The organism is Luteimonas sp. MC1828, from assembly GCF_016461615.1.
Lineage (GTDB): Bacteria > Pseudomonadota > Gammaproteobacteria > Xanthomonadales > Xanthomonadaceae > Luteimonas.
The window spans coordinates 503,102-559,058 of sequence record NZ_JAEMNY010000002.1 but is presented as its reverse complement, the minus strand read 5'-3'; the positions used below and the strand labels follow the sequence as shown (position 1 = coordinate 559,058).

The 55,957-nt window shown below is 70.4% G+C and carries 53 protein-coding genes and 1 other RNA gene (1 of these 54 only partly in view); 23 read left to right on the top strand and 31 right to left on the bottom strand.

Annotated features, from left to right (window positions below):
* Positions 1-54: 54 nt before the first annotated feature.
* Positions 55-882: a DsbC family protein gene (locus tag JHB91_RS12460; RefSeq protein ID WP_199473082.1), complete on the bottom strand. Its 828-nt coding sequence runs from the start codon at positions 880-882 to the stop codon at positions 55-57.
* A 114-nt stretch (positions 883-996) separates the two neighbouring features.
* Positions 997-1,944 (bottom strand): site-specific tyrosine recombinase XerD, encoded by a 948-nt coding sequence (gene xerD / locus JHB91_RS12455; protein WP_199473081.1) that lies wholly within the window; start codon positions 1,942-1,944, stop codon positions 997-999.
* 47 nt (positions 1,945-1,991) lie between these two features.
* On the opposite strand from xerD, the gene JHB91_RS13975 reads away from it, so the two are divergent.
* Positions 1,992-2,492, top strand: coding sequence for an RDD family protein (locus JHB91_RS13975; protein ID WP_233398698.1), 501 nt, complete (start codon positions 1,992-1,994; stop codon positions 2,490-2,492).
* Positions 2,493-2,497: 5 nt separating this feature from the next.
* Positions 2,498-3,124, top strand: a complete 627-nt coding sequence (locus JHB91_RS13970) for a DsbA family oxidoreductase (RefSeq protein ID WP_233398697.1) — start codon at positions 2,498-2,500, stop codon at positions 3,122-3,124.
* A gap of 70 nt (positions 3,125-3,194) precedes the next feature.
* On the opposite strand, the gene gap is transcribed toward JHB91_RS13970, so the two are convergent.
* Positions 3,195-4,199, bottom strand: coding sequence for a type I glyceraldehyde-3-phosphate dehydrogenase (gap, locus tag JHB91_RS12445; RefSeq protein WP_199373472.1), 1,005 nt, complete (start codon positions 4,197-4,199; stop codon positions 3,195-3,197).
* Between the two features lie 169 nt (positions 4,200-4,368).
* Between gap and JHB91_RS12440 the strand changes: the two genes are divergently transcribed.
* The 7 genes from JHB91_RS12440 to JHB91_RS12410 all read left to right on the top strand — a co-directional run bounded on the left by JHB91_RS12440 (position 4,369) and on the right by JHB91_RS12410 (position 10,967).
* The gene (locus JHB91_RS12440; RefSeq protein ID WP_199473080.1) at positions 4,369-4,995 is read left to right on the top strand and encodes an OmpW family outer membrane protein; all 627 of its coding nucleotides are present in this window, start codon (positions 4,369-4,371) and stop codon (positions 4,993-4,995) included.
* Positions 4,996-5,036: 41 nt separating this feature from the next.
* Positions 5,037-5,909 (top strand): S1/P1 nuclease, encoded by an 873-nt coding sequence (locus JHB91_RS12435; protein WP_199473079.1) that lies wholly within the window; start codon positions 5,037-5,039, stop codon positions 5,907-5,909.
* Entirely contained in the window at positions 5,906-6,787 is an 882-nt protein-coding gene (locus JHB91_RS12430) for an MBL fold metallo-hydrolase (RefSeq protein WP_199473078.1), read from the top strand. The genes JHB91_RS12435 and JHB91_RS12430 overlap by 4 nt, the downstream gene beginning before the upstream one ends.
* Before the next feature lie 4 nt (positions 6,788-6,791).
* Complete coding sequence (gene modA / locus JHB91_RS12425) at positions 6,792-7,583, top strand: molybdate ABC transporter substrate-binding protein (RefSeq protein ID WP_199473077.1); 792 nt, start codon at positions 6,792-6,794, stop codon at positions 7,581-7,583.
* Between the two features lie 18 nt (positions 7,584-7,601).
* Positions 7,602-8,306: a molybdate ABC transporter permease subunit gene (gene modB / locus JHB91_RS12420; RefSeq protein ID WP_199473076.1), complete on the top strand. Its 705-nt coding sequence runs from the start codon at positions 7,602-7,604 to the stop codon at positions 8,304-8,306.
* Between the two features lie 25 nt (positions 8,307-8,331).
* Entirely contained in the window at positions 8,332-8,952 is a 621-nt protein-coding gene (locus tag JHB91_RS12415; protein ID WP_199373478.1) for an ATP-binding cassette domain-containing protein, read from the top strand.
* Positions 8,953-9,014: 62 nt separating this feature from the next.
* Positions 9,015-10,967 carry an acetyl-CoA hydrolase/transferase C-terminal domain-containing protein gene (locus JHB91_RS12410; RefSeq protein ID WP_199473075.1) on the top strand — a complete coding sequence of 651 codons (1,953 nt, stop codon included), beginning with the start codon at positions 9,015-9,017 and terminating at the stop codon, positions 10,965-10,967.
* A gap of 64 nt (positions 10,968-11,031) precedes the next feature.
* On the opposite strand, the gene JHB91_RS12405 is transcribed toward JHB91_RS12410, so the two are convergent.
* The 16 genes from JHB91_RS12405 to JHB91_RS12330 all read right to left on the bottom strand — a co-directional run bounded on the left by JHB91_RS12405 (position 11,032) and on the right by JHB91_RS12330 (position 29,569).
* On the bottom strand, positions 11,032-12,465 hold the full coding sequence (locus JHB91_RS12405) for a TonB family protein (RefSeq protein ID WP_199473074.1): 1,434 nt from the start codon (positions 12,463-12,465) through the stop codon (positions 11,032-11,034).
* Complete coding sequence (locus JHB91_RS12400) at positions 12,449-12,820, bottom strand: BlaI/MecI/CopY family transcriptional regulator (RefSeq protein WP_199373482.1); 372 nt, start codon at positions 12,818-12,820, stop codon at positions 12,449-12,451. Before JHB91_RS12400 ends, JHB91_RS12405 begins: the two co-directional genes overlap by 17 nt.
* A gap of 65 nt (positions 12,821-12,885) precedes the next feature.
* On the bottom strand, positions 12,886-13,989 hold the full coding sequence (locus JHB91_RS12395) for a PLP-dependent cysteine synthase family protein (RefSeq protein WP_199473073.1): 1,104 nt from the start codon (positions 13,987-13,989) through the stop codon (positions 12,886-12,888).
* Between the two features lie 27 nt (positions 13,990-14,016).
* Positions 14,017-16,005, bottom strand: coding sequence for a transketolase (tkt, locus tag JHB91_RS12390; RefSeq protein ID WP_199473072.1), 1,989 nt, complete (start codon positions 16,003-16,005; stop codon positions 14,017-14,019).
* Between the two features lie 94 nt (positions 16,006-16,099).
* Positions 16,100-17,428, bottom strand: a complete 1,329-nt coding sequence (locus JHB91_RS12385; RefSeq protein WP_199473071.1) for a dicarboxylate/amino acid:cation symporter — start codon at positions 17,426-17,428, stop codon at positions 16,100-16,102.
* Between the two features lie 61 nt (positions 17,429-17,489).
* Positions 17,490-19,166: a BatD family protein gene (locus tag JHB91_RS12380; protein ID WP_233398696.1), complete on the bottom strand. Its 1,677-nt coding sequence runs from the start codon at positions 19,164-19,166 to the stop codon at positions 17,490-17,492.
* Positions 19,167-19,170: 4 nt separating this feature from the next.
* Positions 19,171-21,009, bottom strand: coding sequence for a VWA domain-containing protein (locus JHB91_RS12375; protein WP_199473070.1), 1,839 nt, complete (start codon positions 21,007-21,009; stop codon positions 19,171-19,173).
* Entirely contained in the window at positions 21,006-22,025 is a 1,020-nt protein-coding gene (locus JHB91_RS12370; protein WP_343225099.1) for a VWA domain-containing protein, read from the bottom strand. Before JHB91_RS12370 ends, JHB91_RS12375 begins: the two co-directional genes overlap by 4 nt.
* Positions 22,022-22,480 carry a DUF4381 domain-containing protein gene (locus tag JHB91_RS12365; RefSeq protein WP_199473068.1) on the bottom strand — a complete coding sequence of 153 codons (459 nt, stop codon included), beginning with the start codon at positions 22,478-22,480 and terminating at the stop codon, positions 22,022-22,024. Before JHB91_RS12365 ends, JHB91_RS12370 begins: the two co-directional genes overlap by 4 nt.
* A complete protein-coding gene (locus JHB91_RS12360; protein ID WP_199473250.1) occupies positions 22,477-23,457 on the bottom strand; it encodes a DUF58 domain-containing protein in 981 nt (326 codons plus the stop codon). The genes JHB91_RS12365 and JHB91_RS12360 overlap by 4 nt, the downstream gene beginning before the upstream one ends.
* A gap of 5 nt (positions 23,458-23,462) precedes the next feature.
* Positions 23,463-24,455: a MoxR family ATPase gene (locus JHB91_RS12355; RefSeq protein ID WP_199473067.1), complete on the bottom strand. Its 993-nt coding sequence runs from the start codon at positions 24,453-24,455 to the stop codon at positions 23,463-23,465.
* A gap of 145 nt (positions 24,456-24,600) precedes the next feature.
* A complete protein-coding gene (gene pilQ, locus JHB91_RS12350; protein WP_199473066.1) occupies positions 24,601-26,559 on the bottom strand; it encodes a type IV pilus secretin PilQ in 1,959 nt (652 codons plus the stop codon).
* Between the two features lie 14 nt (positions 26,560-26,573).
* Entirely contained in the window at positions 26,574-27,113 is a 540-nt protein-coding gene (locus JHB91_RS12345; protein ID WP_199373490.1) for a pilus assembly protein PilP, read from the bottom strand.
* A gap of 1 nt (position 27,114) precedes the next feature.
* A complete protein-coding gene (pilO, locus tag JHB91_RS12340) occupies positions 27,115-27,789 on the bottom strand; it encodes a type 4a pilus biogenesis protein PilO (protein WP_199473065.1) in 675 nt (224 codons plus the stop codon).
* Complete coding sequence (locus JHB91_RS12335) at positions 27,786-28,511, bottom strand: PilN domain-containing protein (protein WP_199473064.1); 726 nt, start codon at positions 28,509-28,511, stop codon at positions 27,786-27,788. Before JHB91_RS12335 ends, pilO begins: the two co-directional genes overlap by 4 nt.
* Positions 28,511-29,569, bottom strand: a complete 1,059-nt coding sequence (locus JHB91_RS12330) for a pilus assembly protein PilM (protein ID WP_199373493.1) — start codon at positions 29,567-29,569, stop codon at positions 28,511-28,513. Before JHB91_RS12330 ends, JHB91_RS12335 begins: the two co-directional genes overlap by 1 nt.
* A gap of 232 nt (positions 29,570-29,801) precedes the next feature.
* Between JHB91_RS12330 and JHB91_RS12325 the strand changes: the two genes are divergently transcribed.
* Both JHB91_RS12325 and JHB91_RS12320 read left to right on the top strand, forming a co-directional pair.
* Positions 29,802-32,297: a penicillin-binding protein 1A gene (locus JHB91_RS12325; RefSeq protein WP_199473063.1), complete on the top strand. Its 2,496-nt coding sequence runs from the start codon at positions 29,802-29,804 to the stop codon at positions 32,295-32,297.
* Between the two features lie 48 nt (positions 32,298-32,345).
* The gene (locus JHB91_RS12320; RefSeq protein ID WP_199473062.1) at positions 32,346-32,999 is read left to right on the top strand and encodes a hypothetical protein; all 654 of its coding nucleotides are present in this window, start codon (positions 32,346-32,348) and stop codon (positions 32,997-32,999) included.
* A 7-nt stretch (positions 33,000-33,006) separates the two neighbouring features.
* Here JHB91_RS12320 and JHB91_RS12315 read toward each other — a convergent pair whose 3' ends face one another.
* The 10 genes from JHB91_RS12315 to JHB91_RS12270 form a co-directional block, all read right to left on the bottom strand.
* Complete coding sequence (locus JHB91_RS12315) at positions 33,007-33,441, bottom strand: hypothetical protein (protein ID WP_199473061.1); 435 nt, start codon at positions 33,439-33,441, stop codon at positions 33,007-33,009.
* 266 nt (positions 33,442-33,707) lie between these two features.
* Entirely contained in the window at positions 33,708-35,021 is a 1,314-nt protein-coding gene (locus JHB91_RS12310; protein ID WP_343225098.1) for a citrate synthase, read from the bottom strand.
* Between the two features lie 203 nt (positions 35,022-35,224).
* The gene (locus JHB91_RS12305) at positions 35,225-35,467 is read right to left on the bottom strand and encodes a type B 50S ribosomal protein L31 (protein ID WP_199373498.1); all 243 of its coding nucleotides are present in this window, start codon (positions 35,465-35,467) and stop codon (positions 35,225-35,227) included.
* A gap of 71 nt (positions 35,468-35,538) precedes the next feature.
* The gene (locus JHB91_RS12300; protein WP_199473059.1) at positions 35,539-36,477 is read right to left on the bottom strand and encodes a nucleoside hydrolase; all 939 of its coding nucleotides are present in this window, start codon (positions 36,475-36,477) and stop codon (positions 35,539-35,541) included.
* Positions 36,478-36,508: 31 nt separating this feature from the next.
* Entirely contained in the window at positions 36,509-38,629 is a 2,121-nt protein-coding gene (gene recG, locus JHB91_RS12295; RefSeq protein WP_343225097.1) for an ATP-dependent DNA helicase RecG, read from the bottom strand.
* 4 nt (positions 38,630-38,633) lie between these two features.
* A complete protein-coding gene (locus JHB91_RS12290) occupies positions 38,634-39,017 on the bottom strand; it encodes a RidA family protein (RefSeq protein WP_199373500.1) in 384 nt (127 codons plus the stop codon).
* A gap of 68 nt (positions 39,018-39,085) precedes the next feature.
* Positions 39,086-41,254: a bifunctional (p)ppGpp synthetase/guanosine-3',5'-bis(diphosphate) 3'-pyrophosphohydrolase gene (locus JHB91_RS12285; RefSeq protein ID WP_199373501.1), complete on the bottom strand. Its 2,169-nt coding sequence runs from the start codon at positions 41,252-41,254 to the stop codon at positions 39,086-39,088.
* A gap of 134 nt (positions 41,255-41,388) precedes the next feature.
* Positions 41,389-41,691 (bottom strand): DNA-directed RNA polymerase subunit omega, encoded by a 303-nt coding sequence (gene rpoZ / locus JHB91_RS12280; RefSeq protein ID WP_182824766.1) that lies wholly within the window; start codon positions 41,689-41,691, stop codon positions 41,389-41,391.
* 129 nt (positions 41,692-41,820) lie between these two features.
* Complete coding sequence (gene gmk, locus JHB91_RS12275; RefSeq protein ID WP_199473058.1) at positions 41,821-42,459, bottom strand: guanylate kinase; 639 nt, start codon at positions 42,457-42,459, stop codon at positions 41,821-41,823.
* Complete coding sequence (locus JHB91_RS12270) at positions 42,452-43,312, bottom strand: YicC/YloC family endoribonuclease (protein WP_199473057.1); 861 nt, start codon at positions 43,310-43,312, stop codon at positions 42,452-42,454. Before JHB91_RS12270 ends, gmk begins: the two co-directional genes overlap by 8 nt.
* Positions 43,313-43,379: 67 nt before the next feature.
* Here JHB91_RS12270 and rph point away from each other — a divergent pair, with 67 nt between their 5' ends.
* The 6 genes from rph to pepQ all read left to right on the top strand — a co-directional run bounded on the left by rph (position 43,380) and on the right by pepQ (position 50,152).
* Complete coding sequence (gene rph, locus JHB91_RS12265) at positions 43,380-44,114, top strand: ribonuclease PH (protein ID WP_199373504.1); 735 nt, start codon at positions 43,380-43,382, stop codon at positions 44,112-44,114.
* A 3-nt stretch (positions 44,115-44,117) separates the two neighbouring features.
* A complete protein-coding gene (rdgB, locus tag JHB91_RS12260) occupies positions 44,118-44,711 on the top strand; it encodes an RdgB/HAM1 family non-canonical purine NTP pyrophosphatase (RefSeq protein ID WP_199473056.1) in 594 nt (197 codons plus the stop codon).
* A 2-nt stretch (positions 44,712-44,713) separates the two neighbouring features.
* Positions 44,714-45,865, top strand: coding sequence for a radical SAM family heme chaperone HemW (gene hemW / locus JHB91_RS12255; protein ID WP_199473055.1), 1,152 nt, complete (start codon positions 44,714-44,716; stop codon positions 45,863-45,865).
* 106 nt (positions 45,866-45,971) lie between these two features.
* The gene (locus tag JHB91_RS12250; protein WP_199473054.1) at positions 45,972-48,398 is read left to right on the top strand and encodes a DUF1631 family protein; all 2,427 of its coding nucleotides are present in this window, start codon (positions 45,972-45,974) and stop codon (positions 48,396-48,398) included.
* Entirely contained in the window at positions 48,395-48,745 is a 351-nt protein-coding gene (locus tag JHB91_RS12245; protein ID WP_199373508.1) for a PilZ domain-containing protein, read from the top strand. Before JHB91_RS12250 ends, JHB91_RS12245 begins: the two co-directional genes overlap by 4 nt.
* Positions 48,746-48,823: 78 nt before the next feature.
* Positions 48,824-50,152 (top strand): Xaa-Pro dipeptidase, encoded by a 1,329-nt coding sequence (gene pepQ / locus JHB91_RS12240; protein WP_233398695.1) that lies wholly within the window; start codon positions 48,824-48,826, stop codon positions 50,150-50,152.
* Between the two features lie 13 nt (positions 50,153-50,165).
* On the opposite strand, the gene JHB91_RS12235 is transcribed toward pepQ, so the two are convergent.
* Together JHB91_RS12235 and JHB91_RS12230 are read right to left on the bottom strand one after the other, a co-directional pair.
* Positions 50,166-51,488, bottom strand: coding sequence for an aminopeptidase P N-terminal domain-containing protein (locus tag JHB91_RS12235; protein ID WP_199473052.1), 1,323 nt, complete (start codon positions 51,486-51,488; stop codon positions 50,166-50,168).
* 56 nt (positions 51,489-51,544) lie between these two features.
* On the bottom strand, positions 51,545-52,090 hold the full coding sequence (locus JHB91_RS12230; protein WP_199473051.1) for a UPF0149 family protein: 546 nt from the start codon (positions 52,088-52,090) through the stop codon (positions 51,545-51,547).
* 121 nt (positions 52,091-52,211) lie between these two features.
* Here JHB91_RS12230 and JHB91_RS12225 point away from each other — a divergent pair, with 121 nt between their 5' ends.
* From JHB91_RS12225 to JHB91_RS12200, 6 genes are all read left to right on the top strand, one after another.
* Positions 52,212-54,425, top strand: coding sequence for a GGDEF domain-containing phosphodiesterase (locus JHB91_RS12225; RefSeq protein WP_199374331.1), 2,214 nt, complete (start codon positions 52,212-52,214; stop codon positions 54,423-54,425).
* Positions 54,426-54,456: 31 nt separating this feature from the next.
* Positions 54,457-54,678, top strand: coding sequence for a TIGR02449 family protein (locus JHB91_RS12220; protein ID WP_199473050.1), 222 nt, complete (start codon positions 54,457-54,459; stop codon positions 54,676-54,678).
* Complete coding sequence (locus JHB91_RS12215) at positions 54,675-54,968, top strand: cell division protein ZapA (RefSeq protein WP_199373513.1); 294 nt, start codon at positions 54,675-54,677, stop codon at positions 54,966-54,968. The genes JHB91_RS12220 and JHB91_RS12215 overlap by 4 nt, the downstream gene beginning before the upstream one ends.
* Positions 54,969-55,060: 92 nt before the next feature.
* Positions 55,061-55,246: non-coding RNA, 6S RNA (gene ssrS, locus JHB91_RS12210), on the top strand.
* Positions 55,247-55,290: 44 nt separating this feature from the next.
* The gene (locus JHB91_RS12205) at positions 55,291-55,881 is read left to right on the top strand and encodes a 5-formyltetrahydrofolate cyclo-ligase (protein ID WP_199473049.1); all 591 of its coding nucleotides are present in this window, start codon (positions 55,291-55,293) and stop codon (positions 55,879-55,881) included.
* Positions 55,878-55,957 carry the start of an EVE domain-containing protein gene (locus tag JHB91_RS12200; RefSeq protein ID WP_199473048.1) on the top strand. Its footprint extends 394 nt past the window's final position, so the window shows 80 of its 474 coding nt (coding positions 1-80); it begins with the start codon at positions 55,878-55,880; the stop codon falls past the right edge of the window. The genes JHB91_RS12205 and JHB91_RS12200 overlap by 4 nt, the downstream gene beginning before the upstream one ends.

The following is a 55,957-nucleotide window of genomic DNA, read 5'->3' as shown; positions in this document are numbered from 1 at the left end:
ATTGTAGCGAAGCCGGGCCCCGGCGCGCGCCGGGGCCGCAAGCGGCGGAACCGCTCAGAGGTTGCCGGCCTCGGCGGCCAGCTTGTCCAGCGCCGCGCGCAGCGCGTCCGGTGGCATGTAGCCGGGCATCTGCATGCCCTCGGCGGTGACGATCATCGGCGTGCCGGTCAGGCCGACGCGCTGGCCGATGTCGTACTGCATGGCGACCGGGTTGGTGCAGTCGCGCTGCGGCACGCGCTTGTCCTGCTTGGCATCGGTGAGCGCCTGGCGACGGTCCATGGCACACCAGACCGAGACCATCTTGCGGAAGTCCTCGCTGGCCGGGCCCATGCGCGGGAACGCCAGGTACTCGATGGAAATGCCGCGCTTGTTGTACTCGGCGATGTCCTGGTGCAGCTTGCGGCAGTAGCCGCACTCGACGTCGGTGAACACCGCGACGGTGTAGACCGGCTTGTCCGCGGCAAAGATGATGCGGTCCTTGGCCGGGATGGTCTTCAGCAGGTCGCGGCGCAGCGTGGCCAGCCCGCCCTGGCTCAGGTCCTTCTGCTCCTTGACGTCGAACAGCGCGCCCTGCAGCAGGTAGCGGCCGTCATCGCTGACGTAGATCACCTGTCCGCCGACGATCAGCTCGCGAAAGCCCGGCAGCGGCGCCGCGCCGACGTGGTCGATGCGCACCCGCGGGTTGATGGTCTGGATGGCGGCAACCGCGCGCTCGTCCGGCGTGCCCGCTTCGACCTTCGGGACCTGGCCGGCAGCGGGGACCACCGTGGCGGCCGCACCTGCATCGCCGGAGCCGGGCGTAGCGCCCGCGCCGGGCGCCGGCGACTCGGCACAGGCGGTGAGGCTGACGGCGCAGAGCATCAGGGGCAGCAGGAACTTCATTCGCGGTCTCGGCAGGAGGGCGCCATCGGGGCACGGGGCGGGCGCGTGAGCCGGCATTCTCGCATGCGTGCACAAGCGCGAGGCCAGCGCCCCGCGCAGTGGCTCAGTCGCGACTCAGGCGCGGGGGTGGTGGCGGGCGTGCAGGCGCTTGAGCTGCTCGCGCGCCACCAGGGTGTAGATCTGGGTGGTCGACAGCGAGCTGTGGCCGAGCAGCATCTGCAGCGCGCGCAGGTCGGCGCCGCGGTTGAGCAGGTGGGTGGCGAAGCTGTGGCGCAGGCCGTGGGGGCTGACCCGCGCCGGATCGATGCCGGCCGCGGCGGCGTGCCGCTTCACCAGGGCCCAGAACGCCTGCCGGGTCGGCGCTTCGCCCCCCGCTGTGATGAACAGCGCCGCAGGTGCGTGGCGTCCCGCGAGCTGCGGGCGGGCCGTCGCCAGGTAGCGTTGCAGCCAGTCCTGGGCCTCTTCGCCCAGCGGCACCAGGCGTTCCTTGCCGCCCTTTCCGAGCACCCGCAGCACGCCCTGGCGCAGGTTGACGGCGGTGGCCGGCAGGTTGACCAGTTCGCTGACCCGCAGGCCGCAGGCGTACATCAGCTCCAGCATCGCGCGGTCGCGCAGGCCGGTGGCGGCGTCGATGTCGGGCACCTCCAGCAGGCGGTCGACCTCGGCCTCGGAGAGTGCCTTGGGCAGCAGCCGCGGCAACCGCGGCGGGTCCAGCAGGGCCGTGGGATCGTCGCCACGCAGGCCCTGCAGCAGCCGCCAGCCGTAGAACCCGCGCAGCGCCGACAGCAGCCGGGCGTTGCTGCGTGGCGACCAGCCCTCGCGGGTGCGCCAGGCGAGGTAGTCGAACAGGCCGGCGCGGTCGGCGACGGCGATGTCGCCGCGGTCGCGCCAGCGCGCGAAGCCTTCGAGGTCGCGGCGGTAGGCGTCCAGCGTCTGCCGCGCGGCGCCGGATTCGGCCCACCAGGCATCGAGGAAGGCCGCGATCGCGCGTGCATCGGCGTCATGCAGGGGCGGCAGGCGCATGCTGCGCATGCGGCGCTCGGCGGGTGTCGACGCGGTCATCGCCGCCAGCTTAGCCGCCGCCGCGATGCGCCGGCTATCCTGTGGCGATGCCTTCCCATGCTTCCAACAGCGCCGCCACGCCGGCTGCGCCCGCCACGCCTACGCGTCCGCAGGCCGTGGTCGGCTGGCGCCTGCTGGCGCTGTTCTACGACCTGTGGCCGGCGCTCGCGCTGTGGTTCGCGCTGTCCGCGCTGTTAGCCTTCGGCTACATGCTGGCCGGGCACGACGCACGCCAGAACATCCCGCCCTTCAGCCTGCTGCAGTGGCTGCTGTGGCTGGCCTGCTGGCTGGCCGCCGGCGCCTACGCCACCGTCAGCTGGAAGCGCGGTGGGCAGACGCTGGGCATGCGTCCGTGGCGGCTGCGCGTGGTCGCCGAAAGCGGCCTGGCGCCATCCTGGCAGACGCTGTGGCTGCGCTATGCGGTGGGCACGCTGTCGCTGTTGGCCGCGGGCGCAGGCTTCTGGTGGGCGTGGCTCGACCGCGACCGCCTCACCTGGCACGACCGTGCCAGCCATACGCGCCTGCGGCGCGAACCCAAGGCGAGGTGACCGCGATGCGCATCGACATCTGGTCCGACGTGGTCTGCCCCTGGTGCTGGATCGGCAAGCACCGTTTCCAACGCGCCCTGGCGCTGCTCGGCGATGACGCCCCGGACCTCCAGGTGCGCTGGCATCCCTACCTGCTGGATCCCGATGCCGATGCCACGCCGGTGCCACTGCGCGAGGCCTATGCCGCCAAGTTCGGCGGCGCCGAGCGCGCCGCGGAGCTGCTGGCGCAGACGCAGTCCACGGCGCGCGCCGAGGGCCTGCCGATGGATTTCAGCCGTGGCCAGGTGCGCGTGACCACCCTGCCGGCGCATCGCCTGATCTGGCTCGCCGGGCGCGAGGGCGACCAGGACGCGGTCGTCGAAGCGCTGTTCCGCGCGCATTTCGCCGAGGGCCGCAACCTGGCCGACCCGGCGGTGCTGGTCGACGCCGGCGCCACCGGGAGCCTGGACGCAGCGCGCGTACGCGCGCTGCTTGCGTCCGACGAAGGCCTTGCCGAGGTGCGCGCCGGCATCGGCCAGGCGCAGGCGCTGGGCATCCGCGCGGTGCCGACCTTCGTCATCGATGGCCGCCACGGCGTGCAGGGCGCGCAGCCGCCGGAGGCCTTCGCCGAGGCGCTGCGCAAGCTCGCCTGAGCGGCCGGCGCCGGAAACAAGAAGCCCCGCGTCATGCGGGGCTTCGGGTGGAACACGTGGCTGGTGCGACTTACTTCGCCGCGACCACCCGCACCATTTCCAGGCACTTGTTGGAATAGCCCCACTCGTTGTCGTACCAGCTGACCAGCTTGACGAAGGTGGAGTCGAGCGCGATGCCGGCTTCGGCGTCGAAGATCGAGGTGCGGGTATCGCCGCGGAAATCGGTGGCGACCACCTTGTCCTCGGTGTAGCCGAGCACGCCCTTCAGCGCGCCTTCGCTCTGCGCCTTCATTTCCGCGCAGATCTCGGCGTAGGTCGCCGGGTTGTCCAGCTCGACCACCAGGTCGACCACCGACACGTCGGAAGTCGGCACGCGGAAGCTCATGCCGGTGAGCTTCTTGTTGAGCTCGGGGATGACCACGCCGACCGCCTTGGCCGCGCCGGTGGACGACGGGATGATGTTCTCGAGGATGCCGCGGCCGCCGCGCCAGTCCTTGTTGCTCGGGCCGTCAACCACCTTCTGGCTCGCGGTGGCGGCGTGCACCGTGGTCATCAGGCCGCGCTTGATGCCCCACTTGTCGTGCATCACCTTGGCGATCGGCGCCAGGCAGTTGGTGGTGCAGGAGGCGTTGGAGATGATCGCCTCGCCGGCGTACTTGGCGTCGTTCACGCCGTACACGAACATCGGCGTGTCGTCCTTGGACGGCGCCGACAGGATCACCTTCTTCGCGCCCGCGTCGATGTGCTTCTGCGCGGTTTCCTTCGTCAGGAACAGGCCGGTGGATTCGATCACCACGTCGGCACCCACCTCGCCCCACTTCAGGTTGGCCGGATCGCGTTCCTGGGTCAGGCGGATGCGCTTGCCGTTGACCACCAGCGTGTCGCCGTCCACCGAGACCTCGCCTTGGAAGCGGCCGTGCACCGAGTCGTACTGCAGCATGTAGGCCAGGTAGTCCGGCTCGAGCAGGTCGTTGATGGCGACGATCTCGATGTCGCTGCCGAAATTCTCCACCGCCGAACGCAGGACGTTGCGCCCGATGCGGCCGAAACCGTTGATGCCTACCTTGATCGCCATGGGAATGCTGACTCCGTATCGCCGCGCGCCGCGGCAAGGGTGGGTGGAACACGCAGAACGCCTATTTTAGCAGGCCCGCCCGCGCCCGGCCGGCCTTGACCACGATCAATGCGGGCCCGTATGGGCCGACGCATCATGACGCCACCCTCCACTCACGACAGGTGCGTCAATGCCCCGCAACACCCTTCCCCTCCTCGTCCTCGCCATTTCCGGCGCCCTCGCCGCCCCATCCGCGCTCGCCCAGTCGGCCGGCGACTGGACCGTCGCGCTCGGCGCGCACCAGGTCAGGGCGCATTCCGACAACGGCGCGCTGGCCGCCGGCACGCTGCCGCTGGACATCGGCTCCAGCACGCGCCCGACGATCGCGGTGGAATACTTCGTGCGCGACAACCTCGGCCTCGAGGTCCTCGCTGCACTGCCCTTCCAGCACGACATCCACGTCGACGGCCTGGGGCACGTGGGCAGCACCAAGCACCTTCCGCCCACCGTCAGCCTGCAGTACCACTTCAACGGCCAGGGCAAGGTGTCGCCGCTGCTTGGCGCGGGCGTGAACTACACCACGTTCTTCAGCGAGGACACCCGCGGCGCGCTCGCCGGCAGCAAGCTCGAACTCGACGACTCCTGGGGCCTCGCGCTGCACGCCGGCATCGATTTCAAGGTGGGCGAAAAGGGCTCGATCCGCGTCGACGTGCGCTGGATGGACATCGACAGTGACGTGAAGCTGGACGGCGCCCACCTCGGCACCGCCAACATCGACCCGCTGGTATACGGCGCCGCCTACGTCATGCGCTTCTGACCGGAAGGCGGGCGGTAACGCACGCGCGCTAGAATCGCCGCATGCGTCCACACCCCCTGTACCGCCTGCGTTTCCTTGCCCCACTGCTGGCCATCGCCGGCGCGTTCGCCGCCGGCGACGCGCTGGCGTGGAGCGCCGAGGGCCACCGTATCGTCGCCCGCATCGCCGAGGCCGGCCTCACGCCCGCCGCGCGCGCCGAAGTCGACCGCCTGCTGGCCGGCGAGCCCGCCCCCACGCTCGCCGGCATCGCGGCATGGGCCGATGAACTGCGCGACACCGACCCCGAAGCCGCCAAGGCGAGTGCGCGCTGGCACTACATCAATTTCCAGGGCCGCTGCGCGTTCGATGCGGCGAGCGACTGCCCGGGCAACGACTGCGTGGTGGGCGCCATCAACCGCCAGTACCTCACGCTTGCGCAGCACGGCCGTCCGGACGCCCAGCGCCGCGAAGCGCTGAAGTTCCTCGTGCATTTCGTCGGCGATGCGCACCAGCCGCTGCACGCTGGCCTGCGCGACGATGCCGGCGGCAACCGCCACCAGGTCAACTACAGGGGCGATGGCAGCAACATGCATCGCATCTGGGACGGGACCATCCTCGAGCGTCGCGGCCTGAAGTCGCCGGCCCATGCCGCCGAATTGCTGGCGCGCCCGCCGCTGCCCGCCGACCCGACGCTGGGCTCGCAGACACCCGCGCTCGACTGGGCACTGGAATCCTGCCGCATCATCGAAACCGGGGACGTCTATCCGCCCGAGGGCCGGCGCGTCCTCGACGAGGCGTTCCTGGACGCACGCCTGCCGATCGTCGAAGACCGCCTGCGCAAGGCCGGCACGCGGCTGGCGGCGATGCTCAACCATGCGCTCGCGCCAACCGTCGCCGCGCCGGCCGCTGCAACGGATTCCGCGCCCACGCCGTGAACACCGTCGCCGCACCGCGCGTCCACCCGTTCCACCATGCCGGCACCGGCACCTGGAGCTACGTGGTGGCGGACCCGGCCAGCGGCGCCGCCGCGATCATCGACCCGGTGCTCGATTTCGAGATGGCGTCGGGGCGCACCGCGACGACATCGGCGACGGGGCTGGTCGATTGCGTGCGCCAGCACGGCTACCGCGTCGACTGGCTGCTGGAAACCCACGCCCACGCCGACCACCTGTCGGCCGCGCACTGGCTCAAGGCCACCCACTTCAACGCCGCGCCGATCGCCATCGGCGAGGGCATCCGCAGCGTGCAAGCACGCTTCCGCGATGTCTTCGACCTGGGTGCGGGCTTTGCCGTCGACGGTTCGCAGTTCGATCACCTGTTCGCCGCCGACGAGGTGTTCGCGATCGGCGGCCTGGCCTGCCGCGCTATCCCGGTGCCCGGCCACACCAGCGACAGCAATGCCTACCTGGTCGGCGACGCGCTGTTCACCGGCGACTCGCTGTTCATGCCCGACGGCGGCACCGCGCGCTGCGATTTCCCCGGCGGCAGCGCCGCCACGCTGTACCGCTCCATCCGCCGCCTGTTCGACACCCTGCCGGACGCGACCCGCGTGTTCGTGTGCCACGACTACGCACCCGGCGGCCGCCCGGTCGCCTGCGAGACCAGCATCGCCGCGCAGAGGCAGGCCAACATCCACGTGCGCGACGGCATCGACGAGGACGCCTTCGTCGCAACGCGCGAGGCGCGCGACGCGACGCTGGCCATGCCGGCGCTGATCATCCCGTCGGTGCAGGTCAACATCCGCGCCGGCGCGCTGCCGGAGCCGCGCGACAACGGCATCCGCTACATCAACCTGCCGTTGGACGCGCTGTAGCGGCATGTCCGTGCGCGTCGCCTCGTGCCTGCTTGCCGTGCTCGCGCTGGCCGCGTGGTGGCCATCGGCCAGCGCGCGCGCCAGCGGACCGGCGGCCGGCCCGCTCACCGTGTTTGCCGCAGCCAGCCTGCAGGAATCGATGGACGAAGCCGCGAGTGCCTACCGGGAGGCCACCGGCCAGGCGGTGCGCGTGTCATACGCCGCCAGCCCGGCGCTGGCGCGGCAGATCCAGCAGGGCGCGCCGGCGGATGTGTTCGTTTCCGCCGACCTCGACTGGATGAACGTGCTGCAGGCACAGGGCCTGATCGACGCCGCGACGCGCAGTGAGCTGCTCGGCAACACGCTGGTGCTCATCGCGCCGGCGCGCAGCGCTGCACGGCCGTTCGCGCTGGGCCCGGGCAGCGACCTGCTGCCGCTGCTCGGTGCGCGCGGCCGCATCGCGCTGGGCATGGTGGACAGCGTGCCTGCCGGGAAGTACGCGCGTGCCGCCTTCGCGTCGCTAGGCATGTGGGACGCGCTGAAACCGCGCGTGGCCGGCACCGCGAACGTGCGTGCGGCGCTGATGCTGGTGGCACGCGGCGAGGTGCCGCTGGGCGTCGTGTACGCCAGCGATGCCCGCGCCGAGCCGCGCGTGCGCGTGCTCGCCACGTTCCCGGCCGCCTCGCATCCGCCGATCGTGTATCCGGTGGCGCGTGTCGCGGCCAGCCGGCATCCCCACGGCGCGGCGTTCGTGCGCTGGCTGCACTCGCCGCCGGCGCGGGCGATCTTCGTGCGCCATGGCTTCAGCCTGCGCTGAGCGGGCGACACTGCACGCATGTCCCTCTTCACCGCGGCCGAGCTCACCGTCATCGCGCTGAGCCTGAAAGTGGCCAGCACGGCGGCGCTGGCCAGCCTCCCGGCCGGCATTGCCGTGGCCTGGCTGCTGGCGCGCGGGCGCTTTCCGGGCAAGGCGCTGCTCGATGCACTGGTGCACCTGCCGTTGGTGCTGCCGCCGGTGGTGGTGGGCTATGCGCTGCTGGTGCTGTTCGGAAACCAGGGTGCGATCGGCGGATTCCTGGCCGAGCAGTTCGGCATCGGCGTCGCGTTCCGCTGGACCGGCGCGGCGCTGGCCAGCGCGATCATGGGCTTCCCGCTGATGGTGCGCGCGATCCGCCTGTCCATCGAAAACGTCGACCGCCGCCTGGAGCAGGCGGCGGCCACGCTCGGTGCCAATCCCTGGCGTGTGTTCGCAACGGTCACGCTGCCGCTGGCGTGGCCGGGAATCGTGGCTGGTGCGGTGCTCGGCTTCGCCAAGGCGCTGGGCGAGTTCGGCGCCACCATCACCTTCGTGTCCAACATTCCCGGCGAGACGCAGACGCTGTCGACGGCGATCTACGGGCTGATGCAGGTCCCGGGTGGCGAGTCCGGCATCTGGCGGCTGGCGGCGGTGGCGGTGGCGATCTCGCTGCTGGCGCTGCTGGCCTCGGAGTGGCTGGTGCGCCGCCAGCACGGCCACCGCGATGCGGGGGACGGCGCATGAACCTGCCGCATCCCGAGCCGGGCCGATGCTGAGCCTGGACATCCACCTGCGGCGCGGCCGCTTCGAGCGCCACGTGCGCATCGAGGATGCGGCGCGCGTGGTCGCGCTGACAGGGCCCTCCGGCGCCGGCAAGACCACGGTGCTCAATGCGATCGCCGGGCTGGTGCGCCCGCTCTCAGGGCACATCGCCGTCGACGGCCGCGTGCTGTTCGACGCCGCGCGCGGCATCGACCTGCCGGCGCACCGGCGCCGTGTCGGCTACGTGTTCCAGGATGCGCGGCTGTTCCCGCACCTCGATGTCCGCGGCAACCTGCTGTATGGCCGCCATGCGCGGCGCGGCGAGGTCGAGCGCTTCGGGCTGGATGACGTCGTCGCGCTGCTCGGCATCGGCGCGCTGCTGGCGCGCCCCACCGCCAACCTGTCCGGCGGCGAGGCGCAGCGCGTCGCCATCGGCCGCGCCCTGCTCGCGCAGCCGGCGATCCTGCTGCTCGACGAGCCGCTGTCCGCGCTCGACCTGGCGCGCCGCGAAGAGCTGATCCCGTGGCTGCAGCGGGTGCGCGACGAGGTGCGGCTGCCGATGGTCCATGTCAGCCATGCCGAGGACGAGGTGCGGCGCATGACCAGCGCGGTCCACGTGCTGGACTGACGCCTGCGGACAGTCCGGCGGCGCAGCACGCCTGTTCACGGCCACGGACGTATCCTGCGCCGATGACCGAAGTGCTCGACTCGCTTGAGCTTGCCGTCGACCGGATCGTGGCGCGGATCCCGGGCACGCTGCATGTCGCCACCCCGCTCGGACTCGGCAAGCCGCACCGCCTGCTCAACGCCCTGTATGGCCGCATCCAGCGCGACCCCGCGCGCCGCCTGCACATCTACACGGCGCTGTCGCTGGACCCGCCCGTGGCCGGCGGCAGCGATCTGCAGCGGCGCTTCCTGGCGCCGTTCCTAACCCGCCAGTTCGGCGACGACTTCCCGCGCCTGGACTGGGTGCGCGCGCAGCGGCGCGACGCGTTGCCCGACAACATCGTCATCGAGGAGTTCTATCTCCAGGGCGGCGCGCTGCTGCGCTCCAGCCAGGCACAGCGCCACTACGCCAGCCTCAACTACACCCACGTGGCGCGCACGCTGGCCGCGCGCGGCGTGGGCTGCATCGTGCAGAAAGTCGCGGTGGACGCCGGCGGTACACGGCTGTCGCTGTCATCCAACACCGACCTCACGCTGGATACGATCGATGCGCTCGCCGTCGCCGGGCACCCGCGGCCGCTGCTGGTCGCCGAGATCGATCCGGAGCTGCCGTGGCTCGGCGGCACCGCAGCGGTCGACGCCGGATTCTTCGACCTGATCGTGGCGCCGCCGGCGCCGTATCCGAAGCTGTTCGCGCTGCCGCGCCAGGCGGTCGGCGATGCCGACCATGCGATCGGCCTGTACGCCAGCGCCCTGGTGCGCGACGGCGGCACCCTGCAACTCGGCATCGGTGCACTGGCCGACGCGATCTGCCACGCGCTGGCGCTGCGCCACACCGACAACGCCGCCTACCGGCGCGTGCTGCAGGCACTCGACCCGGGCATCGAAGCGCATCCGGCCGTGCTGGCCAGTGGTGGCCTTGGACCTTTCGCGATCGGCCTGTACGGCTGCAGCGAAATGGTCAACGAAGGCTTCCGCCGCCTGGTGCAGTGCGGCGTGGTGCGCCGGCGCGTGGTCGACAAGCTGCCGCTGCAGCAGCGCCTCGACGATGGCAGCGCCAGCGAACTCGACCGCGAGCTGCAGACGCGCGACGGGCAGTTCCTGCATGGCGGCTTCTACCTTGGCTCAGCGGAGTTCTACGACTGGTTGCGCACGCTGGATGACGACACGCGCCACGGCATCGGCATGCGCCGCATCAGCGAGTTGAACATGCTGCCGCTCGGCGACGAGGCGCTGGCGCGCGTGCAGCGCCGCGATGCACGCTTCTTCAACAGCTGCATGATGGCCACCGCGCTCGGCGCGGCGGTTTCCGACGGCCTTGCCGACGGCGAGGTGGTGTCGGGCGTGGGCGGCCAGTACGACTTCGTGTCGATGGCGCACGCGCTGCCCGACGCGCGCTCCACGCTGCTGCTGCGGGCGACGCGCGAGACTGGCGGCGCGGCGCAATCCAACCTGCGCTGGAACTACGGCCACACCACCATCCCGCGGCACCTGCGCGACATCTACATCAGCGAGTACGGCATCGCCGATGTGCGCGGCCTGGCCGACGAGGATTGCGTGGTGGCGATGACGGCGATCTGCGATGCACGCTTCAGCCCCGGATTGCTGGCCGAGGCGAAGCAGCATCGCAAGCTGCGCGGCGACTTCGCGCCGCCGGCATCGTGGGCGCGCAACACGCCGGCGCGGCTGCGCGAAGCGCTCGCGCCGTTCCGCCGCGACGGCACCCTGCCCGACTATCCGCTCGGCAGCGACTTCACCGACGTCGAACAGCGCCTGGCCAAGGCGCTGGGCTGGCTGCAGGCGAACACCTCGAACCGCTGGCGCCTGCTGCGCACCGTGGCGGCCGCCCTGGTCACCAGGGGCGCGGACGACCGTGAAGCGCTGGAGCGGATGGTGCTGTCGGCTCCCGCCTCGTCCGGCGAGCGACTCTCTGCTCGGTTGCTCGCATACGCGCTCGCGCAAACACGTACCGCCTGAAGCGCGCGCCCCCGACACCGCGGGGTGTCGGCGGCGCCTGGCCGGGCGTACCCGGCACTGCGGGTCAGTCCAGTGCGAAGTCCACGGGCACGCGGATCCAGCCCTCGACCGGCTTGCCGTCCGACTGCTCGGGATTGAAGCGCCAGTTGCGGGCGGCCTCGAGCGTCGCCGCGTCGAACACGCCCTCCGGCGTCGACTGTTCGACCACTGCGTCCCTGACGCTGCCGTCAGTGCCCACCAGCAGCTTCAGCACGACCCGCCCGCTCTGTTTTGCGGCAACGGCGGCGGCCGGATAGCGCGGCGCCGTCATGACCGGTGCTGCAGGTGGCGCGGGCGGTGCGGGCGGTGCGGCGGACGACGGAGCCGCGGCGGGAACCGGCGGCGCGGGTGCGTTGGCAGGAGCGGCGGGCGCCGGCGGTGCCGGCAATGCCGGTGGTGACGGCGCACGGGCGAGTCCGGGCGGCGCCGGTGGAGCCGGCGGTGCGTCGGCTGCGTCCACCGCCGTGGCATCCGGTGGCGGAGGCGGCGCCGGCGGCGCGTCGGGCACCGCAGGCGCGGCGAGCACCGGCGGAACCGGCGGTGGAGGTGGTGCGGCAGCCGGGCGGACCGCCCAGGCGGCGTAGCTGCAGCCCGCCAGCACGACGCCCAGGGCCAGGGCGCCGGTGCGACGGCGGACGACTCCGGGTTGCGGTTGTTTCAACATGAGGATGCGCTCCTTCAGGAATTGGCTGGACTGCCAATGGCAACCGACCGGCAGTCCAGGGACGGCCAGTTGCACGTTCAACATCGCGTCCGCGTAGCGGCGACGGGCATGCGGGTGGCGCGCGAGCACCGTGGCATCGCAGGCAAGCTCCTGGTCGAGGCGGAATCCGCGCGCGGCCAGGTGCAGGAAGGGGTTGAACCAGTGCAGGCAGCGCAACGCGACCGCCAGCAGGTTGGCGCGCGTGTCGCCGCGCGCGAGATGGGCGCGCTCGTGTGCGACCACCAGCGCGGCTTCGTCCGCTGCGTGCAGGGCTTCGAAATCGACAGGCAGCACGATGCGCGGCCGCATCGCGCCCACCACCGCCGGTGCCTCCACGCCAACGCCGCGCCAGCTCCCGTCCGCGGTCTGTTCGAGGTGGCCAAGCGCCGCCACGTAACCCCGCTGTTGCGCCCGGAAACGCAGGGCGACGAACACGCCGCCAATCAGCCAGGCCGAAGCCAGCAGCAGCGGCCAGTCGATGCCGGTCGCGGTCAGCGTAGAGCCTGTCGACGGCATCACCAGCACCCCCGGGTGCAGTGACAGCAGCGCCGGAGCGAACCCTTGGCCGGGGGCCGGGCGCGGCAACGCGGCCGCGGCGATCGCCAGCGGCACCAGCGCCCACGCGCCGTACGCCACGCGCGCGCCGAACGCGCGACGCAACGGATGCCGCAGCGCGAGCACCAGCAGCAGCGCCGCGCTCGCCGCGAGGCTGCCGTCGACGAGCCAGCGCAGCAGCGTGTCAGCGGCGATCATCATCAAGCCCATCGATCAGGCGGCGGAGTTCTGCGATGTCGGCCGGGCTGAGCTTGCCGCGCTCGCTGAAGTGCGCCACCAGCGGCGCCACGCGCCCGCCGAACAGGCGGTCCACCACGCCCTGGCTCTGCTGCGCCACCCACGCTTCGCGGGTCAGCACCGGGGAATACAGATAGCGGCGACCGTCGCGCTCGGCGCGCACCGCGCCCTTGCGCAGCAGGCGGTTGAGCAGGGTCTTGATGGTCGGTTCCGCCCATTCCGAACTGGCGGCCAGCTGCGCCACCACGTCTTCGGCGGCCAGCGGCTGCCGCCGCCAGAGCACGTCCATCACCACCGCTTCGGCATCGCTGATCGACATGACGATTACACCCGTAATTTGAACTGATTACAGGCGTAAACAATCGTGCTGTCAAGCGCAGCGTGTCAGGTGGCGCGAACGGGCTCCAGCCCCGGGATGTCGCCGCCGGCGGCGCCCGCCTCAACGGCCGCATCGGCGTACACCGTGTCGATGGCGTTGGTGGCGTACCAGGCAGGTGCGTAATAGCTGTGCGCGTAGCGGTCGCCGCTGTCGCAGAGGATGGTGACGATCGAACCGCTGCGCCCTTCGACCGCCATGCGTTGCGCCGCGTGCAGGACGCCGATGAAATTGGTGCCGGTGGATCCGCCGACGCGGCGACCGAGGCGCGCGCTGACGTGGCGCATCGCCGCCAGCGCCAGGGCGTCGGGCACCTTGACCATGGCGTCGATGCAGCCGGGAATGAAGCTCGCCTCCACGCGTGGGCGGCCGATGCCTTCCACGCGCGAGCCGCAGGGATGGGTGAAGTGGCGCCACGGCTGCCCGGCCACTGCCGCACGGTAAGCCTGATGGAACACCGATTCCTGCGGATCCGCGCACAGCACGCGCGTGGCGTGGCGGCGATAGCGCACGTAGCGCCCCAGCGTGGCGGCGGTGCCGCCGGTGCCCGGGCTGCACACGATCCATTCCGGAACCGGGTGCCGCTCCTCCGCCATCTGCCGGAAGATCGATTCGGCGATGTTGTTGTTGGCGCGCCAGTCGGTGGCGCGCTCGGCGTAGGTGAACTGGTCCATGAAGTGGCCGCCGGTCTCGGCCGCCACGCGCTGCGATTCGGAATCCAGCGCGCAGGCGGTCTGCACCAGGTGGCAGCGGCCGCCATGGAATTCGATCGCGGCGATTTTTTCCGGCGAGGTCGATGCCGGGATCACCGCGATGAACGGCAGGCCCAGCAGCCGCGCGAAATACGCTTCCGACACCGCAGTCGATCCGCTCGACGCCTCCACCACCGGCCGCCCTTCGCGCAGCCAGCCGTTGGCCAGCGCGTACAGGAACAGCGAGCGCGCCAGCCGGTGCTTGAGGCTGCCGGTCGGATGGCTCGACTCGTCCTTCAGGTACACGTCGATGCCCGGATAGCCGGGCACGTCCAGCGGAATCAGGTGGGTGTCGGCCGACCGGTTGAAGTCGGCCTCGATGGTGTGGATGGCACGCGCCACCCAGTCACGCTGCGGCATGGAAACTCCCGGTGCTGGCCGGCGGCGCTACAGCGCGCGCGCCGCCTCGACCACCTTGTCGACGGTGAAGCCGAAATGCGGGAACAGCACCTCGGCCGGTGCGCTGGCGCCGAAGCGGTCGATGCCGACCACCGCGCCGTCCAGGCCCACGTACTTGCGCCAGATGTCGGTGACACCGGCCTCGACCGCGACGCGCTTGCGGCAGGCGCGCGGCAGCACGGCTTCGCGATACGCGGCGTCCTGGCGGTCGAACACGTCGGTCGACGGCATCGACACCACGCGCACGCCGTCGCCGAGGCGCGCGGCGGCATCCATCGCCAGGCCCACTTCGGACCCGGTGGCGATCAGGATCAGTTCCGGCGCGCCGACCGAATCGCGCAGCACGTAGCCGCCGCGCCCGATGGCGGCGACCTGCGCCGCGTCGCGCGCCTGGTGGGCGAGGTTCTGGCGCGAGAACACCAGGCAGCTCGGGCCGTCCTGGCGTTCGATGGCGGCACGCCACGACACGGCCGACTCCACCGCGTCGCACGGACGCCAGACATCGTTGCCGGGGATGAGACGCAGGCTGGCCAGGTGCTCGATCGGCTGGTGCGTCGGGCCGTCCTCGCCGAGCCCGATCGAGTCATGGGTGTAGACGTGGATCGCGTGCGCGCCCATCAGCGCGCTCATGCGCACCGCGTTGCGCGCGTAGTCGCTGAACACCAGGAACGTGGCGTCATACGGAATGAAGCCGCCGTGCACCGCGAGGCCGTTGCTGATCGCGGTCATGGCGAATTCGCGCACGCCGTAATAGACGTAGTTGGCATCGGGGGCGTCGCTGGCCACCGACTTGCTGCCGCTCCACAGGGTCAGGTTGGAACCGGCCAGGTCGGCCGAGCCACCAACCAGCTCGGGCAGCAGCGGCGCGAAGGCTTCGATCGCCATCTGCGAGGCCTTGCGCGAGGCGACCGTGGGGCCGTCGGCCTGCAGCTTGGCGACGTACGCGTCCGCGGCGGCCGCGAAGCCCTCCGGGAGTTCCGCGTGCGAGCGGCGCACGAGCTCCGCGGCAAGCTCGGGATGACGCGCGGCGTAGGCGTCGAACATCTGGTTCCACTGCGCTTCGCGCGCCAGGCCCGCGCCGGTGGCACGCCAGCCGTCCTGGATCGCCTGCGGCAGTTCGAACGGCGCGTGCTCCCAGCCCAGCGCCTTGCGCGTGGCCTCGAGTTCGTCACGCCCCAGCGGCGACCCGTGCGACGACTCCTTGCCGGCCTTGGCGGGCGAGCCGAAGCCGATCGTGGTGCGGCAGCAGACCAGCACCGGGCGGTCGTCGTGGCGCATGGCCAGCTCGATCGCGTCCTTGACGGCCTTGGCGTCATGGCCGTCGACGTCGCGGATCACGCGCCAGCCGTAGGCCTCGAAGCGCGCCGGGGTGTCGTCGGTGAACCAGCCGGCGGTGTCGCCGTCGATCGAGATGTGGTTGTCGTCCCAGAACGCGACCAGCTTGCCCAGGCCCCAGGTGCCGGCCAGCGAGGCGGCCTCGTGCGAGATGCCCTCCATCAGGCAGCCGTCGCCCATGAACACCCAGGTGCGGTGGTCGACCACGGCGTACTCGGGGCGGTTGAAGCGCTGCGCGAGCAGCTTCTCGGCGAGCGCGAAACCGACCGCGTTGGCAAAGCCCTGGCCCAGCGGACCGGTGGTGGTCTCCACCCCGTCGGTGACGAAATTCTCGGGATGGCCCGGCGTGCGGTGGCCCATCTGCCGGAAGTTGCGCAACTCCTCCATCGGCAGGTCGTAGCCCGAGAGGTGCAGCAGCGAATACAGCAGCATCGAGCCGTGGCCGTTGGACAGCACGAAGCGGTCGCGGTTGAACCACTTGGGGTTGCCCGGGTTGTGGCTCAGGTAGTCGTTCCAGAGCACTTCGGCGATGTCGGCCATGCCCATGGGCATGCCGGGATGGCCGGAATTGGCCGCCTGCACGGCGTCGGCGGCGAGGAAGCGGATGGCGTTGGCGAGGTCGCGTCGGCTGGGGCTGGTCATGTCTCGGGGCGGCGGCGGGCGAAGCCGCCATTGTCCCACCCCCGCCCGCCGGTGTCCCGGACGCGCTGCCCGGACTGTGGCGCAGGCCCGCCGTTCAGGCCGCGCTGTCGTCCGGCACGGGCGTGCCGGGCACGTCCTCGATGTCGCGCGCCACCATCGCCGCGATGCCCAGGTCGCCGGTGACGTTCACCGTGGTCCGGCACATGTCGAGGAAATGGTTGACGCCCAGCACCAGGCCGATGCCTTCCGGCGGCACGCCGACCATGGCGCAGATCAGTGCCACCACCGGCAGCGAACCGGACGGCACGCCAGCGGTGCCGATGCCGCCGAGGATGCACACCAGCATCACCACCACCTGCTGGCCGAGGCTGAGCTCGACCCCGAAGAACTGCGCCAGGAAGATCACGGTCACGCCCTCGAACAACGCGGTGCCGTTCTGGTTGGCGGTGGCGCCGATGGTCAGCACGAAGCGCGACACCGCCCTCGGCAGCTTGAGCTCGGTGTCGGCCACGTGCAGCGCGGTCGGCAGCGTGGCATTGCTGGACGCGGTGCTGAAGGCCATCAGCATCGCTTCCTGCACGCCCTTGAAGAAGCGCACGGGCGAATAGCCGCCGACGAACTTCAGCGCCAGCGAGTAGACCACCAGCATGTGGATCGCAAGCGCGCCAACCACCACCAGCACGTATTCGCCGAGGCGCAGCAGCAGGTCCCAGCCGAACAGCGCGGCCAGGTTGAACATGAAGCAGAACACCGCATAGGGCGCGAGCCGGATGACCAGGCCGATCAGGGTCATCGAGACCTCGAAGATGCCCTCGATGCCGCGCCGCAGGGTGCGGATCGCCGCGCTGTCCGGGCTCATCACGATGCCGATGCCGAACATCAGCGCGAAGAACATCAGCGCCAGGATGCTGGCGTTGCTCGACGCCGCGCCGATCACGTTCTGCGGCACGATGTCGAGCAGCATCTGCACGCCCGTGGCCTGCGCACTGCTGTCGCGCACGATCGCCGCGGTGCGCTCGGCGCCTTCGACCAGCAGCTGCCGGGCGAGCTCGGGATCCACGCCGTCGCCGGGGCGGAACACGTTGACCAGCACCAGGCCCAGCGCCACCGCGACCCCCGACAGCAGCACGGTGTAACCGAGCGTGCGCCAGCCGATGCGTCCCAGCGAGCGGATGTCGCCCATCTCCGACACGCCCACCACCAGCGCCGAGAACAGCAGCGGCACGATCATCATGAAGATCAGGCTGAGGAACAGCGTGGAGAAGGGCTGCGTGACGTAGCGCGTGAACGCCTGCACCCAGCCGGCATCGGCGCCGGAGCCGTAGTGGGCGGCCAGGCCGACGGCCAGGCCGGCGACGAAGCCGATGGCGATCTTCCAGTGCAGCGGCATGCGTTGCCTGGCAGGCGCGGTCGACTCGGTCATGCGTTGTTTCCGGAGTGGCTGGACCGCCGGAGCTTAGCAAAGCGCGGCCGGCACGCCGGGATCACTGCGGATACAGCGGCGGCAACGCGTCGTCTTCCGGACTCGCGGGGGCCCGCCAGCGCGGGCCGGCGGCGAACGCGGCGCGCACCGCCGCACGCGCGCCGGCGGCATCGCCACCACCCCATCGCGCCTGCTGCAGCAGCGCGATGGCGGCGCGCTGCGGGCCGGGTTCGATGCGGCGCGCGAGCACGTCGAGATCGGGTGCAGGTGGGGTACCAAGCGCGCACAGGGCGTGTGCCACGTCGCCGAGGTCGCCGGTGTCGAGCGCACGGCGCAGCGTACGCGGCGTGCCCGGGCGCGCGTCGTCGCCATCTGCTCCAGCGGGCGCCGAGGGCGCGGCGGCAGCGCCGGCCGTGGCCCGCTGACGCTGCTGCAGCGCCCAGCCCAGCGTGACCAGCCACAACAGCGCGAACGCCACCGTGGCCAGCGCCCATGAGCGCACTTCGCCCTGCACGCCTGGCACGCGGATCCAGTCGTCGCTGTCGCCAGGTGTCCGGGCAGCGACAGCCGTGCCGGTCGCATCTGCGCGCGCACCGGGCGCGGGCGCGACGTCGAGCGTGAGGTCGGGTACGACGGCTTCGCGCGCCGCGCCGGCGGCAACGTCCCACCACGCGATGGTGGGCGCGACCACGCGCAGGCGGCCGTCGCGCGCGGGAAGCACCGAGAAGCGTCGCAGCAGGCGCAGCTGCGGGCGCCCGTCGCGCACGGTTTCATCCACCTGCACTGGCTCGGCGAACACCTGCCCGCCCTGGTCGACGTCGACGGTCGGTGCGGCCAGCTGTGCGGCCATCGCTCCGTCGGCGACGATCTCTAGCTCGACCGTGGTGGCGTCGCCCACGCGTGCGGCGCGTGGCGGGTCCACCCAGCGCATCGACAGCCCGCGCAGCGGTAGCCACGGCTGCGGCGCGGCCGCCGGCATCGGCCGCACGTCGAGCGTGATCGCCGGGCCGCTCGCCGACAGCGCGCGCTGGCCATCGTTGAAGATGTCGTCGAACAGGTTGCCGACACCGCGCCCTTCGAAGCGCGCGCCCGGCAGCAGCAACGCGCCGCTGCGCTCGGGCAGCAGCAGGTAACGGCGTTCGACGACGGTGTAGCGGCGGCCGCCGATGTCGCGGTTGTACTGCACGTCGCTGCCCACGCGCTGCAGCGACGCCCCCTGTGGAGGCGGAAGATCGAGCTGGCCGGAAATCAGCTGCGAGGCGTAGTACAGGCGCAGCGTGTAGCCGACCGCCTGCTGCACGTAGGGCGCGGGCGCGTCGACCTCGGCTTCGATGAACACGTTGCCGCGTGCGCGCGCGGGGGCTGCTGCCGCCACCACCGACAACGCCAGTGGCACGGTGCGTTCGCCGCCGACGCGCAGTGCCGGCACGGTAAGGCTGCCAGCGCGCTGCGGTTCCAACGCCACCGCGAACAGCATGCGCGACACCTGTCGGCCGCCGCGGCGCTCGAAAAGCTGCCGGCTCGCGTGCTGGCTCAGCGCGAAATCGGCCGCGAGCGGTGCGTAGTCCGGCTGACCACCGCCGTCGGTCTCGATGTTGAGCGTCACGGTTTCGCCGAGCCCGACGCGGTCGCGGTCGAGCCAGGCACGCAGTTCGGCATGGGCCAGCACCGGCAGCAGGCCGAGCAGCAGGCCGAGCAGCAGCGCCAGCATCCAGCGCGCGCGGATCATCATGTGCATGCCGTCATTTTCCTTCCGCCCGGCGGCGTTCGTGTTCGATGCGCAGGCGCGCACGCAGCAGCCCGCCGGGATCGTCGGGGACGCGCTGCAGCCACGCGGCGTTGGCCTGCGCCTGCTCACTGTCGCCGGCATCGCGCGCCTGCTCTGGTTCGCCGCGGGCGTCGGCGCCCGAAGTCGCGGAGCGGTCGTCCTCGAGCGCGCGCTGCATGGCCTCGCGCTGCGCGGCATCCGCTTCGCGCTGGGCAGCCTCGGCCTTGCGCTGCTGCTCGCCGGTGCCGGTCGACGACGGTGGCGGTGCCTCGCCGTCGCGACGCGCCGGATCGTTGTCGGCTGGCTGTTGCGACGGTGCACCCTGGCCCGATGGGTCGTCGGCATCGCCTTGGCCGGCGCCCTCCTGCCCTGGCTGCGGCTTGCCGCGCTCGGGCGTGTCCTTGCCATCGCCGCGACTGTCGCCCTTGGCGCCGGGTGGCGGCTTGCGGCGCATGGCGGCGTCCACCGCGGCCCGGTTCGCGGCCGCATCCGCCATCCCCGGCGCCGCCTTGAGCGCCGCATCGTAGGCGGCGAGCGCGTCTTCGTAGCGGCCCATGCGCGCCAGCGCGTTGCCACGGTTGTAGGCGGCGTCCGCACCCGGCACGCGCTCGAATCCGCGCGCGGCGGCCTCGTAGTCGCCACGGCGGTATGCCGCCTCGGCTTCCGCGCTGCGCGCGTGCGCGACCTGGTCGGCGCGCCGCCAGGCAGTCCCTTCGACGCCGGCGCTGTCGTCGGCCGCGAGCAGCGGAGGCGGCGGCAGCGCCAGGCACAACAGCAGGCCGATGAACACGCCGCCGCGCCGGAACGCGAGCAGCAACAGCAGCATGGCCGGCGGCAGCAGCCAGAAGCCGCCGTCCTCGCGCACGAAGGCACGTGCGGCTTCGCGCGGCCCCTTGGCCATGCCCTCGCCGGTATCGCCAGCCGCCCGCGCGGCAGCCCCATCGGCATCACCACTGCGTTCACCCCCGCCGATCGGGGCCAGCACGCCGGGCACGCTCTCGGACCAGGCGTGGTAGCGGCCACCGCCTGCATCGGCGATCGCGCGCAGTGACGCCACGTCCAGCCGCGCTGAGTGGATGCCGCCGTCGCGCCGCCGGTAAGCCGCGCCGTCCTCGGTGCCCATGCCGAGCACGGACACGCGGTAGCCGGCTGCGTGCGCGGCCGCCGCGGCGGATGTCGCCGAGCGGCTGCCGCTGCCGGCCAGCAGCAGGATGTCGCCGCGCGCGTGGCCGGACTGCGCCAGCAGGCGCTGCGCCAGCGCGATGGCGCGCGCCGGCTTGCTGCCGTCGACCGGCATGACGTCCGGCGCCAGTGCGTCGAGGAACACCGCGACGTTGCCGGCATCGCGGGTCATCGGCGCAATCGTGTAGGCGTCGTCGGCATAGGCCACCAGCGCGACCTCGCCGGCGTGCGCGCGCAGCAGTGCGTCGAGGCGCGCACGCGCCTGCAGCAGGCGCGACGGCGGCAGGTCGTTGGCCAGCGTGGCGCTGGACAGGTCCAGCGCGAGCACCAGCGGCGCGCCGCCGGCCTGCAGCGGCTGCGCGGTGCTGCGCCAGCTCGGGCCGGCCAGCGCCAGCACCAGCAGCGCGCAGCCGGCGAGCACCAGCCAGCCATCGATCCACCCGCCGCGACCGCGCGCACCGCCATCAAGCAGGTGCGGCAGCAGGTGGGGATCGACGGCCGTGCGCCAGGCGCTGCGCCTGCGCTGGCGCGCACGCCACGCCCACGCCAGCACGGGCAGGAGCAGCAGCGCCAACAGCCAGGCCGGACGCAGGAATTGCATGGCCTGCAGCGATTGCAGCAGCGGGTTCATGCCAGCCGCCTCCGCCGCCACGCCAGCGGCACGGCGAGCAGGCCGCAGCACAAGGCCGCCGCCAGCGGCCAGGGGTAGCGCTCCAGTCGCGGGCGCAGCGCCTCGCCCGGGTGTTCGATGGGTTCCAGCTGGTCGATCTCGGCATAGATCTGCGCCAGCGACTCGGTATCCGCGGCGCGGAAGCTGCGGCCGCCGGTCATGTCGGCGATCCGCGCCAGCGTGGCCTCGTCGATCTCGCTGCCACCCGACGGCAGTCGGAAGCCGAACACCGACAGCGCCTCGCCTTCACCGCCAAAGGCGATGGTGTGGATGCGCACATCCTCGTCGGCGGCGATGCCGGCGGCCTTGAGCGGATCGAGCATGCCGGCGGTGTTGACGCCGTCGGTCAGCAGCACCAGCACGCGCTGCCCTTCGCGCTGTGACTGCAGCCGCTTCACGCCCAGGCCGATGGCGTCGCCGATGGCGGTCTCGCGCCCGGCCAGCGCGACCACGGTATCGGCCAGTTGCTCGCGGACGCTGGCCAGGTCGGTGGTCGGCGGCGCCAGCGCATAGGCACTGCGCCCGAACACCAGCAGGCCGACGCGGTCGCCCTGACGCCGCTCAAGGAAGTCGGCGATCACCGCCTTGGCGGCGGTGAGCCGATCGACGACCTCGCCGCCCAGCACCATGTCGCGTTCGCCCATGCTGGCCGACAGGTCGACCGCCAGCATCAGCTCGCGGCCCACGTCCGGCGGCTGCACCGCTTCGCCCCAAGCCATTGGACGCGCGGCCGCGACGCACAGCAGCGCCCAGCCAATCCACGCCAGTGCGGGCACGCGCGCTCCCCTTCCACCGCCGTGCGTCACACCGCCCGCCAGTTCGCGCACGCGCGCGGACCACGGCACGCGCAGTGCCGGGCCGTCGTCGCGCAGCGGTGGCAGCAGGCGACGGACCAGCCACGGCAGCGGCAGCGCGACCAGAAGCCATGGCCAGTCGAAGCCGGCGAACGCGGGCCAGACGCTTGCCAGCGCGTTCACTTGCGCCCCTCCATCCATACGAGAAAGCGCGCGCGTGCGGTGCGTCGCAGTGCGTCCACGGCATCGGGATCCGCGTCGCGTCGGAACGGACCGTCGGTCAGCAGCGCGGCCGCGTCGCCGGAGAAGCGCGGCGCGGCATCATCGGCATCGAGGAACGCGAGCCAGGCCTCGCCCTGCAGGCGATCGGCCGAAGGATCACGGAGGCGTCCGGCGCGACGCAACAGCTCGGAGATCGCCGCGATCTGTTGGGCCGGGCTGGCGGCGGCGGCCACGGCCGCGTCGAACGCATGTTCGTGACGCCGGCGCCGGCGGACTCGCCGCCACCGCCACGCAAACAGCGCGGCCAGTGCAAGCACGACAACCGCCATGACCATCCACCAACCCGGTGCAGGCGGCCACCAGGCCGGTGCAACCGAGGCGTGGATATCGCGCAGCGGCAGCGCGTCCTGCATCAAGCGCTCCTTGCCGTCGTGGCGGGTAACGCCAGCCACGCGTCGCTGGCGTCGGCGGTGGACAGGCGCAAGGCGCGTACGCCGCGCGCGGCCAGGGTGGCGATGGTGTCTTCCACTTCGACGTCGAAGGCCCGGCGCCAGCGTTCGCGCTCACTCGTGCTGGCGAGGTCGAGTTCGATGCGGGTGCGGGACGCGCCGCCAGATGCCGCTGCCGCCGCCGAAGGTGCGCCTGACGACGCGACCGAGAACGCCAGCATGCCGCGCGGCGGCTCCACCTCGAGGGGATCGGTCAGCAGGAGTACCAGCACCTCGTGGTGCGCCGCGAGCGCGGGCCAGCGCTGTTGCGGGATGGCAGCCACGCTGGCGGGATCGGCCAGCACCAGCAGGCGCGAGCCCGGGCGCAGCAGGCGCCGCGCATGGTCCAGCGCGACCTCGAGCCCGGCATCATCGGCCGGTGGCGTCGCGTACCAGCGCACCAGCGCGTCGAGCACGCGCAGCGCGCCGCGCGGCCCCGACGCCGGCGGCACCGGCGGTTCGGAAACGCTGCCACGCAGCGCGGCGACGCGATCGCCGTCGCGCACCGCACGCCAGGCCGCCAGTGCGCCGGCGCGTGCGGCCTGCACCGACTTGAAGCGCACGCGCGTGCCGAAGTACAGCGCCGGCGAGGTGTCGGCCACCAGCAGCGTCAGTCGCTCGCGCTCGGCCTGGAACAGCTTGGTATGCGGCTTGCCGCTGCGCGCGGTCAGGCGCCAGTCGATGTGGCGCGCGTCGTCGCCTGCCGCGTAGGCGCGCGACTCGGCGTACTCCATGCCGCGCCCGCGCAGCGTCGATGGCGCGGGTCCGGCCACGCCGGCCGCGCCGCGCCGCGCGCTGACGCTCGCCTGCGCGATGCCGCGCAAGGCGATCAGTTCGGCCAGCGATGGCGTAACACCGTCGCCGCCCGTGGCGGTGCCGACCGCGACGACCGCGGCAGCGCCCATGCCGTTCATGGCAGCGGCACGTGCTGCAGCAGCTCCTGCACGAGGCGCTCGCCGTCCCAGCCCTCGGCCGTGGCCTCGTAGCTCGGCAACACGCGGTGGCGCAGGACGTCCGGGGCGACGGCGCGCACGTCGTCTGGCGTGACGAAGTCGCGGCCGGCCAGCCAGGCATGCGCGCGGGCGCAGCGCTCGAGCGCGATCGACCCGCGCGGGCTCGCGCCCCAGGCGATGCGGCGCGCCAGTGCTGCGTCGTAGCGTTGCGCGCTGCGCGATGCCAGCACCAGTTCGATCAGGTAACGCTCCAGCGCCGGCGCCATGTGCAGGTCGAGCACCGCATTGCGGGCGGCGAAGATGTCGCTGGCGGGTATGCGGGCGGTTGCCGGCGCGGCGTGCTGCAGCGTGGCCCGGGCGCGCTCACGCGCCAGCAGCAGGATGCCCGCCTCCGCCTCGACCTCTGGATAGCCCACGCGTACGTGCATCAGGAAGCGGTCGAGCTGCGCCTCCGGCAACGGGAAGGTCCCTTCCTGCTCGATCGGATTCTGCGTGGCCATCACCAGGAACAGCTGCGGCAGCGCGTACGTCTGCCGGCCCACGGTCACCTGGCGCTCACCCATCGCCTCGAGCAGCGCCGACTGCACCTTGGCCGGCGCGCGGTTGACCTCGTCGGCAAGCAGCAGCGAATGGAAGATCGGCCCCGGCTGGAACTCGAAGCGGCCGTCCTGCGGCCGCCACACCTCGGTCCCGGTGAGATCCGCCGGCAGCAGGTCGGGCGTGAACTGCACGCGCGCGAAGTCGGCCTCGATGCGCGCAGCCAGCGCACGGATGGCGCTGGTCTTGGCCAACCCGGGCGCGCCTTCGACCAGCAGGTGGCCGTCCGCGAGGAGTGCGATCAGCAGGCGTTCGACCAGCGCCGCCTGGCCGATGATCTCGTGCGTCAGCGCATCGCGCAGGCCGGTGAAAACGCCATGCAGGCGTGAGATGTCGTCGTGGGGCGTGTCCATGGGCGACCGGGGGACGGCGCGGGCTGCGCCAGGGTGCAGTTTGACCCCTCCGGCCCGACTTGGTTCAAGCGCCGTCGGTCATGTCATGCCCGGAAACGCCGACGGGGCCCGAAGGCCCCGTCGTTGACGCGTCTGGAATCGCCGCTCAGTACGGGCGCGGCGCCACGCGCAGGACGCGCGGGGTGACGAAGATCAGCAGCTCGGCCTTGGACTTGCTGCGGCTCTTGGTCTTGAACAGGTTGCCGAGGATCGGCAGGTCGCCCAGGAACGGCACCTTCGAGATCGAGTTGCGGTCGCTGAATTCGTACACGCCGCCAATCACGACTGTCTGGCCGTCTTCGATCAACACCGCGGTGGTGACTTCGCGCTTGGCGAGGTTCGGAATCAGGCCGATGCCGATGATCTCGGTGAAATCCTCGATCTCGTCCTTCTTGACTGCGAGATTCAGGAATACGCGCCCGTCCGCGGTAATGGTCGGAGTGACCTTCAGCTCCAGCAATGCTTCCTTGAACTGCACCGTCGGCACGCTGTTGCTCTGGCCGCCGGTGACGGTCAGGTAACCGACCTCGCGACCCTGGCGGATCACAGCCTCGCGCTGGTTGCTGGTGACCACGCGTGGGTTCGACACCACCTCACCGCGCTGGTCCTGTTGCAGGGCCTGCAATTCGAGATCCCAGTCGATGGTATTGCCGAGGATGGTGAAGGCGATCGAGCCCGGGTTGAGGTTGCGGATGCTGAAATCGTTGTTGAGCACATTTTCGCCCCACTCGACCAGATCGCCCGGCTGCGCTTCGGCGGCCGATTTGATCAACCCCTGGTTGGCTTCGAGTGAGCCGGATCCGATCAAACGATCCTTCACGCCGCGGACGCCGAAGCGCGCTCCCAGGTCCCGTGCAAACGACTCGTTCGCGATCACGATGCGCGACTCGATCACCACCTGGTCCACCGGCTTGTCCAACGTCTGGACCAGGCGCTTGATCTCTGCGACCCGCTGCGGAATATCAATCACAAGCAATGTGTTGGTGCGGCGGTCGTAGCTCAGGCTGCCGCGCGACGACAGGAACCCGCGGCTCTGGTCGTTCTGGCCACTCTGGCCACCGCCACCGCTGCCGCCTTGACTGCTGTTCTTGCTTTCTTCGGTGAGCAGTTTGGCGATGTCCTCGGCGCTGCCGTAGGAGATCGGGATGTACTCGGTGTTCATCTCCGCGCGCTCTTCAAGCGCGAGGCGGGCGTTGGCGATGTCCTGCTCGAACTTGGCGATCTCGGACTGCGGCGCGACCCACACCACGTTGCCGCTGCGGCGCTTGTCGAGCGACTTGGCCTGCAGGACGATGTCCAGCGCCTGGTCCCACGGCACGTTGATCAGGCGCAGGGTCACGTTGCCCGTGACGCTGTCGCTGGCGACGATGTTGAGGTCCGACAGCTCGGCGATCAGCTGCAGCACCGTGCGCACCGGAACGTCCTGGAAGTTGAACGTGACCGGGCGGCCGCCGTAGCTGCGGGTCTCGCCCTGTGCCTGGGCCGAGGCCTGCGCGGTGGTGGCGACCGCCGCGGCGGTGCTGGCCCCGACGGCGCGGTTGGCGGCTGCCGCACGCGGCACGATTTCAACGATGTAGTCGCGCCCGGTCTGGTAGGCCAGCGGCTCGAACGCGCCTTCCGTGCTCAGCACGACCTGCGTGCCCTTGGGGCCCTGGTTGGCGTTGATGCGCTGGACCGGTGTGGCGAAGTCGGCCACGTTGAGCGGCCGCTGCAGTTCGGCCGGCAGGTCGGCGTTGCCGACGTCGAGGATCACCGTGCCGCCCTGGGTCCGCAGGTCGGGCGCCGCGCCGTCTCCGCTGAACTTGAGGATCAGCTTGCCGGAGCCGCCGTCGCCGCGCTTGAAGTCGATGCCGGTGATCGCCACCGCCGCCGGGACCTGCTTGGCGGGATCGATCGCGATCGCAGGGGTCACCTGCGCGAAGCTGGCAACCGGAACTCCGGGCGCCGGAGCGGCATGGACGGCACTGAACGCCGCGACCAGGCCAGCAAGGAGACCGCAGGCGCCTGCCTTGAAGGGCGTGGCACGCGTGATCGGCGAACGGCGTTGCGCGTTGCTGAAGGTCATCTGGCTTCCCCTAATCAATTGTCTTCGAGCGCGATCGATGCCGGCCGTTCAAGCCAGCCACCCGCGCCGTCAGGCACGAGTTCGACGAGTTCGATGCGATCTTCATGGACGCTGGTCACGCGACCATCGTTCTGGCCCAGGTACACGCCAGGACCCACCCGGTAGGTGACCTTGTCCGGTGCCATCACCAGTGCGGTCAGGCTGCTGCCTGCGCCCAGTGATCCCACCATGTCGAGGCTGTCGAGCGGAAACTGTTCGAGCGTCTGCTTGCGACGGTTGGAGTCCGGCCGCGGGCCACTGCCATTGCCCTCGTTCGCGAACGCGTCGCTGAACGGATCGCGCAGACCCTGCGCCGCGTACTCGAAGCTCTCGAACTGCTGCATCACCGGCAGTGGATCGAGCGGCGGCGCTGGGCGGGCACGGACGTTGGCCACCCATTCCTCCAGGTTCGGCGCCGTGCCCGGCTCGCTGGTGACGCCGCGGCTGCAACCGGCCAGCGCGGCGAGGACGGCCAGGCACGCGAAGCCGCGGCAGGCATTCGAAATCGTGCCCATGTCAGCGCGCCCCCTTTGCAGCGTCGACGGCGGCCTTTTCCTGCTCGGCCGCCTCCTCGTCATCGAGATAGCGGTAGGTCTTCACCGTGCCGGCTAGCTCCAGCGCAGAGTTCGGGCGAATGCCGACGACCTTGCCGTCGCCGCCGCCCTTGGGACGCAGCTGGATATCGTGCATCGTCATGATGACCACGCGCGGCAGCGAGGCCACGCCGCTGACGAAGGCGCCGAACTGGTGGTAGCTGCCGAGCATGCGCAGCGCGATCGGCTTCTCCGCGTAGAACTCCTTCGGCGACTCAGGACCCGGCTGGAACAGCTCGCTGGTGATGCCGGTGGCCAGTGCCGTCTGCGAAATGTCGACGATCAGGTCGGGCATCTCGGTGCGGCTGGGCAGCTGGCGCAGCATCTGCTGCAGCTGCTGCTCCATCTCCTCCAGCTGCAGCTTCAGCGGCCCGAGGTTGGCGGCGCGGCCCTGCTTGGTCTCGAAGTCCGCGCGCAGGCCTGACTCGGTGGTTTCAAGCGACTTCAGCTGATTACCCTTGTCGCGGGTCAGCACCCACCACAGCAGGCCGAAGATCAGCAGACCGAGGAGCACACAGAAACCGATCTTGTACTCACGCGGCCAGGAGCCGGTGTTGTTGAAGTCGAGCTCCTTGAGCGACATCTTGCGCTTGCTCACGACGCGGCTCCTTGTTCAGCGGCCGGGGCGGCGGCGGGCGCCGGATCGGCGGCCTCGGCCGGCGGCGGCGTGGCGGTGGCGGCAGGCGCGGCTTCAGCAGGCGTCGCACCGGCAGCCGGCGCGGCGTCCACCGGCGGCACGGCGTCGGGTATGCCGTCGCCGTCCTCGTCCTTCGGCGCGTTGGGATTCGCCAGCTGCACCGCGAGGGTGAAGGCATACGGCAGGCCGGCCACGCCATCGCGCGCCTCGATGATCGACAGGTCCGGCTTGGTCATCCAGCCGGAGCCTTCGAGGTTGCGCATGTAGGTGCTGACCCGCGCGTTGGACTGCGAGCGACCCTCAAGCGTCAGCTTCTCGCCTTCCTGCTTGATGCCGGTGAGTACAACACCATCGGGGATGGTGCGGACCAGCGAGTCGAACAGATGCACCATCTGCGAACGGTTGGCCTGAAGCTGCTCGATGACATCCTTGCGCGCCAACAGGCGCGCCTTCTGACGATCAAGCTCGTCGATCTCGGTGATGCTGGCCTCGACCTGCTTGATCTGCTCCTGCAGGAACGCGTTGCGCGCGTTCTGGCCGTCGATCTGCGCGTTGTAGTAGCTGTTGACCATGAACCACAGCACCACGCCGGCCAGCGCTGCGAAGGCCAGCATCACGCCGAATTCCTTCTGGCGCTGCTTGCGGCGCTCGGCGCGCCACGGGAGGAGGTTGATGCGCGCCATCAGTCGAAGCTCCTCATGGCCAGGCCGCAGGCGATCATCAGCGCCGGGGCATCCTGCGCGAGCGCATGGGCCTGCACGCGGGAACCCAGGGTCATCTGGGCCAGCGGGTTGGCGACCACGGTCTGCACGCCGAGCTGCTCCTCGACCATCTCGGCGACGCCGCCGATCGACGCGCAGCCACCGGCCAGCACCACCTGGTCGACGCGGTTGAACTCGCTGCCGGCGTAGAAGAACTGCAGCAGGCGGCTGATCTGCTGGACCAGCGCCTCCTTGAACGGCTCCAGCACTTCGATCTCGTAGCTTTCCGGCAGCCCGCCCTGGCGCTTGGCCAGGCCGGCTTCTTCGTAGGACAGGCCGTAACGGCGCATGACCTCGTCGGTCAGCTGCTTGCCACCGAACACCTGCTCGCGGGTGTAGAGGCTGCGGCCGTTGCGCAGGATGTTGAGCGTGGTCATGGTGGCGCCGATGTCGACCAGCGCCACGATGCCGTCACGCGGCACGTTGAGCGTATTGGCGAGCAGCGCGAAGGCGTTCTCGATAGCGAACGCCTCGACGTCCATGACCCGGGCCGTCAGCCCGCCGAGTTCCAGCGCGGACGCCCGCATCTCGACGTTCTCCGAGCGCGACGCCGCCAGCAGCACCTGCACCATCTCGGCGTTGCCCGGCATGGCACCCAGCACCTCGAAGTCGAGGTTCACTTCCTCGATCGGGTACGGAATGTAGTTGACCGCCTCGAGCTCGACCTGCGACTCGAGGTCGTCCTCGTCGAGATCGGCGGGCATCGGGATCACCTTGGTGATCACCGCCGAACCGGCGACTGCGGCCGCGGCGTGCTTGGCCTTGCTGCCGGATCGCGTCATGGCGCGGCGGATGGCCTCGCCGACCGCCTCGACCTCGACGATGTTCTTCTCGACGACGGCATTGGGCGGCAGCGGCTCAACCGCGTAATGCTCGACCCGGTACCGGTCGCCCGAACGCGACAGCTGCAACAGCTTGACCGCAGTCGAACTGATGTCGACCCCGACGAGCGGTGCCTGGCTTTTTGTGATCAGCCCCACGCTTTTCTCCCCATGTCACGGGCGCTTACGTGCGCTTCGTGCCCCGATGCATTAGATAACGGAGTTTTTACCGAATGGCAACAAGCAGCGTGCAACGTCATCCCGCATTGCGCGCTGTGTCACGTACTGACCCTGTGCGGCACTTCGATCCGGGCACGATCAGCCCGGAGTCCCCTCTCTATATACTGCGCGCCTCACAACGGTCCGCGTGGCGGACCCCAGGACCCCCTCGATGCCCCGCTTCCGTCGCCTGCTGCGCTGGCTGTTGATCTTGTTCGCCGGCCTTCTTGTCATCGGCCTGCTCGCAGCGGGCACACTGTACTACGTCGTGTCGTCGCGGTTGCCCGACGTGCAGAGCCTGCGCAACGTGGAGCTGCAGGAGCCGCTCTACGTCTATGCGCGCGACGGCCGCCTGATGGCGCTGTTCGGCGAGACCCGCCGCTATCCGGTCGACATCGCCGAGGTACCCGAGCGCCTGAAGCAGGCTTTCATCGCAATCGAGGACAACCGGTTCTACGAGCACCACGGCGTGGATTACCGCGGTGTCAGCCGCGCGATCTGGCTGCTGGCGACGACCGACGACAAGCGCGTGCCGGGCGGGTCCACCATCACCCAGCAGGTCGCACGGCAATTCTTCCTGAGCTCGGAGTACAGCTACACGCGCAAGCTGTCGGAGATGCTGCTTGCGATGAAGATGGAGCGCGAGCTGTCCAAGGACGAGATTTTCGAGCTCTACCTCAACAAGAGTTTCTTCGGCAACCGGGCCTACGGCATCGCCGCGGCCGCCGAGTTCTACTACGGCAAGAAGCTCGACCAGCTCGACCTGGACGAACTGGCCACGCTGGCGGCGATCCCCAAGTTCCCGTCCAGCGGCAACCCGGTCACCAACCCCGAGCGCGCGCGCATCCGTCGCGACTACGTGCTGCAGCGCATGCACGAGCTGGATTTCATCAGCGAGGCGGAGGCGCGTGCCGCCCAGGCAGTGGACATGCACGCCACTCCGCATGAGCGCCCGGTGGAGGTCTACGCGCCGTATGTCGCCGAGATGGTGCGCCAGGAAATGATCGCCCGCTATGGCGGCGACGTGCTGACCCGCGGTTACCACGTCACCACCACGATCGATCCGAAAATGCAGCTTGCGGCCGATGTCGCGGTGCGCAGCGGCCTGTCGGTCTACGACCACCGCCACGGCTGGTCAAAGATCGAACAGACCTTCGAGCTCGCGGCCGACGAGGACGCGGCGACCGCGGGCGCTCGCCTTCGCGGCATCCCGGCGCAGTCGGGCCTGTTGCCGGCGATCGTGCTGCGGGCCGGCGACGGCACCGCCGACGTGGCGCTGGCCGATGGCACCACAGTGACGCTCGACGCCGCCAGCAGCCGCTGGACCGGCCGCAACCCCGGGGCCCTGCTCAAGCGCGGCGACGTGACGCGCGTGCGCCGCATCGAGTCCAAGGGCAAGGACGGTGCCGCCGCCGATCCTGCCGCCAAGCCCACCTGGCAGCTCGACCAGGTGCCACGCGCGCAATCCACCCTGGTGTCGCTTGAACCGGACAACGGCGCGCTGCGCGCGCTGGTCGGCGGCTTCAGTTTTGCCGGCCAGAAGTTCAACCGCGCCACGCAGGCGCGTCGCCAGCCGGGCTCGAGCTTCAAACCCTTCATATATGCGGCGGCGTTCGAGCGCGGTTTCAACCCGGCTTCAGTGGTGGTCGACGCTCCGGTGGTGTTCCGCATGCGTCGTGGCCAGGACTGGCGCCCGCAGAACGACGACGGCAAGTTCGCCGGCCCGATGCGGCTGCGCGAGGCACTGGTGCGTTCGCGCAACCTGGTCTCGGTGCGCCTGCTCGACGCCATCGGCGTCGATTACGCGCGCCGCTACATCAGCCACATGGGCTTCGACGAATCCGAGCTGCCGCCTAACCTGTCTATCGCGCTCGGCACGCCGTCGCTGACCCCGCTCGACATCACCCGCGGCTATGCGGTGTTCGCCAACGGCGGTTTCCGCGTCACGCCGTGGTTCATCGACGAGGTCAAGGACCGCGAAGGCAAGGTGATCTTCAAGGAAAATCCGGCGGTGGCCTGCCGCACCTGCGGGGCTGACGGGACGACGGTGGCGACATCCAACGTGGTTGACGGCTTCAACCTGGGCCCAAGCCAGCCGGCGGCAACCGCAGCGTCTGCCGCTGCCGCTGCCGCTCCCGAAGCCGAACCTGCGCCGTCGGCCGGAGGCCCCGACAGGGTGGTCGCACCGCGCGCCATCGACGCGCGCGTCGCCTACCAACTGGTGTCGATGATGCGCGACGTCGTGCAGCGCGGCACCGGCACGGCGGCCAAGGTCCTCGGCCGCGAGGACGTCGGCGGCAAGACCGGCTCCACCAATGACCACCGCGACGCGTGGTTCTCCGGCTTCGGCGGCAACCTGGCCACCGTGGTCTGGGTCGGCCGCGACGACAACCGCTCGCTCGGCTACCGCGAATACGGTGGCAAGTCGGCGCTGCCGATCTGGATCGACTTCATGCGCGTGGCGCTGGACGGCATGCCGATCGCAGCCAACGAACCGCCCGACGGCATGGTCAAGGTCGCGGTCAGCGCCAGCGGGCGCCTGCTGCCCACCAGTTCCGACGGCGGCCTGGTCGAGTGGGTGAAGGCCGAGGACCTCGAGCGCATGGAATCGACCTTCGAGGACGTGGACGAAGAGGTCCCCACCGAGGAAGCGTTCGACATCTTCTGACGCGGCATCCGGTAGGCTTGGGGCGCCCTCGCCGTATGGAGCGCCCGCATGCACCGAGCCCGACAGCACGCCGGAAGCCGCACCCGTGAGCTCCGCCACCGCCTCGCCCACGAGGCGGCCCGACTGATCGCCGAAGGCGGGATCCGCGACTTCCACCACGCCAAGCGCAAGGCCGCCGCGCGACTGGGCATCCACGACGACGCGTCACTGCCGCGCAACGACGAGATCGAGGACGCGCTGCGCGAGTACCAGCGACTGTTCCTGGGTGACACGCATGCCGACCACCTGCGCGAAAAACGCGAGGCCGCGCTGCAGGCGCTCGAATTCTTCGCCAGCTTCGACGCGCGCCTGGTGGGTCCGGTGCTGGCAGGCACCGCGGGTGCGCATGACCACGTGACGCTTCACCTCTACTGCGACGACGCCGACGCCGTGGCACGCTTCCTCGACGACGCAGGCATTCCTGCGGAATCGCGCAGCCGGCAGGTGCGACTGGACCGCACGCGAGATGGCGATTTCCCGGTGTGGCTGTTCGGCGCCGGCGACACCCTCATCGACCTCACTGTCCTGCCAGCCGGCGCACTGCGCCAGTCACCGCTGTCAGCGGTGGACGGGAGGCCCATGCAGCGCGCGTCGGCCAGCCAGCTGCGCAGGCTGCTGGCGGAAGACGAAGAAGCTGCGCCGCCCGCTACCGACACGCGCTGACCTGCACCTACTCGGCGTCGAGCATCGCGGCGTCGCCCGACCCCACGACCTTGACGCGGGTGCCCACACGGATGCGCGCAAGCTGGTCGCCACGACGCCTAAACGCGGACTCCGCGGCATTGTCGAAACGGACGATGAGCACATAGCTGCCAACCGTAGCGCCACCGGTATTGCTGGAGGCGATATCGGCGCCAAGATTGGTGGCGAGGCGCGTGACTTCATAGGACCTTCCGCTGCGACCACCCACAGCCTGCCCGAGCGCTTGCCCCAGCATGCCGCCCAGCTGTCGTTTGGTGCTCGTGCTGACCGCATCCGGTTTTTCGGCGATGGGCTGCATCGCAGTGACCACGCCCTTGCGTACCTCAAGCTCGCCAGCCACCGCGACAGACGCGGCGGATGCCAGACACACTGCCACCATGACGGCGGCCAGATGTGGGTTCATCCCCATTGCATGCTCCTTCCGTGGAGTTGGGCCAGCCGGGCGGACGATCCGCCCGGGCGCAGGCACGAGCCGTCTAGGCCAGTGCATGCGCCACCATGTTTGCCGCAGACGTGACACCACGTCCTCCGCGATGCGCCCATGGCCGGGTGGGAGTACCCCGCGCCCAAGAAGAGGTTCTCCTCCCATTCGAAGGAAGGTGGAGAAGAAGCAAAAAAGAAACGCCCCGCAGTGCGGGGCGCTGTTCATCGCGATGCCTGTGTGGGGCGTCAGCGCTTGTCGACGGCCATGTAGTCGCGGATGCCCGAGCCCGTATAGATCTGCCGCGGGCGCCCGATCTTGAATTCCGGATCGGTCTGCTGCTCGAGCCAGTGCGCCATCCAGCCGGCGGTGCGCGCGATCGCGAACATCACCGTGAACATCTCGGTCGGGATCTTCAGCGCCTTGTAGATGATGCCGCTGTAGAAATCGACGTTCGGGTACAGCTTGCGCTGCACGAAGTAGTCGTCCTTCAGCGCGGCTTCCTCCAGGCGCATCGCGACCTCGAGCAGCGGGTCGTCGATGCCGAGTTCCTCGAGCACCTTGTGGCACATCTCGCGGATGATCTTCGCGCGCGGGTCGAAGTTCTTGTACACGCGGTGGCCGAAGCCCATCAGGCGGAAGCCGGACTCCTTGTCCTTGGCGCGGTCGATCGCCGACTGCACGTTCTTCGCCGTGCCGATCTCGGCCAGCATCTTCAGCACCGCCTCGTTGGCGCCGCCGTGCGCAGGACCCCACAGCGCGGCAACACCCGATGCGATGCACGCATAGGGGTTTGCACCGGTCGAACCCACCAGGCGCACGGTCGACGTGGATGCGTTCTGCTCGTGGTCGGCATGCAGGATGAACAGCAGGTCCAGCGCCTTCGCGGCGACCGGGTTGAGCACCAGCGGCTCGCTCGGCACCTCGAACATCATGTGCAGGAAACGGTCGACGTACGGCAGGTTGTTGCGCGGGAAGCGCAGCGGCCAGCCCATCGAGTGCCGGTAGCAGGCGGCAGCTATGGTCGGCACCTTGGCGATCATGCGGATCGCGGCCATGCGGCGCTCTTCCGGATCGTCGTAGTCGAGATCGTTGTGGTAGAAGCTCGCCATCGAACCGATCATGCCGACCAGCATCGCCATCGGATGGGCGTCGTGGCGGAAACCGCCGAGGAAGTTCTTGAACGCCTCGTGCAGCATCGTGTGGTGGGCGACGTCGTGGTCGAATTCACCCATCTGCCTGGAGTCGGGCAGCTCGCCGTTCATCAGCAGGTACGCGACCTCGAGGAACGAAGACTCCTTGGCCAGCTGGTCGATCGGGTAACCGCGATACAGCAGCACGCCCTCGTCGCCGTCGATGTAGGTGATCGCGGACTTGCAGCTGGCGGTGGCGGTGAAACCGGGATCGTAGGTGAAGAGGCCGGTTTCCTTCGGCAGCTTGCCGATGTCGACGCAGTCGTTGCCGAGGGTGGGGCTCAGGATCGGCAGTTCGACCGACTTGCCGGCGGCCTGGACTGCAACGGTGCCGGCCTTAGGGCCGACGTTGGACGGGGTGGCGGACACAGACGCACTCCTTTCGTATCGCGTGGACCCGCGCATCGGGGGCGGGTCGGATGAGGCGGGGTCGCGCGCGTGCGCGATCGGGGAATTATCGCATAGCCCCCGGCCGCGGCGGCTCCAGCAAAGTCGCACCGGTGGAACGCCGCAGGCCAAACGAAAACGGCCGCCCAGTGGGCGGCCGTCAGCTCGGCGCGTGGCGCCGGAGCTTACTTGGAGTAGCGCTTACGGAACTTGTCGACGCGACCGCTGGTGTCCATGAGCTTGTTCTGGCCCGTGTAGAACGGATGCGAAGCCGACGAGACTTCGATCTTGATCAGCGGATACTCGTTGCCGTCTTCCCACTTCACCGTCTCCTTGCTGGAGAGGGTGGAACGCGTGAGGATCTTGAAATCCGAGGTCACGTCCTGGAAAACGACGTCGCGGTAAACAGGATGGATGTCGGCCTTCATGACGGGGTACCGGTATCTGGGCGGGGAAAGAGCGGCATTATAGCCAGCCCCCCGCCCTCCCGCAAGTCACCTCAGGCGCCGAGCGCTCCGCGCACCAGCCCTTCGAACATCGGCTGGTCATAGCGCAGCAGGATGCGCGCCTGGTCCGGGCGCCCGAGCTGGCGCTGCCAGTCCACCACCGTGGTGCCACGCGCCACCGGGTCGCCCAGCACCACGTCGATCGGCCGGGATTCGGCCTGCAGCACGCCGTGTGGACTCAGCGCCATGGCCATGGCGAGCGCGTCGGCGGCATGCCAGAGCTCGCCGCGGCCGTCTTCCGACCACAGGCGCGTGTGCCGCGAGATAGCCTCGTAGAACGCCGCCACCGGACCTGGCGCCGCCAGCCAGCCATCGACGTTGCGGTGGTGCATGCCGTGGGCGACGGTGGCCTCCCAATCGGCGAGATCGAAGGCCGGGAATGCCTCGAACACGATGCGCGCCGCCTCCGGATCGAAGTAGACGTTGAACTCGGCGGACGGCGTGATGTTGCCGCGTGCGGTGACCGCCCCGCCCATCACCACCAGTCGCCCGATGCGTTCCGGCAGGGTGGGGTCCAGGCGCAGCGCCAGCGCGAGGTTGGTCAGCGGGCCGAGCATCACGAGCAGGAGTCGTCCGGCATGCTCATGGGAGAGGCGGAGGATGGCCTGCACCGCGTGCTCGGGCTCGACACCGCGCGTGGCGGGGACGTAACCGACATCACCAAAACCGTCCACGCCGTGCACGTACGCCGCGTCGGGAGCGGCGTGCAGCAGGGGGCGGTCGCAGCCGGCGAACACCGGCACATCCTCGCGCCCTGCGATCTCGCAGAGCTTGAGCGCGTTGGCTACGGTGTGGCGCAGGCCGACATTGCCCGCGACGATGGCGAGCCCGAGCACGTCGTGGCGCGTGTCGCGCAGCGCCATCAGCAGGGCGAGTGCGTCGTCGACGCCCGGGTCGGTATCGATCAGCAGCGGGATGCGTTCGTTGGTCATCGCCCGATTATCCATGTTCGTGGCGCCGCGATCAGGCCGCCGCGTAGCGGGCGGCCCCGCCCACCCAGCGCGCAACCAGGCGTTCGGCGACGCCAGGCTGGTCGCGCAGCAGTTGCTCGCCGAGCGCGTGCACCAGCGGCAGCAGGTCGGCGTCGCGGGCCAGATCGGCGACGCGGAATGCCGCAAGCCCGGTCTGGCGTGTCCCCAACAGCTCGCCCGGCCCGCGCAGCTCGAGGTCTTTTTCGGCGATGACGAACCCGTCGCCGGTCTCGCGCATTGTCTCCAGGCGCTCGCGCGCCATCCGCGACAGCGGCGGCTGGTAGAGCAGCACGCAGCTCGAAGCGGCACTGCCCCGCCCCACCCGGCCGCGCAGCTGGTGCAGCTGCGCCAGGCCCAGGCGCTCGGCGTTCTCGATCACCATCAGCGAGGCGTTGGGCACGTCCACGCCGACCTCGATCACCGTGGTGGCGACCAGCAGGTCGGCCGCGCCGTCCTTGAACGCGCGCATCGCCGCCTGCTTCTCATTGGCTTTCATCCGGCCGTGCACCAGCTCGACGCGGAGCCCGGGCAGGGCTTCCGACAGCGCCTCGAACGTCGCCTGCGCCGCCTGCGCCACGATCTCGTCCGAGTCGTCGATGATCGTGCACACCCAGTACGCCTGGCGGCCTTCAGCGCAGGCCGCGCGGATGCGTTCGATGAGTTCGGGGCGGCGCCCGGCGGCCAGGACCACGGTCTGCACCGGCGTGCGCCCGGGCGGCAGTTCGTCGATGGCCGACACGTCGAGGTCGGCGTACGCCGCCATGGCGAGCGTGCGTGGGATCGGTGTGGCGGTCATGACCAGCTGGTGCGGCACGCGGCCGCCCTCGCCGCCCTTGTCACGCAGCGCCAGACGCTGGTGCACGCCGAAGCGGTGCTGTTCGTCGACGATCGCCAACGCGAGGTCATGGAACACCACGCCCTGCTGCATGAGCGCGTGCGTGCCGACCACGACCTGCGCTTCGCCACTGGCAACCGCCGCCATCGCCTGCGCGCGCGCACGGCCGGTGACCTTGCCGGCCAGCCACACCACGCGGACGCCAAGTGGCTCCAGCCACGCACGCAGGTTGGCGAGATGCTGCTCGGCCAGCAGTTCGGTGGGCGCCATCAACGCCGCCTGGCGGCCGTCGGCGACCGCCATCAGCGCCGCCATTGCTGCCACCACGGTCTTGCCGGAGCCGACATCACCCTGCACCAGGCGCAGCATCGGCACCGGGCGCGCGATGTCGCCGCGGATTTCGCCGAACACGCGCGCCTGGGCGTTGGTCAGCGCGAACGGCAGGCTCGCGCGCAACTGCTCTGCGAATCCCGCATTGGCAAGCGGTCGCGCCGCGTGCGACTGCTGGGCAATGCGCTGGCGGCGCAGGCTGAGATGGTGCGCAAGCAGCTCCTCGAGTGCCAGCCGGCGCTGCGCTGGATGCGTGCCGGCCAGCAAGGCGGCGACATCGGCTTCGCGCGGCGGACGATGCACCGCGAGCAGCGACTCGCGCAGTCCCGGCAGTGCGTGTGCGCGCAGCAGCGCGGCCGGCAGGAGCTCGAGCTCGTCGCCATCGGGCAAGCGGTCCAGCGCCTGCGCGATCAGACGCTTCATCACCGCAGGGCCGACGCCCTCGATCGCTGGATAGACCGGGTCGAGGCGATCGCCAAGTTCGGCGACGCCATCGTCAGCAACGAGGGTGTAGCTCGGATGGACGATCTCCAACCCGCGCTGTCCCGGCCGTGGCGTACCGAAGCAGCGCACGCGCACGCCGGGAGTGAACTGCGCGGCCTGCGCGGCGCGGAAGTGGAAGAAGCGCAGCACCAGCGTGCCGTGCGAATCGTCGACGATCGCGACACGCAGCATCGGCTTGTAGCGGAAGCCGCGCTCCACCGCCTCCACCCGCCCTTCGACCTGGGCCGGAACGCCCGGCTGCAGCAGGCGGATCGGGGTGATGGCGGTACGGTCCTCGTAGCCGCGCGGCAGCTGCAGCCACAGGTCCTGCACGCCCAGCAGGCCGCGCGCAGCAAGCTTCTCGGCGACCCGCGGGCCCACGCCGGCCAGCGCCGACAGCGCATCGGCGCCGGCGGGCGCGAGCGAGGGCGCGTCTGCGCCGGCCTTGCGCCGAGGTGCCGCCACTGCCTCAGTCGGTGACCATCACGGCATCGACCTCGAACTGCGCGCCCTTGGGCAGGGCGGACACCTCGATGGTCGAGCGCGCGGGATACGGGGCATCGAAATACTCCGCCATCACCGCGTTCACGGCGGCGAACTGGCCGAGGTCGGTGAGGTACAGGCCGACGCGCGCGACGTCAGCGAGCGACCCGCCGGCCGCCTCGCAGACCGCGCGGAGGTTGTCGAATGCGCGCCGCGCCTGCGCGGCGAGATCTCCGGCGACCAGCTCGCCGGTGGCCGGATCCAGTGGGATCTGCCCGGACAGGAACACGGTGTTGCCGGCGCGGGTGGCCTGCGAATACGGACCGATGGCCGCCGGTGCATCGGCGGTGGTGATGGGTGTCCTGGGCATTTTCGAGTCCTCGAAGGCGATGCGGTCGATTATGACCGCCCCCCCGCGGATTCTCTATCCAGGCCGCGTCAGATCCGCTGCACGCCGTGGACCACGCCGAGCCGCCGCGTGCGGCGGATCACGTGCGCCAGGTGCGTGCGGTTGCGCACTTCGATCGAGAAGCGGATCGCAGCGACGTTGGTGTCGCGCTCCAGGTACTCGACGCCATCGATGTTGGAATCGGCCTGTGCGATCGCCGCCGCCACCTGCGCCAGCACGCCCGGCCGGTTCTCGACCTCGATGCGCAGCGCCACGGCGTAATCGCCGCTGACCTCCCGGTCCCAGCCGATGTCGACCCAGCGATCCGGCGACTTGCGGTACTCGGCGACATTCGGGCATTCCATCCTGTGCACCACGATGCCGCGCCCGGCGGTGTGGTAACCCATGATGTCGTCGCCGGGGATCGGCATGCAGCAGTTGGCGAACGTCACCACCCCGCGCTCGCTGCCGGTGATCAGGATGCGGTCGTCGCCGCGGTGCACGCGCGGCGCGCCGTCGGCCGCCGGCGTCTTGCGCGCCAGCGACTGCGCGACCTGCGACGGCATGCGGTTGCCCAGCGCGACCTCGGCCAGCAGGGCCTCAAGCCGCGGGAAGCGGTGCTCGGCCAGATACGCTTCGAGGTGCTGGGCCGGCAGCTGTTCCAGCGAACTTCCGAGATCCTCGAGCGCGCTGTCGAGCATGCGGTGGCCGAGCTGCACGGCATCCTCGTGCTCGAGCTGCTTCAGCTGCTGGCGGATCGCGGTGCGCGCCTTGCCGGTGACCACGAACTCCAGCCACTGCGGCCGCGGCTGCGACGATTTGGCGGTGACGATCTCCACCGACTGGCCGGTCGCCAGCTTGGTGCGCAAGGGCACGAGCTTGCGGTCGACGCGCGCAGCGACCGCGCGGTTGCCGACGTCGGTGTGCACCGAAAACGCGAAATCGAGCGCCGTGGCGTTGCGCGGCAACGACATGATGTCGCCCTTGGGCGTGAACAGGTACACCTCGTCGGGGAACAGGTCGACCTTGACGTTCTCCAGGAACTCCAGCGACGAACCGGTGCCGCTCTGCGACTCCAGCAGCGCGGAGATCCACGAATGCGCGCGCGCCTGCGCGCTGTTCGGCGCGCCGCCGCCGTGCTTGTAGGCCCAGTGCGCCGCGATGCCGCGCTCGGCGATCAGGTCCATTTCCTCGGTGCGGATCTGGACCTCGATGGGCGAGCCGTACGGCCCGAACAGCACGGTGTGCAGCGACTGGTAGCCGTTGGCCTTGGGGATGGCGATGAAGTCGCGGAAGCGGCCGTCGACCGGCTTGTACACCGAATGCGCGACGCCCAGCGCGTGGTAGCAGTCGCGCACCGAGCCGACGATCACCCGGAAGCCGAACACGTCGATCACCTGGCTGAAGGTTTTGCCCTCCGCGCGCATCTTGTTGTAGATGCTCCACGGCGACTTCACCCGGCTCACCAGGCGGTAGTCCAGGCCTTCGTTGGTCAGCCGCTGCGCAAGCTGCGCCTCGATCTTGGCCAGCGCCTCGCGCCGCACCAGCGGCTGCGAGCGGATGCGCTTCTCGAGGATGCGGTGGCGCAGCGGGTGCAACGCCGCGAACCCGAGGTCCTGCAGCTCCGCCTTGATCAGGTTCATGCCCAGGCGCTGCGCGATTGGCGCGTAGATCTCCAGCGTCTCGCCGGCGATGCGCTGGCGCGCCTCGGGCGACTGCGCGCCGAGCGTGCGCATGTTGTGCAGGCGGTCGGCGAGCTTGATCAGGATGACGCGCAGGTCGCGCGCCATCGCCAGCATCATCTTGCGGAAGCTCTCCGCGTCGGCCTCGCGCCGGTTGGCGAACTGCAGCTTGTCGAGCTTGGTGACGCCGTCGACCAGCTCCGCGACCGCCTCGCCGAACTCGCCGGCCAGCGCGTCGCGCCCCAGCGGGGTGTCTTCGATCGTGTCGTGCAGGATCGCCGCGACCAGGGTCTCGAGGTCGACCTTCTGCTCCGCCAGCACCTGCGCCACGGCGACCGGGTGGGTGATGTAGGGCTCGCCGGACTTGCGCACCTGCCCCTCGTGGGCGGCCGCTCCCACCGCCCAGGCGCGGCGCACCTGGCGGCGCTGGTCCGCGGACAGGTACGCGGTGGCGCGTTCGAGCGCGCGCATGTACCCGGGAATGTCATCGTCCCCGGGGACAGGTACCTGCACCAGCGCGCGCTCTGCGGATGTCATGGACCGAGCCTACGCGTGCGCCCGCGACCCGGCAACGCGCGGCGGCGCGGACCCGGACGTCGTGAACGCAGACGGCCCCGGATGTCCGGGGCCGTCATGGTCATGCGTGCAAGCGCCATGCAGGCGCCCGCGGATCAGGCGTCGTCGCCCTTGCCCAGGTCGTCGTCGGCGACGACCTCGGCCGCCGCCCACTCCAGCGCCTCGCGCTCCTTGCGCTCGCGCTCGGACTTCTCGACGGCGTCGATGTATTCGGGATTGATGCGACGGGCGGCGATCTCACGCAGTGCCAGCACGGTCGGCTTGTCGTCGTTCTCGCTGTTGTCGATCTGCGGCTCGACGCCGTTGGCGAGCTGGCGGGCGCGCTTGGCGGCCAGCATGACCAGCTCGAAACGGTTGTCGACGACTTTCAGGCAATCTTCAACGGTGATGCGGGCCATAAATCTCCTGGCGGCCGACCGGCCGTCGATGCAGTGCGAGGGACCGGGAAGGATAGCGAAACACCGCCCGGCACGCAAGCCGACCTGTTGCGAATCAGCCACTTGGGGCGTAATGCCGCCGCCGGCGGATCAGTCTTCCTGCAACAGCGCGCCGATCAGGGCGCGGTGCCGCCATGCCTGGGCATCCAGGCGCAGCCGGCTGGCGACGAAGATCGCGCACATCTCGTCCACCGCGGTGGCGAAATCCTCGTTGACGATCACGTAGTCGAACTCCGCGTAGTGCGACATCTCCTCGCGCGCCGCCGACAGGCGCCGGGCCATGACCTCCTCGCTGTCCTGGCCACGCTTGCGCATGCGCTCGTCGAGCGCCGCACGCGAAGGCGGCAGGATGAACACGCCGACGGCATCCGGCACCAGCTTGCGCACCTGGCGCGCGCCCTGCCAGTCGATCTCCAGCAGCACGTCGCGTCCGGCCGCCAGCTGCGGCTCCACCGACTGCCGCGCCGTGCCCTTCCAGTCGCCGTGCACGCGCGCATGCTCGAAGAAGTCGCCGGCGGCGATCATCTCCTGGAACCGCGCGTCGTCGACGAAATGGTAGTGCTCCGCGTGCCGCTCGCCGGGGCGCGGCGGGCGCGAGGTGAACGAGACCGACAGGCAGATGTTGGGATCGCGCGCCAGGCAGGCGTTGACGATGCTCGACTTCCCGGCACCCGACGGCGCGGCGACGATGAACAGCCTGCCCCGCGTTGGAGCGTCGGGCTTACTCAATGTTCTGCACCTGTTCGCGCACCTGGTCGATCAGCACCTTGAGCTCGACGGCGATGTTGCTGGTGCGCGGATCGACCGACTTCGAACCCAGCGTGTTGGCCTCGCGGTTGAACTCCTGGAGCAGGAAATCGAGCCGGCGGCCGGCGGGCTCGCGCTGGCCCAGCACGCGACGGATCTCCGCCACGTGGCTGTCGAGGCGGTCGAGCTCCTCGTCGACATCGAGCTTCTGCAGCGACAGCACCAGCTCCTGCTCGAGCCGGCCGGGATCGGCGGGTTGCGCCAGGTCGGCGAGGCGGGCCTCGAGCTTGGCGCGCTGCCCGATGCGGATCGCCGGCACCACGCCACGCACCTCGGCGGCGCGCGCGGCGATGCCGTCGACGCGCTCGAGCATGGCCGCGACCAGCTTGCCGCCCTCGCGTTCGCGCGCGGCGATGAACTCGCCCAGCACCTGGTCCAGCAATGCCAGCGCCTCGCCCTGCAGGGCCTCGGCATCGGTGGCCTGGGTGCGCAGCACACCGGGGTACTGCAGGAGCTCCGTGAACCCGACCTGCATCGCCGGAAACCGCGGCTGCAGGCGCAGCGCCAGCTCGCCGAGCCGCTCCACCAGCGCTTCGTCGACCACGAACGCGCCGGCGGCGTCCGGCGCACGCAGGCGCAGGGTGAGCTCGACCTTGCCGCGCGCGACGCGGGCGCCGATGCGCTCGCGGAGCACAGGCTCCAGCGCGCGCAGCTCGTCCGGCGCGCGCACCCCGAGCTCGAGGTAGCGGTGGTTGACCGCACGGAGCTCGCAGCCAAGCGTGCCGAAGGCGGTGGCACGTTCGCCGGAAGCGAAGGCGGTCATGCTGCGGATCATGCGGTGCATCCGGGGGTTCGGGGTGCCGATGGTAAACTCGCGCGCCATTCCTGCGGTAATTCCCTCCATGACCGATTCCCCCCGTCCAAGCGGGCGCGCGCCTGCCCAGATGCGCGACGTGCGCATCCAGCGCGGCTATACCCGCCATGCCGAAGGATCGGTCCTGGTGACCTTCGGCGACACGCGCGTGCTGTGCACGGCGACGGTCGAGAACCGCGTGCCGGGCTTCCTGCGCGGCAAGGGCACCGGCTGGGTGACCGCCGAGTACGGCATGCTGCCGCGCGCCACCCACAGCCGTTCCGACCGCGAGGCGGCGCGCGGCAAGCAGGGCGGGCGCACGCTGGAGATCCAGCGCCTGATCGGCCGCTCGCTGCGCGCCTGCGTGGATCGCGACGCGCTCGGCGAGCGCACCATCACCCTCGATTGTGACGTGCTGCAGGCCGACGGCGGCACCCGCTGCGCGGCCATCACCGGCGCCTACGTGGCGCTGGTGGACGCGGTGCGCTGGCTGCAGGGCCGCCGCGAGCTCGGCAAGCGCGACCCGATCCACGGTGCGATCGCCGCGGTCTCGGTCGGCATCCACGGCGGCCGCCCGGTGCTCGATCTCGACTATGCCGAGGACAGCGCCTGCGACACCGACATGAACGTGGTCATGAACGACGGCGGCGGTTTCATCGAGCTGCAGGGCACGGCCGAAGGCCATGCCTTCCGCCGCGACGAACTCGACGCCATGCTCGCGCTGGCCGCGCAGGGCTGCGAGGAGCTGTTCGCGGCGCAGCAGGCGGCGCTGGCCGCGGGCTGAGCCATGGACCTGGTGCTGGCCAGTGGCAATGCGGGCAAGCTGGCCGAGTTGCGCGCGCTGCTGGACGGGTCGCGCTTCACGCTGCGCGCGCAGTCGGAATTCGGCGTCGCCGATGTCGACGAAACAGGCTTGACGTTCATCGAGAACGCGCTGCTCAAGGCGCGCCACGCGGCGCTCGCCACCGGCCTGCCGGCGCTGGCCGACGACTCCGGCCTGTGCGTGGATGCACTCGGTGGTGCGCCCGGGCTGTATTCCGCGCGCTACGGCGGCGTGCACGGCGATGCCGGGCGCAACATCACGCGCCTGCTGCGCGAGCTCGACGGCGTTGCCGACGACGCCCGCGGCGCCAGCTTCCACTGCGCGATCGTGGTCCTGCGGCGCGCGGATGACCCCCAGCCGATCATCGCCGAGGGCCAGTGGCGCGGCCGCATCCTGCAAGCGCCGCGCGGCGTTGGCGGCTTCGGCTACGACCCCGTGTTCCTGGACACCCGCAGCGGGCTGACCGCTGCCGAGCTTCCCGCCGCGGTCAAGAACACCATCAGCCATCGCGGCCTCGCGCTGGCCGCGCTGCGCGAGCGCCTCGCCGCGCTGGACTGACCATGCTGATGCCGCCGCCGCTGTCGCTGTACGTGCACCTGCCGTGGTGCGTACGCAAATGCCCCTACTGCGACTTCAACTCGCACGAGCAGCGCGGCGCGCTGCCGTTCGCCGAATACGTGTCCGCGCTGGTCGCCGACCTGGAGCACGACCTGCCGCTGGCCTGGGGCCGCACCGTGCATTCGGTGTTCTTCGGCGGCGGCACGCCGTCGCTGTTCCCGGCCGCGGCCATCGATGACTTCCTGCAGCAGGCCAGCGCGCGCCTGCGTTTCGCGCCGGGCTGCGAGATCACCCTGGAGACCAATCCCGGCACCGCCGAACATGGCCGCTTCGAGGGCTACCTCGCGGCCGGCGTGAACCGCCTCAGTTTCGGCATCCAGAGTTTCGACGACGGCTGCCTGCAGCGCCTGGGGCGGATCCACGACAGCCGCGAGGCGGATTCGGCGGTGAAGCTCGCGCAGGACGCCGGCTTCGACAACATCAACCTCGACCTGATGTATGCGCTGCCCGGCCAGGACCTCGCCGGCGCCGCACGCGACCTGGAACGCGCGTTCGCGCTGCAGCCGGCGCACATCTCGCACTACCAGCTCACCCTGGAGCCCAACACGCTGTTCGCCGCAAAGCCGCCCGAAGGCCTGCCCGACGAGGACACCGCCTGGGACATGCAGGAGCACGGGCAGGCGCTGCTGGAAGCCGCGGGCTACGGGCATTACGAGGTCAGTGCCTACGCGCGCCCCGGGCGCCAGTGCGCGCACAACCTCAACTACTGGCGCTTCGGCGACTACCTCGGCATCGGCGCAGGCGCGCACGGCAAGATCACCCTCGGTGCCGGGCAGGCGATCCGCCGACGCTGGAAGCTCAAGCACCCGGCGGCCTGGCTGGCCACGGCCGGCAGCGACGCCGCGCTCGGCGGCGACGAGGACATCGAGCCCGCACGGCGGCCGTTCGAATACATGCTCAATGCCCTGCGCCTGCACGAAGGCTTCGCGCTCGCGGACTTCGAAGCCCGTACCGGGCTGCCGCGCGCGGCGATCGCGGCGGAACTCGCCGAGGCAGTGGCGCGCGGCTGGCTGCTCGAGGACGCCGGGCATGTCCGGCCGACCGCGCTGGGCCGGCGCCTGGGAAACGACGTCGTCGCGCTTTTCCTGCCGTGAGGCGTCTCGAACCGGCGTGGCCGGACGGCGGCGCAAACCCCGTGCTGGCCGCGGAGGCTCCCTGCATGCTAAGTATCCCCACAGGGGAAGCCAGCCAGACGCAAACATGTCAGTGACGACGCCACTCAATGACGCCACCGCTCCGCGGACTCTGGCGGCCGCCGGTCTGCCGCGACGCGTGCGCAAGGCGCTGGAAGGCGCGTTGGCGCTGGTCTCCGTGGAGCTCGACAATTACCTGGGCGCGATGCTCGACGAGTTCGAGCAGGAACTCTTCCGCCTTGCCGACCGCGCCCGCAACCCGGGCAGCGAGTCCAACTTCGTGCAGGCGTTGCGTACCTTCCGCCTCAACCGCTCCGACCTGGTCCCCCAGCTCATGCTTGAGCTGGAGGCCTCGCTTGCCGCGCTGCGCGCTCCGCCCTCCGCGCAGGGACAGGCGTCCGCGGCGACGACCGGCAACCCCCAGGTGCTGACCCTGGTGGAAGACGCGACGATGGACGAGGACGGGATCCTGCGCGAGATCGCCAGCCGCCAGGAGGGCCGCGCCACCTTGGCGATGCACCTGCTCGGCCAGCGCTTCGGAGTCCTGGCGGGCTCGCCGGCGATCGACGCCGCGCGCCTGCCGCTGGGTCCGCAGTCCGTGTGCCGGGCCATGCGCACCGCGAGCCATGCGCTTGATATCGGCGTCGAGTCGCGCGAGCTGCTGTTCCGCCTGTTCGACCGCATGGTGATGGGGCATTACGCGCCCGTGCTGGAGAAGCTGGACGCCGTGCTGGACCGCGAAGGCGTGCTGCCCGGCCTGACCTATGTGCCAATGCGCGTGCGCGCGACCGCACGCCAGCAGGCGCATGAGGCCGCGGAAAACGCTGCGCCGGGGCAAGCCGCATCGCGTCCCAGGGCGCGTGGCGCAGGCGAGGCCGGCTCGGGTGGCCCTGGCGAAGGTCCCGCAGAGGGCCGGCAGGGAGGCAACGTCAGGCGCGGCGGCGCGGCGGCGGACGACCACGGCAGCGGCCCTGCCGAGCCGGGCGCGCCACGCCACCAGGGAACCGCACAGCCCCGCCCCGATCTGCAGCGTCCCCATACCGGCTGGATGGCCGAAACCAGCAGCGCATTCGAGGACTCCGACGAGCAGGCCGACTACCAGGCCCTGCAGCAGTTGATGGCCGGGCGCCGCGCACTGATCGGCAAGCTGCGGCCCGGCCAGCCCGGCGCCGGTGCGCCGCCGCTCAGCACCGACGACGTGTTCCGTGCATTGGGCACGTTGCAGGCCGCGCCCGAAGCGTCGCCACGCAACCTGATGGACATCCGCCAGTCCCTGCTTGCGCAGGCCCGGCAGAAGCGTGGCAAGGGTGCCAGCCTCTCGCAGCGCGACAACGACACGTTCGAACTGCTGCACATGCTGTACGGGCAGCTGGAAGGCGAGATCAGCCGCGACGCGCCCGCAGGCGCCCTGCTCCGCCGGCTGCAACTCCCGCTGCTGCGTGTCGCCCTCCAGGACCCGGCGTTCTTCGTCCGTGCCGCGCATCCGGCCAGGCAGCTGCTGAACACGGTTGCCGAGGCGGCGGCGAAATGGCTCGACAAGGACGATTTCGACCCGCAACTGTTGCCGCCGCTGCAGCAGGCGGTCAGCCACGTCATCGACAAGTACGATGGCGACGACGCGGTGTTCGAGGATTCCAACCGCGCGCTCCAGGCGCATCTGCAGGCGCAGGTGCGCCGCGCCGAGATGCTGGAGCGTCGCCATGTCGAGGCGGCGCGCGGCAAGGAAAAGCTGGAAGTCGCGAAGATGCGCGCCGGCAAGGCGCTTGCCGACATGCTCGGCGACCAGCGCATCCCGAAATTCTCCCGCGCGCTGCTCAACCAGGCCTGGGCCGACGTGCTGACCCTCACCCTGCTGCGGCAGGGCGAGGATTCTCCGGAGTGGCAGGGCCAGCTGGACGCCACCCGGAGGATCATCCACGCCTGCGGTCACGGCAGCGAGGCGGGCGATCCCGCGCTCGCGGCGCATATCGAGGGTGCCCTGTCCCAGGTCGGCTATCACGCCGAAGAAGCGGGGATCATCGCCAACCGCCTGACCAGCAGCCGCAGCGACGAGGACGATCCGGCATCGCGCACCGAACTGGCGATGAAGCTGAAGGCCAGGACCCGGCTTGGCGAGGACAGCGCGCGCGAGCGCCGGCCCGACCTGCCGCCGCGCACGCCGGAAGAACAGGCCCGCTACGAGCAGCTGCGGGTCATCCCGTTCGGCACCTTCATCGAGTTCGTGACCAACCAGCAGGGCGACGTGATCCGTCGCCGCCTCTCGTGGTTCAGCCCGGTCACCGACAACGCGCTGTTCGTCAACCAGCGCGGCCAGCGCGTCGGGGAGCACTCGCTGGATGCGCTGGCACGCATGATCGTGGCGGGCCAGGCACACATCGTCACCGCGGAGCGTGGGCGCCTGGTGGACCGCGCCTGGCAGGCCGCGATGCGCACCCTGCGCAGCTTTGCCGGCCGTGGCGACGCCCCGGCGATCACCGGGGACGGCCTGCCATGATCAACGAGTTCCGCCGCGCCAAGCGCCGCAAGGCGCCCGACACCATCCTGGTCATGGACGCGATGACCGAGCGCGTGGTCGGCCGCATCGGCAACCTGTCTGAAACCGGCATGTTGCTGCTGGCCAACGAGGCGCTCGTCGATGACGCGCTTTACCAGTTCCGCTTTGCGCTGCCATCGGCCGAGGGCGCCGATGCCAGCGTGGAGGTTGGCGCGCACCTGCTGTGGCGTGACCAGGCCAGTGCGCCGGGACAGGCCTGGACCGGCTTCCGGTTCATCGGCATGTCGGAGCCGCAGGTCGGCCGCCTGCGCGCCTGGATCGAAGCGCCTGGCAGCCACTACGAGTAGCCACTGTCCCGGCGGTCGCGGGGCAGCATGGCGGGCGATGCGGCAGAATGCGGGTTCTTCCCGGAGCCATTACCCGCCATGTCTGCCGCCCCTGCCACGCTGTACGCCGCCCACCTCGACACCCTCTTTGCCCGCACCGCCGAAGCGCTCGTGCGCGGCGGCTTCGACCACCTGGTCGTACCAAGCGGCAACCTGCACTACCAGGTGTTCGACGATCGCGACTACCCGTACGCGGTGAACCCCCAGTTCAAGGCCTGGGTGCCGCTGCTGCGCAATCCCGGCAGCTGGCTGGTGGTGACCCCCGGCGCGCGGCCCAAGCTGGTGTACCTGCAGCCCCGCGACTACTGGCACGTGGTCCCCGAAGCGCCGTCGGGCTACTGGGTCGAACACTTCGACATCGTGGTCATCCGCACCCCTGACGAGGCGCTCGACCACCTGCCGAGGAACGCCAGTCGCTGCGCGATCCTCGGTGAGCCGCAGAGTGCGCTCGGACGCTACGGTGCGTTCGCGCCCAACAACCCGCAGCCGGTGCTGGATTACCTGGACTACCACCGCGCCTTCAAGACGCCGTACGAGGTGGAAATGCTGCGCGAGGCCTCGCGCCTTGCCGTGCGCGGCCATCGCGCCGCCGAGCGCGCGTTCCGCGCCGGTGCCAGCGAGTTCGGCATCCATCTCGCCTATTGCCAGGCGGTGGGCCAGGACGCGGCGGAACTGCCCTACAGCAACATCGTGGCGCTCAACCGGCACGGCGCGGTGCTTCACTACACCGAGCTCGACCGCCTGCCGCCAAACCCGGTGCGCAGCTTCCTGCTCGATGCCGGCGCCGGCCACGGCGGCTATGCCGCCGACGTCACGCGTACGCACGCGGCGGATGGCGAAAGCGAGTTCCACGCCATGGTCATGGCCGTGGACACGGCGCAGCGGGCGATGTGCGCGCAGGTGCGCGCGGGCTTCGACTACCGGCAGCTGCACCTGGATGCGCACCTGGCGCTGGCCGGCGTGCTCGCGGAGTTCGGCATCCTGAAGGTGAGCCCGGAGGCGGCGGTTGCCACCGGGGTCAGCAGCACGTTCTTCCCGCATGGCATCGGCCATGGGCTGGGTCTGCAGGTGCACGACGTCGCGGGGTTCGCGGCCTCGGATGCCGGCGGCACCATCGACAAGCCGGAAGGCCACCCCTACCTGCGCCTGACCCGCGTGCTGGAGCCCGGCATGGTGGTGACCATCGAGCCCGGCCTGTACTTCGTCGACATGCTGCTCGAGGACCTGCGCGCGGGTGCGCACGCCGGCAGCGTGGACTGGGACCGCGTGGATGCGTTCCGTCCCTATGGCGGCATCCGCATCGAGGACAACGTGGTCTGCACTGCGGGCGACCCGCTCAACCTGACCCGCGAGGCGTTCGCCGGCTGAGCCGGGGCGCGCCTCAGCGCGCCATGAACGCTTCGATTTCGTCGGCGCTGCGCGCGAGCCCGGCGGTCAGCACCTCGTGGCCGTCGCGGGTGATGGCCACGTCGTCTTCGGTGCGGATGCCGATGCCGCGCCACCTGGGCTCGACGCTGGTGTCGCCCGGCGGAATGTAGATGCCGGGTTCGATGGTGAACACCATCCCCGGCTCGAGCAGCCGCGACGCCCCCTCGATGCGGTAGTCACCAACATCGTGGACGTCGAGGCCGAGCCAATGGCCGGTCTTGTGCGGATAGAAGCGCTTGTAACCGCCGCTGGCGACGACGTCCTCGTGCTTTCCCTGCAGCAGTCCGAGCGACAGCATGCCGTCAGCGAGTACGTCGACCGCGGCATTGTGCCCGGCCTCGTACGGCACGCCCGGGCGCGCCTGCGCCAGCGCGGCCGCATGGGCGGCCCCGACCAGGTCATGCAGCGCGCGCTGCTCGCGGGTGAAGCGGCCATCGGCGGGGAACGAGCGGGTGATATCGGCGGCATAGCCGCGATACTCGGCGCCGGCGTCGATCAGCACCAGGTCGCCGCGACGCACTGACGCGTTGTTGTCCCGGTAGTGCAGCACGCAGGCGTTGGCACCGGCACCGACGATGCTGGCATACGCCGGCTCGGCACCAGCGGCACGGAACACCCGCTCAAGCTCAGCCTGCAGCTCGTACTCGCGCATGCCCGGGCGCACGGCGCGCATCGCCGCCTCGTGCGCACGCACGCTGACCTCGGCGGCATGCCGCATCAGCTTCAGCTCTTCGGCGGTCTTCGACAGGCGCATCTCGTCGAGCAGGTGGCCGAGCTCGAGGAACTCGTGCGGCGGCTGGGCTCCGTGGCGCACCTGGGCGCGGACCTGGTTGACCCAGCCGATCAGCTTCAGGTCGAAGTCGGTATCGCGGCCGAAGTGGTAATAGACCCGGCGGCGCCCTTCGATGAGCCCGGGCAGGATCTCGTCGATGTCGTCGATCGGATAGGCGTCATCCACGCCCAGCGCGTCCGCCGCGCCCTCGGGGCCAACGCGCGGGCCATCCCACGCCTCGCGTTCGGGGTGACGCTCGCGGCAGAACAGCAGGCTCTCGCCGTGGCTGCGCCCCGGCACCAGCACGAGCACGGCATCGGGTTCCGCGAATCCGCTCAGGTACAGGACGTCTGAGTCCTGGCGGTACGGATAGTGGGTGTCGCGGCTGCGGACGCGCTCGGGCGCCGCGGGCAGCACGAGGATCGCATCGTCGCCTGCCAGTCGCATCAACTGGCGACGACGGCGCGCATGGCTTGCAACGGGAATCCTGGGAGGTGTGGGCATGTTCGGCAGTGCTTGTGGCAACCGGGGAAAGCCGGAGCGGGTTTCGTCGGAACCGGTCAGTTGAGGCGACCGCGGTGGCGCGCGGCGAGCGCGCAGTCACCGTGCAGCAGCAGCGCGGCCACGCGCACGAATTCCTCGATCTCCGCCAGCGCCTGCTCGTCTTCCTCGTCGCCATCGTCCTGTGCGCTTGCGCGTGCCAGCCGGGCGAGGTCGGACAGCGCCTCGGCACCTTCTTCCGACAACTTCGGATCGTGACCCGCCGCGAGCCCGAACGCGCCGACGAAACCGCGGCACCAGTCGAACAGCGCGCCGCTGCGCTCGGCCAGCGAGGCCTCCTCGCCGGGAGACACCAGCGCCAGGCCGAAATCGCGGTCTTCGAACTGCGCAGCGGTGACTTCGCGCATGCGGTCCAGCACGCCGCCGGGTGCGGGCACCGGAAGCGCGTCGTCCACCATCACTTTCGCCAGCCAATGGCCACTGCTGTCGCCTCCGCCGGCAAGCCAGCCGCAGAGGCTGCCATGCAGTTCGGGTGCGCTGGTGCCCAGCGATGCCTCGCGGCAGGCCCGCTCGATTTCAGACAGGGTGGGGAGCGTTGCGGACATGGCCAGGACATTCAGGGGGACACGGCACTATACCGCCGCCACCAAGCTTGTTGCCGCCCCTCATGCGTGCCTACACTGCGCTGCTGCTGCAATTGGCCGCAAGGGGAACAACGGCTTGACCATGCTCACCGACATGGGCTTCTTGATTGCAGCGCTGGTGGCGTTGCCACTTGCCGTGGCGTGCTCGGCGCTGCTGCTCCGCCAGCGCCGCGATCGCGTCCACGTCGCGCAGCTTCGCGACCGCGAGGAGCGCTTCAAGATGGCGTTGTGGGCGACCGGCGAGCGCTACTGGGACATCCACCTGCCGACCAGGCAGATGGTCCGGCTGCTGCTCGCGCAGGAACCCGGCGGCCAGTCCCGGGAAGTCTCGAGCACCACGCGTGACGTCGTCGAAGTCATCCATGACGACGACCTGCCCCGGGTCGAAGAACTGATGCGCGCATACGTCGACGGCGCCAGCGGCGAATTCGTATCCGAACACCGCGTGCGCTCCGACGCTGCCGGCGACGACTGGGTCTGGGTCCGTGCCCGCGGCCGCGCCGTGGAGCACGATGCCGACGGCAACATCGTCCGCGTCGCCGGCACCGCGCTGAACATCAGCAAGAGCCGCGACGTGGAGCGCGAACGCCAGATCGCCAGCGAAGTGCTGCGCAGCATGAACGAAGCGGTCACGGTGCTCGACCGCGACTTCAACTTCATCTCGGTCAACCCCGCCTTCACCCGCATCACCGGCTACCAGGCCGCCGACGTCGCCGGCCGCGGTGCCGACCTGCTCGACAGCATGCAGCACGACCCGGCGTTCTACCGCCACATCCGCAGCCTGGTGGCCCGTGACGGCCGCTACTCCGGTGAGATGTGGCAGCGGCGCCGCGATGGCGAGGAGTTCCTGTGCGCCATCGAGGCAGCCACCGTTCTCGGCAGCGAGGCGGACGGCGAGCGGCTGTATGTGTTCGTGCTCAACGACATCACGCTGCAGAAGCGCGCTGAACAGGAGCTGCGCTACCTCGCGAATTTCGACACCCTGACCAACCTGCCCAACCGGTCGCTGCTGTCGGAGCGCCTGTCCCGGGCGATCGTGCGTGCGCGCCGCGAGTCGTCGCGGATCGCAGTGCTGTTCCTCGATCTCGACCGGTTCAAGGACATCAACGACTCGCTTGGGCACGCTGCCGGCGACCGCATCCTGCGCGCCGCGGCCGCGCGCCTGCAGCAGACGGTGGGGCAGCACCACACCGTGGCGCGGCTGGCGGGCGACGAGTTCACCGCGGTGCTCGAGAACCTCGAGGACGCCGACGAAGCGGACCGCGTCGCCCGCGAGATCATCATGTCGTTCGAAGCGCCACTGATCCTCGATGACCGCCAGGAAGTCGCAGTCTCGCCGTCGATCGGCATCAGCCTGTACCCGGACCATGGCCAGGTGCCGACCGAGCTGCTCAAGCACGCCGACACCGCGATGTACCAGGCCAAGGCCGCGGGGCGGCGCACCTTCATGCGCTATGACGAGACCATGGAGGCGGCGATCCGGCAACGCGCCACGCTGGCCGGCGCGCTGCGCAAGGTGCTGGACCGCAACGAGCTGCGGGTTGTGTTCCAGCCGCGCCAGGCGCTGGCCACCTCGCAGATCACCGGTGCCGAGGCGCTGCTGCGCTGGCACAGCCCGGAGCACGGCGAAGTGCAGCCCGCCGATTTCATCCCGCTGGCCGAAGAGAGCGGGATGATCCTCGAGATCGGCGAGTGGGTGCTGCGCGAAGCCTGTCTGGCCCTGCGCCGCTGGCACAAGCACGGCCTCACCGACCTGACCGTGGCCGTCAACGTCTCGGTGCTGCAGCTGCTGCGTGGCGATTTCCCCGAGGTGGTCCGGCGCGTGCTCGACGACACCGGGGTCCCGGCTTCGGCACTGGAGCTGGAACTGACCGAGAGCGTGCTCATGGCCAATGCCGCGCAGACCGTGGTCAAGCTGCAGGCGTTCCGCGAGCTGGGCGTATCCCTCGCGATCGACGATTTCGGCACCGGCTATTCGTCGCTGGCGTACCTCAAGCGGCTTCCGATCACCACCATCAAGATCGACAAGACGTTCATCGCCGACCTGACCACCGACCCGGAAGATGCCGCGATCACCACCACCGTGATCGCGATGGCCCACTCGCTGGGCCTGAACGTGGTCGCCGAAGGCGTGGAGACGCGGGCACAGGCGGAGTTCCTCGCCCACCACAGCTGTGACGAGATCCAGGGCTTCTGGCTGTCTCCACCGCTCGAGGCCACTGCCTGCATGGCATTCATCCGCAACCGGCGGCCACCGGGTGGCAGCGTGGTGCGCCTCTCCAGCGCCGCGCCTTGACCACCCTCCCGCGCCTGCCTATCGTGCGCTGATGGACACCCCCGACGTGATCGCTCAGTTGCAGCGGCTTGGCGAACGCTTCGACGAACTTGCCACCCGCGCGCGCAGGCTTGCCGAAGAGAACCGCAGCCTACGCCAGCAGCATGACCAGCTCGCCGGCGAACGTTCCCAGTTGTTGACCAGGAACGAGCAGGCGCGCAGCCGCGTCGAGGCCATGATCGCGCGCCTGAAGTCGCTGGAGCAGCACACGTGAGCAGCAACGAGGCCGTCACCGTCCGGGTGCTCGACCGCGAGTACACCGTCGGCGTGGGCAGTGGCGAAGTCGAGGGCCTGATGTCGGCCGCGCGCCTGCTCGATACACGGATGCGCGAGGCGCGCGGCGCCAACCGGATGGCCGCGGTCGATCGCGTCGCTGTACTCGCGGCGCTCAACCTGGCGCATGAACTCGAACAGGTACGCGCCGACAGTGAACGTCGCGAGCGTGAGCTGGCGCGCGTGCTGTCGGTGCTGCAGGTCAAGCTCGACGCACTGCTCGATGCCTGAATCCGCGTGGCCCGTATCGAGCAGCGTTCGCGCATGAACGCAAACCGACGGGCGGACCCGCCGCGCGAAGGCAGCGCGGTATACTTCGGGCGCGTCCTCTGCCGTGTTCGACGGCGCGCTCAAACATACGCCTTGTCCCTTAATGACGACCACGGGGGCGCGACGGAAGCCTGGCGCGCATGTCCGCCCACGAGCGGAAAGCCCGAAGGCCGCCAAGCGTCCCCACTTGAACCCCGGGTTCAAGGTCGTTTGGCTCGCATCGGCATGGTGGAGGACGTATCTTTTGCCTGGTTCCGCGCAGCGCACGCGCGCTGCGGTCGGCATGACTGAGGCTCGCGCGATCCTGCGTCGCGAAGCGCGCCGCGCGCGCCGCGATGTGCCGCCCGCGGCGCGTATCGGCGCCGCATCCGGACTTGCCGACCAGCTGCTTGCCATGGCACCGGATTCAGTCCGCGTGGTGGCCGGCTACTGGGCCAGCGACGGTGAAATCCCGCTGCATTCCTGGCAGCTGCGCCTGCCAGACCATTGCACCTATTGCCTGCCCGTCCTGCACGAGGATGGCCGCCTGCGGTTTGCCCCCTGGCGCGCGGGAGATCCGGTGGTCGCCAATCGCCACGGCATCCCCGAGCCCGACGTGGCCACCGAGACATTGCTGGCGCCGGAGCAGCTCGACCTTGTGGTGGTTCCGCTGGTGGCGTTTGACGCGCGTTGCCACCGGCTGGGCATGGGTGGCGGCTGGTACGATCGCAGCTTCGCGTTTCGCCACCAGACTTCGGCCCCGCCGTGGCTGGTCGGGGCCGGGTTCGCGTTCCAGCAGTCGGATGGCGACCTGCCGCGCGAAGACTGGGACGTGCAGCTCGACGCCGTCTGCACCGAACGCGCCACCTACCTACGCCCCGCGAACGAAACGTGAGCAACCGTAAACGCTATTGGCTGATGAAGTCGGAACCCGAAGACTTCTCGATCGACGATCTCGAGCGCGTCCGCAC

Excerpts from the sequence above, each read along its gene's own strand:
- JHB91_RS12250 (WP_199473054.1), top strand. The coding sequence starts at position 45,972 with ATGTCAGTGACGACGCCACTCAATGACGCCACCGCTCCGCGGACTCTG.
- modB (WP_199473076.1), top strand. The coding sequence starts at position 7,602 with ATGTCCCTCTTCACCGCGGCCGAGCTCACCGTCATCGCGCTGAGCCTG.
- pepQ (WP_233398695.1), top strand. The coding sequence starts at position 48,824 with ATGTCTGCCGCCCCTGCCACGCTGTACGCCGCCCACCTCGACACCCTC.
- JHB91_RS12375 (WP_199473070.1), bottom strand. The coding sequence starts at position 21,009 with ATGAACCCGCTGCTGCAATCGCTGCAGGCCATGCAATTCCTGCGTCCG.
- JHB91_RS12230 (WP_199473051.1), bottom strand. The coding sequence starts at position 52,090 with ATGTCCGCAACGCTCCCCACCCTGTCTGAAATCGAGCGGGCCTGCCGC.
- JHB91_RS12290 (WP_199373500.1), bottom strand. The coding sequence starts at position 39,017 with ATGCCCAGGACACCCATCACCACCGCCGATGCACCGGCGGCCATCGGT.
- JHB91_RS12355 (WP_199473067.1), bottom strand. The coding sequence starts at position 24,455 with ATGGACACGCCCCACGACGACATCTCACGCCTGCATGGCGTTTTCACC.
- JHB91_RS12325 (WP_199473063.1), top strand. The coding sequence starts at position 29,802 with ATGCCCCGCTTCCGTCGCCTGCTGCGCTGGCTGTTGATCTTGTTCGCC.
- JHB91_RS12335 (WP_199473064.1), bottom strand. The coding sequence starts at position 28,511 with ATGGCGCGCATCAACCTCCTCCCGTGGCGCGCCGAGCGCCGCAAGCAG.
- JHB91_RS12300 (WP_199473059.1), bottom strand. The coding sequence starts at position 36,477 with ATGACCAACGAACGCATCCCGCTGCTGATCGATACCGACCCGGGCGTC.
- JHB91_RS12225 (WP_199374331.1), top strand. The coding sequence starts at position 52,212 with ATGCTCACCGACATGGGCTTCTTGATTGCAGCGCTGGTGGCGTTGCCA.
- hemW (WP_199473055.1), top strand. The coding sequence starts at position 44,714 with ATGCTGATGCCGCCGCCGCTGTCGCTGTACGTGCACCTGCCGTGGTGC.
- JHB91_RS12270 (WP_199473057.1), bottom strand. The coding sequence starts at position 43,312 with ATGATCCGCAGCATGACCGCCTTCGCTTCCGGCGAACGTGCCACCGCC.
- pilQ (WP_199473066.1), bottom strand. The coding sequence starts at position 26,559 with ATGACCTTCAGCAACGCGCAACGCCGTTCGCCGATCACGCGTGCCACG.
- JHB91_RS12220 (WP_199473050.1), top strand. The coding sequence starts at position 54,457 with ATGGACACCCCCGACGTGATCGCTCAGTTGCAGCGGCTTGGCGAACGC.
- rph (WP_199373504.1), top strand. The coding sequence starts at position 43,380 with ATGACCGATTCCCCCCGTCCAAGCGGGCGCGCGCCTGCCCAGATGCGC.
- JHB91_RS12440 (WP_199473080.1), top strand. The coding sequence starts at position 4,369 with ATGCCCCGCAACACCCTTCCCCTCCTCGTCCTCGCCATTTCCGGCGCC.
- modA (WP_199473077.1), top strand. The coding sequence starts at position 6,792 with ATGTCCGTGCGCGTCGCCTCGTGCCTGCTTGCCGTGCTCGCGCTGGCC.
- JHB91_RS12235 (WP_199473052.1), bottom strand. The coding sequence starts at position 51,488 with ATGCCCACACCTCCCAGGATTCCCGTTGCAAGCCATGCGCGCCGTCGT.
- gap (WP_199373472.1), bottom strand. The coding sequence starts at position 4,199 with ATGGCGATCAAGGTAGGCATCAACGGTTTCGGCCGCATCGGGCGCAAC.
- JHB91_RS12305 (WP_199373498.1), bottom strand. The coding sequence starts at position 35,467 with ATGAAGGCCGACATCCATCCTGTTTACCGCGACGTCGTTTTCCAGGAC.
- JHB91_RS12245 (WP_199373508.1), top strand. The coding sequence starts at position 48,395 with ATGATCAACGAGTTCCGCCGCGCCAAGCGCCGCAAGGCGCCCGACACC.
- JHB91_RS12460 (WP_199473082.1), bottom strand. The coding sequence starts at position 882 with ATGAAGTTCCTGCTGCCCCTGATGCTCTGCGCCGTCAGCCTCACCGCC.
- JHB91_RS12395 (WP_199473073.1), bottom strand. The coding sequence starts at position 13,989 with ATGCCGCAGCGTGACTGGGTGGCGCGTGCCATCCACACCATCGAGGCC.
- xerD (WP_199473081.1), bottom strand. The coding sequence starts at position 1,944 with ATGACCGCGTCGACACCCGCCGAGCGCCGCATGCGCAGCATGCGCCTG.
- JHB91_RS12415 (WP_199373478.1), top strand. The coding sequence starts at position 8,332 with ATGCTGAGCCTGGACATCCACCTGCGGCGCGGCCGCTTCGAGCGCCAC.
- JHB91_RS12400 (WP_199373482.1), bottom strand. The coding sequence starts at position 12,820 with ATGTCGATCAGCGATGCCGAAGCGGTGGTGATGGACGTGCTCTGGCGG.
- JHB91_RS12285 (WP_199373501.1), bottom strand. The coding sequence starts at position 41,254 with ATGACATCCGCAGAGCGCGCGCTGGTGCAGGTACCTGTCCCCGGGGAC.
- JHB91_RS12380 (WP_233398696.1), bottom strand. The coding sequence starts at position 19,166 with ATGCACATGATGATCCGCGCGCGCTGGATGCTGGCGCTGCTGCTCGGC.
- JHB91_RS12315 (WP_199473061.1), bottom strand. The coding sequence starts at position 33,441 with ATGAACCCACATCTGGCCGCCGTCATGGTGGCAGTGTGTCTGGCATCC.
- rpoZ (WP_182824766.1), bottom strand. The coding sequence starts at position 41,691 with ATGGCCCGCATCACCGTTGAAGATTGCCTGAAAGTCGTCGACAACCGT.
- JHB91_RS12360 (WP_199473250.1), bottom strand. The coding sequence starts at position 23,457 with ATGGGCGCTGCCGCGGTCGTCGCGGTCGGCACCGCCACGGGCGGCGAC.
- JHB91_RS12435 (WP_199473079.1), top strand. The coding sequence starts at position 5,037 with ATGCGTCCACACCCCCTGTACCGCCTGCGTTTCCTTGCCCCACTGCTG.
- JHB91_RS12205 (WP_199473049.1), top strand. The coding sequence starts at position 55,291 with ATGACTGAGGCTCGCGCGATCCTGCGTCGCGAAGCGCGCCGCGCGCGC.
- JHB91_RS13970 (WP_233398697.1), top strand. The coding sequence starts at position 2,498 with ATGCGCATCGACATCTGGTCCGACGTGGTCTGCCCCTGGTGCTGGATC.
- rdgB (WP_199473056.1), top strand. The coding sequence starts at position 44,118 with ATGGACCTGGTGCTGGCCAGTGGCAATGCGGGCAAGCTGGCCGAGTTG.
- JHB91_RS12410 (WP_199473075.1), top strand. The coding sequence starts at position 9,015 with ATGACCGAAGTGCTCGACTCGCTTGAGCTTGCCGTCGACCGGATCGTG.
- JHB91_RS12405 (WP_199473074.1), bottom strand. The coding sequence starts at position 12,465 with ATGATGATCGCCGCTGACACGCTGCTGCGCTGGCTCGTCGACGGCAGC.
- JHB91_RS12385 (WP_199473071.1), bottom strand. The coding sequence starts at position 17,428 with ATGACCGAGTCGACCGCGCCTGCCAGGCAACGCATGCCGCTGCACTGG.
- JHB91_RS12345 (WP_199373490.1), bottom strand. The coding sequence starts at position 27,113 with ATGGGCACGATTTCGAATGCCTGCCGCGGCTTCGCGTGCCTGGCCGTC.
- JHB91_RS12320 (WP_199473062.1), top strand. The coding sequence starts at position 32,346 with ATGCACCGAGCCCGACAGCACGCCGGAAGCCGCACCCGTGAGCTCCGC.
- tkt (WP_199473072.1), bottom strand. The coding sequence starts at position 16,005 with ATGACCAGCCCCAGCCGACGCGACCTCGCCAACGCCATCCGCTTCCTC.
- JHB91_RS13975 (WP_233398698.1), top strand. The coding sequence starts at position 1,992 with ATGCCTTCCCATGCTTCCAACAGCGCCGCCACGCCGGCTGCGCCCGCC.